Source organism: Ochrobactrum sp. XJ1 (genome assembly GCF_024701725.1).
GTDB classification, from domain to species: Bacteria; Pseudomonadota; Alphaproteobacteria; order Rhizobiales; family Rhizobiaceae; genus Brucella; species Brucella anthropi.
Genome location: NZ_VDGD01000015.1, coordinates 1 through 57,040, shown reverse-complemented (window position 1 = coordinate 57,040; position 57,040 = coordinate 1). Strand labels below are relative to the sequence as shown.

Genomic DNA, 57,040 nt, shown 5'->3' with positions numbered 1-57,040 from the left:
ATCCTGATGAAACCGGTAAACTCGGCCAAGCTACAGTCGTTTCTATCCGATCGGACGAGCCAAGTTCTCATGGAAGGGATCGACTTTGATTACGATCGGTTGCGCTCCTTGTGTGTTGAGATTGATGACATCAGTGATCTCGAGGATTTCCCAGCCGCTTTGGCATTTGTTGCGGAAAATGGTCTCTATCGCATTTCCCTTATCAATATTCGATACATCGTTGCTCACATTCTCAACTGGCAGAAAATTGAGGATTTGGAAAAGCGGCACTTCTCGACCCTGAAGGAAATAAACGACCTGGAATTGCTTAAACGCATATATGCTGATTTTCAGGTTTACGTAAGGGATGTTCTTCTCAAGCAGGAGGGGAATACAGACGAGGACGTGGTGGCTCTGTTAGAAGTGCTAAACCGTGATGATGTTGAGTTCGAGTTGCGCGAAGCTTTTCTGAAAAAGCAGACGGTTATTCTTTCGGGCTTCGATGGACTTCCCTCCGCTTTCCATCGAACGGTCTTGGAAGAGAAGCAAATTGAGTTCTCGTGGGAAAATTGTTTTGGCTTCATGAAAAGCGACGCATACGATCAAGGCCTGCTTACAGCCTATCTACGGGATAAAGAAACCGCTACTACGCTATCGTTACTGCCGATACCAAGCGACGACACATTTGTCGATCTACGCAGGTTTATAGTTGGAAATAACGCTCTAGATTTGCAAACCTATCAAACGTATGTCCGTCAGCTCCCGAAGCATTTCAACTATATTCCAGAGGTAGATGCGGATAAAATCAAGATCCTGATATCGGAGCACAAAATCAGCTTTACACCGGAAATCTTCGGAGATCTGCCAGATGCAAACCTAAAAATTTTGTACGTAGCGTCTAATTTTGCTACCTATCTGGCAAAAAAAGATAAATACATAATCGATGATGAATTCCGTAGCAAGCTCTTGCAGACCGGAATTAGTGACATCCAAAAGCTGCAATTAATCAATGACATGGAACCATCATATGTCGCTGGGACTCCTTCAGTGGCAGCAGCCGTTGGTCCCATCCTCGACAAATCTGCGATTGAACTGAGTATGTACGGGTCGGATTTCGTTAAAGCAGTAATCCAGAACTCGCACGATGAAAGAATTCAGATATCACTTTTCAACAAGCTGCACATTGCTTTGTCGGCTTCCGAAGTCCGCGAGGTCCTTCGTGGTTTATCTGGGCCGTTCCAAGATATCGCGACATTCGGCAGATCGCCCAAACTCGAGAATACCGATGTCAACCGGCAACTAGCTTCTTGGCTTAAGCAGCGCAAAATAATTTCGTCATTCAGCAGCACGCTTCTTGGTGAAATCAGAATTCATACGTTCAAAAAGCAAGCATGAGCCTACAAATTGACAATGCGGGAAATGCTTATGTCGTTCTCGGAGGGGAGCCCAAGGTGGGGCTGCCGCAATGGTGTAGTCTTTGGTCATCCGCAAATGTAGTGCGCCAGAAGCTTTCGGTACAAGCTGGCTTTCGCGGGCTGAGTAGGAAATTGATCGAAGAGACTTGCCATGCAAACTTTTTTAGGGATGCACGACTCGTCGTCCATCCGGATTGTTCCAGTAGATTTCATCGTTTAAAAAGAGACGAGCTATGATCAACGCCTCCGAAACTTCGAAAACAGTCGTAGTTTTCAACTGCTGGCAAAGCGATCTTAGCGCCGACACACACCGCAATGCCATCCGCGAAGCCCTTCGCAAAGCCGCAAAAGCAATTCAGAATAAGTCGCCAGAGATGAAGATCGTGATTGATGAAGCTCTACGTTGCAGCAGTGGGGCGCCCAACATTGCTGTTAACGTCAGGGAAAAGATAGAGAAAGCCGATATCGTAGTCGCAGATATCACCACGATTACACCCACTGAAGCCGAGCGCCCCTGTCCGAATCCGAACGTTACATTTGAACTGGGCTTGGGGGTCGCGGCCGTAGGCTGGGCCAGAACAGTGATGCTCTTTAACGGATCTCCGCAGAAGGGAGAAGTGCCATTCGACTTCGCACAGCATCGCGTTTCGAATTATAGCATGACGAATAAGTCGGATCAGGTAGGGCGCACTGCATTGGAGAAACTCGTCGAGAAAGCGCTACGCGATATCATCGAGCAAGATCCAAAACGTCCAGCACAAGAACGAGGGCTTTCGCGCCATGAGATTGAACATCAACGCGACGTCCAAATGGTTCGATGGCTCATGGAGCATCTGTATGTTCCGGCAGTGTCACAGACGGTCTCAATGCTTCCTAAGCATATCTTACACCGGAATCTGTGGTTCTACGAACACTTCCGCGGTGTAGCAACCAGCACCTCATTCCACCTTTATGATGACCGCCTCTCCGAAGCGGTCGAATCTTTGCTGAATGCTTGGGGACGAGCCTTCTCGGAAGATCAAGCCTATACTGAAATGGCTGGTAATGAAGGATACGTGTTCAGTAGTCGAATGTCGGGCGGAAATGGATCTGTCGGGACCGCACGTTGGGATCGAATAGAAGCGGCGAGATGCGATATGCGCTTAGCCCTCGACCTAATACTGAAGCGCGTCCGGAACGACTATCTCGAGATTGATATCGATGAAACCGACAAAATTGCCTGGGCGCGGTATCAGATTGAGATGGCGGAGATCTACAGCTAGGGGTCCAAGTAGTCATTTGCGACATGCTTTACGGTCGCAATCGGGTCGGAAAAATCATGTGGGCTGCGCTTCGCGGCAGCAACATTCTCGACAACCAGCGAAATCGGACGAACCCTCTTGAACCTCAAAGCAGCCGCGACGCGCGTCCACTGCGCCGCTTGGCATTGTTGTAATAATCGGATGCTTGCTGCACCGAGCGATGACGCGATTGTTCCATGGCTTCCGGCAACGGAATGCCACGATTGGCCGCTTCGGTGAGATAGCCAGAGCGCAGGCCGTGGGCGGAGAATTCTGTGGCATCAAGGCCCGCCATTTGCGCGCGCTGCTTGACGATCCGGTTGATGGCGCTCGGTTCCAATGCCCGCACCGACACATTGCCCCAGCGATCGACTTTTCGAAACACGCTGCCCTTGTCGATCCTTGCTGCTTCCAGCCAGCGGGTCAGGGCTTCGACGGGTCGACCGGTCAGATAGACAGTTTCATCGTGATCGGCACCACTGGTTTTGGTGCGACCGAGATGAATGCCGAGTGAGGGTAGGGGAGAACCGTCCTCATCGGTGACGGGCGTCTGTTTGACGAGCTGTTCTATACGCAAACCGGCGATTTCACTGCGACGACGGCCACCCGAGGCAAAGGCCACCATCAGAATGGCTCGATCGCGGATCGCTGTCAGATTTTCGCCGGAACAGGTTGCCAAGAGTTTGCCCAGAATATCGACGGTAATCGCATTAGCACTCTTGCGCCTGCGCGGACGGTTCAGGGCGCGCACCGCAAGGCGGATGGCGGATTTGACGGCGGGTGAAGAAAACGACCCTTCCAGCCCCCGCCAGCGGGTCAGCGTTGACCAGTTGGCCAGACGCCGGCGCACCGTTGCTGGTGCATGCGGTCCCGTCACGCGCAGAAAGCCTCGTTGGCGCAATTCCCCTTCCACGTCGGTTGGCATGCCATGATCAGGTTCGATCTCACGTTGCTGCGACCGCCATAAGTGATGGGCGACGAATTTCAGGAGCAGGGCTTCCGGCGCCGGGAAGGGCAGGGGATTGCCGGTGGCAGCCATCGACCAGGCTTCGAGATAGGCCAGATCTGAGGTCAAGGCGCGCAGCGTGTTTTCGCCCATGCCTTCATTGACCAGATGGCGCAGCGTCTCGACATCCTGATCGGTCAGAACCTCGGCCAGCATGTCGCGGCGGTTCATCGGCAAAACGGCGGCAATCGTATCGAGTGTTTCGGCGCGGCGTTCGACGGCGAAGAAGGGCGATGTGGTCACAGATCAAAACTCCCTAATGGGCTTGAAAGCGGGCTTTCTGCGGCGCGGCGTTGCTCCAATTTTTACAGATTTGCGGTCTGAAATCAATAAGCTTCGATAACGTATACTTATCGGAGGTTAATTGCCCGTATGGTTAACGTCACGGTAACGAAATCAATAGGTCAGTTCTATTTCTTTATGGGATTTTGATGTATTTTTATCAGTAACTTAAAAAATCAACGCCGAGGAAATGGAACGATCGTTCTGTCTTCAAAAACGGTTGATTCAGGAAGACGGAGCCCAGATACTTTGGAAAACATTTCTTCTTCCAGTCCCGCTTCTGATACTAGTCGGCGAACAGATCCCGGATATGCCTTTTCCAGTTCTGCCATTGCGGACTGAAGAAGTTCGGGCTCCTCGGAAACGATCTCGTTATCATATCGTTCCGCTTTCTTTTGACCGGTCTTGCTCAGGTGTATGTAACCAGTCCTGTACTGATCTGCAGAAATCATGCCGAGATCATAGGCCCGACGGATGATCGCGGCAGCAGAGATTTTCCAACGCATTTTCATCTCGTAAATCCGGCCCCAATTGAGAGCCCGCCCACGTGGAAATTCATGAATGAAGGACGACCTTGGCAGCAGAAATGCACTGGCAAACCGGTTCGCTTCATTCTCAGTGGCTTTATCTCCGGTCTCAATGCCCCGATGCATAACGAGATGGCCGCATTCGTGCGCCAGATCGAACCTTAAACGCACCGCAGCGGGTTTGGCTTCACTTCTGATAATCATGGGTCGTGAGCGATCAATGGAAAGCGCATCAACCCGCTCCGATACACCGCCGAAAAAACTGACAACAGCGCCCGCGTTCTCAACAACGCGTATCATGTTGGATATCGGACCTGACCCGAGTTTCCAACGACGACGCGCCTCCTCGGCGGCTTCTTCTATATCGAGCGAGCTTTTGATCGGAATATCAGGAAAAGATACGGGCGGAAGTTCGAGTTCTCGATCCAGACTGTTGATGAATCTGCTGAGAAGTGTGCCGCGCGCCAGCACCTGGCTGACGACAGACATTGGAGTGGTTCTCTGTTTGCGAAAATGACACTGCTCCGGGCGTACGCTGTCTTTCGTTATCATCCCAAAAAACTGCAGTGTAACGCCGACTGCTGCTGCTAACGCTTCCACCATCTGTTCGGTAGGCAGCTTCGTTCCTTGCTCCAACTGATTGAGATATTGCCTGGTTGCACTGACCCGTTCTCCCAACTCATCAAGAGTGAAGCCGTGCGCGAGGCGGGCGAGCCGCAGCTGCTCGCCTTCAAAGTTTTCGTTTGCGGGCATGATTTAGCTCGGAATAAAAGCGGCGCTGTCAGTCATCTGCGCCGCCATCTTTTTCAATACGATCAGAGCGCAGTCCAACGCGCGGAGCTCCCAGCTCAACGCTTTCAGAAGCTTCCCGACCCACCGTACCAGAGAATCCGAGAGTACTATCGAAAGGTACTTGCCAGTTCAGAACAGCGGTCTGCCCATGGAGTCCAACGAAATTAACCGCGATGACACTACCTTCGATATCTGTTTCGACCGCAAAACGATATGCAAGGTCATGTCCTTCATCGTGCTCTGCAAAAAGCATTCCCAACTGCAAGAGTTCGCCATGGCTCTGCCGTAACGTGCGCCCTGTCGGTTCTTCGGCGAGACCTTTATATATCCGTATCGGAACTTCACCAATTTTGAAAACCAACTGCGAACTGCGATCAATGGCAGAGAGCCAAGGGTATTCACCGCTATCGACCGCTGTCAGAATACGGTGACGGCTGAACTGAAACGCTCGACATCCGTGCGTCCATCCATTGTCGCCAGCTTCCGCATCAAAACGATCAAGCGCGGCATGTCGTCCATCGACGATCATTGCCCCGACTTCGCGCAGGCGCTCTTCGGTAAGGTCGGCATGGTAATCCCACGGATAGTTCTTTGCCATTTCACACTCCGATTCCTGATACTCGGATAGTGGGCTTTTTTCTGTATTTGTCAACCAGGTTTCATTTTGTAAACCGCGCTTGCCGATTTCTTTGGCTGCTATTCGCAAAACGTTGGGAGCATCGAAGTACGTAGATATCTGCTTGTTCTGCTTATTGGACGAATGCGTATTGGAATGGGCATTCGGAAATTTGGTTTCGTTGTTCAATGGTATTGGCTTTAGTATCTCTCAACGGAATCATCGGCTGGAAGACGGGGCGCCTATGATAGGCGAGGGGGGAGGGAACCGGCAAATGGTGGGCAACCTTTACAATCTGCTTTCGAACAAACTGCTGGGCATGACCCACGAGCAGCTTACGAACGGGCTTCCTTGCGAATTAGGGTTCATCATTCCGGTCAGGGAGGGATGGTCGAAGCGTGATCGCGTCAACGCTGTTCTCGGCGATTTATCTCAAAAAGCTATTGCCGACTTTGCACTCTCCTTGGCGCTTCGTTTGAACGACTTCCACCTAGACGAGGCGGCCCGAAGGGTGCTCGAAGAGCATACGCCTCCGATCACAGAAATCACGCGACGTGATATCGCCAAGGAATTCGGTCACGATCTTTCCGGCGATCGGCCATTGATCGATATGATAGAGCGGCACTTTGTCATAAGCTCGCCCTTTGATGATATGCTGGGCACATCTGGAAACAGTTTGCGCGACAAGATCATTCGGCACATGGTTCATTACGAACGGGACTGGACGGTCGAATTTCTTTTCGAGCAAATCGGAGCGTTTCAGTGTTCGCGTGCACGTTTTGCCCGGTTACTATGTGACGCTGTCCATCCTCTCGCCCGCCGAGGCGACGAACAGATTGAAATTGTCGAGCGACTTAACAAGATTCTCTCACGAGACCGCTACCATTTGGTGCGCGCCGGAGAGGAATCCGGGTATCCAGTCTACGAACTGGAGCCGATTCGCCGCGGCGTCGATGGGCAAGCGAAGAACCTCGTCTTCGCCTCGCGCGGTCCGAAACCGGAGATCGGATTTGCTGACGCGATCAACAATGACATTGTGATCCTGTCAGGACAGGAGAACTGTCTGGTTTATGATCGACCGCTTGGAACCGGAGGCCTGCTATGGGCAGAGCTGGTGGATTGGTGGCGGACGCATCCGGAATGCAAAGGCACGGAGCCTGCAAGGGAGCTGGGCGTGCGTCTGGGCCAATCGTTGGCGTCCGACGGAGAGCGCAATCTCTTTGCCGCCTATTTCAAGGGATTTAGGGATCGGATGGGCCCGGCGTTGCCGGCACTGATCCCACAGGTCTATCTCCACTATGACCCGGCAATCGTGAAGCTGTTGCGGCACAGGCTACCGCTGCCGCGACAACGTATGGATTTCCTTTTGCTGCTGCCGCAGCGACAGCGCATTGTCATAGAGGTCGATGGGAGCCAGCATTTCAGCAATAATGGCGAGCCGTCACTCGCTGTCTACGCAGACATGGTTTCTGCCGATAGAGAGCTGAGACTTGCAGGATACGAGGTTTTTCGGTTCGGTTCAAACGAACTGGTGCGAGGCGATCATCCTGACCGCCTGACATTATTCTTCGAGCGACTTTTCAGGATCAGTGGTCTTGAGTCGGGCTGAGGGTCGATACTGCAGACACGCGAGTTATCCACCTTGCATAGGGTTGGCGACGCTGCTGTTTACATGCGACGAAGCGGAATGGATTGGGCGAATGGAATTAGAGGCAGAGGTAATTAAGGCAATTTGGCAGGCTCTGCAGCAGCCTGCACCGAAGAGCTCCTGGGTTGCGACCGGGATGGAAGATCGGATGGTTGCAACTGGTTGGGTCTCTGATAGCGAATTCGAGGATTTTCTGCTTCTGCAGGATCGTCGACTGGATCCTCCAATAGTTGTGGATTTAGCCTCGTTGCCGCAGAAGCTCGGAATTCCGCGTCGCGCAGTTTTTCCGCGTCCCGAACGCCGCAATGATGATGTGACCGGATATCAGAAGATTGCGACAACTGATGTCGCCGCTCTGTGCATCTGGCTGGAGCGGCTAGGATTTTGTATCGATGTTTCGTCGCTTTGCAGCCGGATCAGGCCCGCGCTTGAGATGCGATCCCATGTCACGGACGAGGAAATATCTGTGCTGTTCTACGACAAGAATCGTCACCGTATGAATTCTGTCACCGTAGTTGCACCTCATCGTAGATGGCGTGGGATGTCGACGACAAAGCACAAGACTGAGGGCGGCTACCGCATTGCGTATACAGCCGATGACGACGGCATAGCTATGTCGCTTACTGTCCGCGCCCCGAAATTCCGCAAACCGAAGCCCACGCAACGCGTCGAATGTCCAGATTGCGGCATGACCTATGTTAAGGGCTTGCGTCTCGATGATCGTGAGCATCGAAGAAGCCATCGACGCTGGGCTGCCACTGCGGAACCAAAGCCTCGTCGCCAGTTTATCCTAGCCATAAAGCGTGATTTTGATGCAGCCTGGGTTGATGTAGATTCACCAAAATGGAAACGGCAGGCGGTCTACGAGCGAGCGCGACTGTTTCGCCGTGAATTCGGATATGATTTTACCCAATGGTCTGTGGAAAGCGATCCGGAAGCGATTGGCTTTCTGTTTTGTGACAGTGAAGGACGAATTACTGGAGCATGCGCGTTCCGCCCGAAGCGATCTACGGGAGAGCGTCCTTGGCGTCTTGATTGGATATGGCTTTGCCCTAGTGCGCGACGCGTTGGGCAACTTAGTGAGCAATGGGATCGGTTTTGTCAACGCTTCGGCGTTTTCGATATCGAACCGCCAGTATCTGAGGCAATGAAAACATTTCTGCGAAAACGCGGGGCCGGCAATCTTATCCGGCAACTTAGGAGCGAATCGAAGTGAAGATTGAAAAGGCTGATGTCGAAGATTACGCCGTCTATCTTAAGGACAAGTATCGACCACCGAGTCGAGGCGGCAACAAGCGGGCCTGGCACCAACATGTTTTAACGATCGGCGGCGAAACCTATTCTTTTTTAGCAGCGTGGTCGGGCAAGTTTGTCTTCAAAGGCGAGACTGTCAGTTTCGCTTGGGAATGGAATGAGACGCAGAAATACCGAAACGTGGATGCCGTAACGGTGGTCGCCTTTGATAAGGCCGGTAACGAGAAGTGGCGGGGTGAAAGGGCAGGAAAGCCCTGGCGCACTGCTACGACGCGCGCGCCTGGCCAGTGAAGCGAATAGGATGAGTAGAGCAGCTGATTGGATCGGCAACAGAATTGTTGGCTCATAAATTAATTTCTCGCGTGAAAGCTCTCTATTACACCCCTTGATAATCCCAGGAGCAGCGGGAGAACAGGGGAGTACCTCAGCACCGGAACACGGTGAGCACCGCAAGCATCCCGTAACCTTCTGAAAACACAAATTTTTCTCTATGTTTCTGCGCCATTTGGCGCAATAGAGCCATACAAATGCTTCTATATTGTTCAACTTCGATGAAGTAAAGGAGCGATTGAGCTGAGTGGAAGGTGACATCTGAAGCGCGTATTCCCTCATTGCGGAGCACGAGGCGTTCCGTCATTGTCCGGTCAAGGAAACAAACAGGGATTACGAAAATGGCAAATGGACGACAGGCCTCGGTCAAACGGCTGAAGATGGCAGAGAGGGCGCAACAGCAGTTGGAGCTGCATTTCCCCGGCACCTCACCGACAATTCTCTGGCATCGCAAAACCAATGACGGCTTTACGACGGTTCCCAGGACGATGCCAATCGCCATGCAGGCTATTGACGCGCAGACAAAAGGTAGCCCGGCGGGCCACACACTTTTTGGGCTTTGGGCGCGCGCTCCGGATTTTCCGTTTGTGTCGATTGAGAACCCGACAACCTTTGCCGCCGAGGCGGGGTTTACGGGTGAGCGCGCGGTGGATACGTGGCGAAAGCGTATGAAGGCACTTCGTGATCTAGGGTTCATCGCCTGTAAGAAAGGGCCTTCGGGCGATTTCCATTACGTTATGCTCATCAACCCCAATGTGACCGTCGAATCACTGTACCAAAAGGGAAAGATCCAGGAGGGGCTTTATGCGCGCTTTATTGATCGTGTGATAGAAATTGGAGCTTTCGGCGAGATCGAAGCGTATAGGGAATATTTGGCAGCTTTGGACGCTCAGAACAAGGCGCAGGCAGCAAATTCGGAAAACGGTTCTGAAAGATTGGAAGAGCGGGTCGGCCCTTCGGCGGAACCTGCAAAATGATCTGGGTCAGAAACGAGAAAAACCCGCCAGAGGCGGGCCTTTCCTTTATATCGTATGACGATGAGGGTGGTGTTACCCCGCGACCTCACGCGCCTTTCGACAACCAATTTAGTCCGAACTGCCGTCGCTGTCAACGTCGACAGTTCGATAAGGAATGACGCAATGCCTTTCACACCCGAAGAAATCCATAGTCTCCCCACGGTGCTATCAGCGCCACGGTTTGCGACTTATCTGGCGGAGAAGGCAAGTAATAAAGAGGCCGCGCTTGAACTCTATCGCTGGAATATGGAGTTGTCGGCGGCGTTCTTTGTTCCGCTTCAGATATGTGAAGTCAGCGTTCGCAATTCAATAGTCACGGCGATCGAGAGAACCTACGGTCCGAATTGGCCTTGGGAAAAGGGCTTCGAAATTAGTCTTCGTAACCCGGTGATCGGCTATAGTCCACGCCGGGATCTACTTGGCCTGAGCAGGCTACCGACGTCGGGGAAGATTGTAGCCGAACTAAAGTTTGTCTTCTGGGAGCGCATGTTCACGAAAAGCCATGATGCCGTAATCTGGAACAAGCAGTTCAAGACAGTCTTTCCGAATACGGATCCGCTGAAAACTATCCAGCAACTGCGAGCCGAGGGCTTTGATCGACTCGCGAGAATCCGCGATTTGCGCAATCGCATCGCTCATCACGAGCCAATTTTCAGGCGCAATGTTCAAGAGGAGTACGACAGGATTCGAGCCGTTGTGGCCTGGACCGATGAGACCGCCGCCGATTGGCTCGACAAGGTTGAGACTGTTACAACGATGATCGGACGAAAGCCTTGATGTCGTATCTAAATACTATGAATGGTGTGCTGCAACGACCTGTTCTGGAATAATTGGGACAACCCGATAAAAACTAACACCAACGGTAACCTGGCGACAGCTGATACTGGAGCAGAATATTTAAGGCCAATCGGCAAACCAACCGGCATTGGCAAAGAATTTCTGACTGGCAATCAGTCGTGGATGTGGTCGCACAGGCGGAGTAATCGAGCCGTAGAGTTCAGAAACCATGAAATACCATATAAAGGGCAGCCACAATCTCGTCATGCGATGCAGAAAAGTTTGCAACTGGGGACTTCGGGACTGATACCGGTATTATGGCCATGAACTGGGTGACCAAGACATACTCCTCTCCTTCAGGGTTGTCCGGTACGCAGACCGCGTAACTTCTCGTTGTCGCCGCGGAGGCCGAAGCGGCGCGGATCCAGCCAGAGATATAAAACGTTTTCACGCTCTCGCGCCGTCAATGTTCTGTGAAAAGCGACGAAGATGACTCCCGCCTGCAATATCATGTCCATTAGAAGACGGAGTACAAGTTGTCGCAAACTTCGTCACGAAATCCCGATTCTTGCGGCGAAATTTTGCAACGAGAACGTCGAGTGATTTTGAGTTGTCGGAACGCTCTTAAAGCTTCTGGGAAGGTCTACTGGAATTTCATGATCTGTAGAGGCTTTACAACAATCTACCTGCTTAGCTTGTCGATAATGATTTGGGTTGGCCTTGCTTACGAATCCCTCTCTCCGGGATTAGCATTTCCAGAACCGACGGGACCGCTCTATTGTAAGGAACTATTCAGTTCGGGCTCGGATGACGATGCGATGATCGGTGCTTTTGCACTTTTTTCGCTGCCGTTTGTCTTACGACTTTTCCGAATCCGTCGAGCCGTCGCAAGCTTCGAAATCGCGGTGCTTTTCTTTTGCGTAGCCTTGACGATTTTCGCACTTTGGCTTGCCAGCCTGGATTGCGCATCGATCTTCTATACGGCGTTTGTTTTACCTGATCTGTCTCTCGGATCGGCTTTGGTATCTCTGCCAGTATCGGTGGTTTCCATTTGCTTACTCCGTGATAAAACCACAACAATGGACGCATCCGCGTGATACCTGTTGCACTTCCTTCAACAGAACAGGTTATTAGGTTGTGATGGCGTGGATGCCCCCTCCTCGAACGGCATCGCAATGTGCCAAACTGGTGTTGTAAAAATCACCAATTGGCGTTGACCTGGCAAAACACGTATTTCAGCTCCACGGAGCAGCCGCTGATGGGACCATGGTCTTCCGAAAAAAGCTTTCCCGCTCGCAGTTTCGTCAATTGATGTCGGATCGATCGTGTTGTGTTGTCGCTATGGAAGCTTGTGCTACTTCGCATTATTGGGCTCGAGAGTTCACGAAAATGGGCCACGAAGTCCGGCTCATTGCACCCCAGGGGATCGGCAACCTTCCGCGCTTGCCAGAGATCATCAACGATCCGTGCAACGACTTACCGGAGCTTGCAAGAGACTTGGCCAACCTGCATCTGAACCGCATCGATGCACTTACCATTCTGATCGAGCAGATGATGCAGAAGATTAGGCAAGTCAGCCGGGAAAGCGGGACGGCCAGGACACTTCAAACGATGCCTGGCGTGGGGCCGATCTGCGCCATGGCAGTCGAGGCCTTCGCTCCTGCCATGGATACCTTCAAATCAGGTCGAGACTTCTCAGCCTGGCTGGAGCTGATTCCACGGCAATACTCGTCGGGCGGGAAAGAGCGATTGGGACGAACATCGAAGATGGGGCAGCGCGACATTCGTCAGTTACTGATTATAGGAGCTATGAGTGTGATCGCCAGCATGCACCGATACAAGCGGAAAGCCGACGGCTGGCTGCAGGACAAGCTGAAGAGAAAACCGCGGATTGTTGCGGCGATTGCGCTTGCCAATAAGATGGCGCGGCGAATTTGGGCTATGGTGACCAAGGGAGAAGCTTACAGTCTGACGCCTGCTATCTAAATCTCCTATATGCCGTTGAAAGCGAACGGCTCCTGAATGGGAGAAGTGCAAAGAAGGATATGGAAATCGATCGACCAGAACGTGAACAGGAAAACCAGCTAGGGGTCGGGTGTTTTGAGCCCGCGCAAACGATTTGGACCTGATCTGCGAACGAGCCATACTGGCCCGCGGCGTGTGAAAGCCGCAATTGAGAGGCCTGACACACGACCGCAACCGATCGCATGCATATAGCTTCAAAAAACTTCTTGCATAAACGGGGGCATCCACACACGACCCCTATTACGATCACGCTTCAGTTTTGTGAAAATCACTAAATATCCAGAAATCTGGAATTGTGGTTGCCTTGCTGGAGCGTTTTGGGTAACTTATTGGTCTCGCCCTGTCAGAGGCGCGATGCGGGCCGCACGCCCGAGACAGAGTTCAAAGCAATAAACGTAGAAATACCGTTACGAAAAGTATATAATTCGACAAACAATTATCAATTCATCCAGATATACCATATTATACTTGATTGACATAAAACTGTCATCTAACAATACTATGACGACCCTGCGTTCGCGGATGTCGCGTTCAGCTTTTCTGAATTCACAGAGGGTCGTCATGACACACAAAACGAAAAACTTTCGCCCGGCGCGCGCCGCCTTCGCTTATTCCGCAGCTGGCATCCTGGCACTTGGTGTTCTCGTCGCACCGTCCTTCGCGCAGCAGGCTCCGACCGTACTGATCGACGGCTCGAGCACCGTATTCCCGATTTCCGAAGCCATGGCTGAAGAGTTTCAGAAGGCCCAGGCAGGCAAGACCTTGGTGACGGTTGGTTCTTCCGGCACGGGTGGCGGCTTCAAGAAATTCTGCCGCGGCGAAACCGACATCACCGGTGCTTCGCGCCCGATCAAGTCTGACGAGATTGAACTCTGCAAGCAGAACGGCGTCGAATTCATCGAACTGCCTGTCGCAATTGATGCTCTCGCGACGATCGTGAACCCGGCGAACAACTGGGCGGCCTGCATGACGGTCGCAGAGCTGAAGACGATCTGGGAGCCTGAAGCACAGGGCAAGGTTACGAACTGGAACCAGGTTCGTGGTGAATTCCCCGACGCCAAGCTCGGCCTTTTCGGCGCTGGTACGGATTCTGGAACCTATGATTACTACACATTTGCCATCAACGGCAAAGAGCATGCCAGCCGCGGCGACTATACGGCGACTGAAGACGACAACATCACGATCCAGGGCGTTGGTGGCGACAAGAATGCAATCGGCTTTCTCGGTCTCGCTTACCTGACTGAAAACGCCGGCAAGGTAAAGGCCGTCGAGATCAAGCAGGCCGATGGATCATGCGTGGCGCCGTCCATCGAGACAGCCACCGATGGTACCTACCAGCCGCTCACCCGCCCGCTTTTCTACTACGCTTCCAAGAAGTCGGCTGAGGAAAAAGAACATGTGCGTGAATTCGCAAAGTTCCTTTTCGATGCCAAGAACCAGCAAGAACTCGTCAGCGAGGTCGGCTACGTCGCCCTGCCTGCCGAAGCCGCTGGCCTTGCTCTGAAGAAGTTCGAAAAGCGCGTCATCGGAAGCCACTTCGCAGGTGGTTCCAAGGTCGGCGTGACGGTTACCGACCTGGTCGCCGACGCAGCCAACTAACATCCTAACCCTCCCGGCAGTCGCGAGTGTTCGCGGCTGTCGCCAGCGGAGCATAAGATGCCAACAACGCTCGACGCCTATATCCCAAGTGACGCTTTTCTGAAACGGCGACGTCTCATCGACCTATCGATGCGTGTGCTGCTCTTCCTGTCCGCCGCTCTCTCGGTGCTCGTCACCGCTGCCATCGTTTACGTGCTTGTCAGCGAGTCCTGGAATTTCTTCACGGAAGTTTCCTTGTGGACGTTCCTGACTGATGCGGAATGGACGCCGGTCTTCGCGCAGCCGCGCTATGGCATTCTGCCACTTCTTACGGCAACCCTCTGGGCCGCCGGAATCGCGATCCTGATCGCAATTCCGTTGGGAACGAGCCTTGCAGTGTATCTCAGTGAATATGCGCGCCCGGCCGTACGTGAGACCGTCAAACCGGTACTCGAATTGCTCGGCGGCGTGCCAACAGTCGTCTTCGGTTACTTCGCTCTCTTGTTTATTACTCCGCTGCTTCAGACGTTCATTCCCGGCCTGACCGGATTCAACCTCCTGGCTCCGGGCATTGTGCTCGGCATCATGATCATGCCCTACATCGTCTCAATCAGTGAAGACGCCATGCGTGCCGTGCCAGCCTCATTGAGGGAAGGCGCTTACGCTCTTGGCATGACGAGACTGCAGACGTCGTTCAGGGTCATCATTCCCGGTGCGTTCTCGGGCATCACCGCAGCATATCTTCTCGGAATGTCACGGGCTGTAGGCGAGACCATGGTGCTTGCAATCGCCGCAGGACAGAACCCTAACCTGACTGCAGATCCTCGCGAAGGTGCTGCAACGATTACGTCCTACATCGTACAGATGAGCCTGGGCGATCTACCGCATGGCTCGCTGGCGTATCAGACTATCTTCGCCGCAGGCCTCGCACTTTTCGTGCTGACCCTTGTCTTCAACATCATCGGCTTCTTTCTTCGCCGCCGCTTCCGGGAGGCCTACTGATGGCTATCAGCGCAGACAGCCCAATCGTGGCTCTGGACATCGATTCCCAGGCCCGGCTTGTCAATCGGGCACGACGCAACGACTTCATATTCGCCGGCATGGGTCTCGCCATCCTGTTCGTGGTGATGGCTTTTCTGGTCGCGTTGATAGCTGACCTTTTCTACGACGGACTGGGCCGGATCGACTACGCCTTCCTGACCGAGTTTCCGTCACGGCGACCGGCAGACGCCGGCATCCTTTCGGCCTGGGTCGGAACCTGCCTGGTCATGTTTGTCACGGCTCTGCTGGCGATACCGCTTGGCGTCGGCGCCGGTCTCTACCTCGAAGAATACGCGAGGAAGAACTGGATGACCGACGTCATTGAAATTAACGTCACCAATCTCGCGGGTGTACCGTCGATTATCTATGGTCTGCTCGCGCTCGGCTTCTTCGTCTATCTCGCCGATCTTGGCCGGACGGTTCTTGTCGCGGGCATGGTGCTTGCGCTGCTGATCCTGCCGATCGTCATCGTTGCGACGAGAGAGGCTATCCGGGCGATACCGCAGACAATCCGCGAAGGCGCCTTCGGTCTGGGTGCGGACAAGTGGCAGACCATGTGGCACTACATTCTTCCAGCTGCGCGGCCCGGTATCCTTACGGGTGCGATCGTCGGCTTGTCGCGAGCCATTGGGGAAACCGCCCCGATCATCACGATCGGCGCTCTCACCTTCATCGCATTTCTTCCTCCTGCCCCTGTCGATACGAGCTTTCCCTTTATCAACTTCGATTGGCTGAATGCGCCGTTCACCGTGATGCCCATCCAGATGTTCAACTGGATATCGCGGCCCCAGGCAGCGTTTCACATCAATGCCGCCGCGACTGGTGTTGTCCTGATGTTCATGACGCTGGGCATGAATGCCGTCGCCATCTGGATACGCTTCAGGCTTCGACGCAATCTTGGCCTCTAACTGAGATCGGACCAAAAAATGAACGACGTTTCGACTGCCATCAAGCCTGCCAGAGCGGGCCAACAAGCAGGTTCCGCGCGCAACATTCTGATCCATCCCGAACGCCTGCGCGCTGAAGTGAGGGATCTCGATTTCTGGTATGGAGAATTCCACGCGCTCAAGAAGGTCAACCTGCCAATCGCGGAAAAACATGTCACTGCCTTGATCGGCCCGTCAGGTTGCGGGAAGAGCACGCTCTTGCGATCGTTCAACCGTATGCACGATCTGTACCCCGGCAACCGGTACGAGGGCGCGATTGAACTGCTGCCAGAAAAGAAAAACCTGGTAGCCCAAGGCATGGATCCGATCCTGATCCGCTTAAGCATCGGTATGGTGTTTCAGAAGCCAAACCCGTTTCCAAAATCGATCTATGAAAATGTTGCGGCTGGCCTCAAAATCCGTGGCATCACCAAGAAGAGCGTTCTTGATGAGCGGGTTGAGCAAGCTCTCCAGGGGGCCGCGCTCTGGAATGAGGTGAAGGACCGCCTCCACCAGTCAGCTTATGGTCTTTCGGGAGGGCAGCAGCAGCGTTTGTGCATCGCCCGTACCCTCGCTCCCAATCCGGAAATCATCCTCTTCGATGAGCCGACATCTGCCCTCGATCCGATCGCCACCGCGAAAATCGAGGAGCTGATCGCGGAGTTGCGAGACCAGTACACGATCGTCATCGTCACGCACAATATGCAGCAGGCGGCACGTATATCGACCTATACCGCCTACATGCATCTGGGCGAGATGACCGAGTACAACGCGACGAACGAGTTTTTCACAAATCCGCAGAACGAAAAAACGCAACACTACATCACCGGTCGCTTCGGTTGAGGGGGGAAACATGACGATGGATCACACTATCAGGGCTTTTGATGAAGAGCTGCAGGACCTCACCGGACAGGTATCCGATATGGGGCGAATTGCTGCAGCGCTCCTCGACAAATCCGTCAATGCCCTCATCGGCAATGACGCGACGCTCGCAGATGAGGTCGTAAAAGCCGATCTTCAACTCGATGCGATGCAGAGAACCGCTGAGGCGGCGGCCGTGCAAATTATTGCCCGCAGGCAACCCGTCGCTAACGACCTGAGACGGATCGTCGGGGCAATGCGCATGGTTTCCAACCTGGAGCGGGTGGGCGACCTTGCCAAGAATATCGCCAAGCGCGCTGCGATCATGGATACTTCGCTTAACAGGGGCGTTGTCTCCGCCGGCTTCAGCACGTTGGCCGAAGCCGCAAAGACACAGCTGGCAGGTGCGCTCGACGCTTTCCAGAACAACGACGCGAAAATGGCCTCTCAAGTCCGCCTCCAGGACGAGCACATCGATGTGCTTTATAACGGCCTCTTTCGTGAGCTCCTGACTTACATGATGGAAGATCAGCGTTCTATCACCTCGTGCGCTCATCTCCTTTTCTGTGCGAAAAACCTGGAGCGGGTCGGAGATCACGCAACCAATCTGGCTGAAACCGTCGAGTACATCGTTACCGGGGATGATGTTTCAGCTGATCGCCCTCGCGCCGAAACTGTCGTGGCGATGGAGTAATTGCCATGCCGAGTGTCGTTATCATACAGGAAGATATTGGCGTTGGCTCGATCCTGGAAGCAAGCTTCCGTGAGGAAGGTTATATCGCAGGGGTATGTGGACTGGCCGAGCAGTGTGAACGGATGGTTGCGGAAAGACAACCAGATCTCATCGTTGTCGCTTCTGTGAGCCGTGCTACCAATCTGCGCCAGTCATTCACGAAGATGCGAGCCTATGTTGGAAGAAGGCAGTTGGCGATCATTGTACTGGGTGGAGAGACGCTGCCAAAGCCTCTTTTCGATGCCGGCGCTGACGATTATTTGCCGCGGCCCTTCTCCGTCCAAGAACTCCTCGCCCGAAGTAACGCGCTCCTCGAGCGTTCATGCTCGACAGAGACAAGGATATTGAACCATCGTGAGATATCCCTGAATCTTGAGGCGCACAGGGTTTCGCGAAGAGGGCGGGAGATTCATCTTGCCCCGACGGAGTATCGTCTTCTGCAGACGATGCTGACGGAACCGTCGCGGCTATTTGCGCGTCGTGAGATTCTTGAGATGGTATGGAACGATACGAGCCGGGATGAGCGCATCGTCGATGTAAGCATCAAAAGACTGCGGAAGTCGCTGAACATTGGCAGCAAGAAAGACGCGATTCGTACTGTGAGGGGCCGTGGTTACGGCCTGCAGTAGTCTGGCTAGCCCGCAGTGTTCCCGATTGCCTTCAACTGCGACTGAAGGGACATCCTGTCTATCGACTTGATCGGAAGCGCGGTGAAGACGGAAAGCCGATTCGTGAGAGCGCCCGCTGCGCTGCGGAAGGCAGCGAGTCTTTGCAACTCGCTGCCCTTAACAAGCGAGGGATCATCAATGGCCCAGTGAGCCGTGAAGGGCTGACCGGGCCAGGAGGGGCATTGCTCTCCAGTCAGTGTATCGCAAACGGTGAAGACGAAATCCATAGCGATACGGTCAACGCCCCTAAATTCGTCCCAGCTCTTGGGTCGCAGGTCCACAACCGGACAGTCCATCTTCTGAAGCGTCACGAGTGTCATCGGGTGCACTCCCTCTGCCGGGAGATTGCCGGCAGAGAACGCGTTGAATCGCGTCGGGGCCATCTTGCGCAAAATGGCCTCTGCCATGATCGATCTGACCGAATTTGCGCGGCATAAGAAAAGCACATTGAAAACACGCGGTGCCTCATGAGGGGGGGTGACTCCGATCGCAGGAGAGCGGTCTACCAAGGGGGTAAAGTCCGTCGCCAAAAACTCCACCAGCCTCCAGACAAGCTCGGTATTGGGTCGATAGATGATCGTAGTGCCGGCGCGTTGGGTCTGGACCAGTCCGGCGCGCTTCAAAACATTGAGATGAGACGACATCGTATTTTGAGGTATATCGAGCAACCTCCCAATGTCGCCTGACGGCAACCCCTCTGGTGAATGATTCAGAAGAAGGCGCAAAGCATCAAGCCGGGTGATTTGCGCGATGGCTGCAAACGCCTCTAAGAGAGCTAATTTTTCCATAAGTCTGGATATATAGATTTTCGGACTGCCGAGCAAGTTGCAGTTGATAAATCAATCGCAAATAATTCCGTAATTCTAGAAATGTGCAGGTTTGTCATATTTCTGTAGCGCAACTGCCCAATAAGCGTTTGTGTGTTTTGCATCGATGGAGAACCTGATGAAGAAGCTTGTGGCCGCACTGGCGATATCCGTAGCATTTGCAATGCCTGCCCAGGCGGAATTCAAACTCGACGCTCGCTACGCGGATGCGGACGGTGACATGGTCGCCGACATTCCGACTGATGCCACCCAGCTCATCGACCCCGATACGCTGGTATTCGCCTATACCCCGGTTGAAGACCCGGCCGTCTACGCGGATGTCTGGAAAGGCTTCCTCGATCACCTTGCGCAAAAGACCGGCAAGAAGGTTCAGTTCTTCCCGGTGCAGGAAAACGCGGCTCAGATTGAAGCCATGCGCGCCGGTCGCCTGCACGTTTCCGGCTTCAATACCGGCTCCAATCCGATCGCTGTCGCCTGCGCCGGGTTCCGGCCGTTCGCGATGATGGCTTCCAAGGACGGCACCTTCGGCTACGAGATGGAAATCATTACCTATCCAGGCTCAGGTGTTGAGAAGATCGAGGATGTGAAAGGCAAGCAACTTGCTTTCACATCTGAAACTTCGAATTCCGGCTTCAAGGCACCCTCAGCGCTGCTGAAGGCCGAATACAAGCTCGCAGCCGGTGCCGACTTCGAACCCGTCTTTTCCGGAAAGCATGATAATTCTATCCTGGGTGTCGCAAACAAGGACTATCCTGCGGCGGCTGTTGCAAACTCGGTGATGAAGCGCATGGTCGCCCGCGATGTCGTAAAGGCGGATCAGATCGTCTCCATTTACAAGTCGCAGACCTTCCCGACCACCGGATATGGCGTGTCTCACAACCTGACCCCGGAACTGCAGGAAAAGATCAAGGACGCGTTCTTCACGTTTAACTGGGAAGGCTCCGCCCTGCTGAAGGAATTCCAGACCTCCGAGCCGCCTCAGGAGGCCTTCATTCCGATCACCTTCAAGGAGCATTGGGCAGTCATTCGCCAGATCGATGAAGCCAATGGCGTCACCTACGCGTGCAAATAAAGACGCGTGAACATAGGCGCCGGGGCGTTCGCGGCCCGGCGCTTACTCATGTTTTAAAGGCGGAGAACGACAATGCTCAGGATCACGGGGCTCACCAAAACCTACAAGACCGGCGACAAGGCGCTCAACGGGATCACATTGGAAATCCCTGCCGGCCAGGTGGTGGGTTTGATCGGTCCCTCGGGAGCCGGCAAATCCAGTCTCATCCGCTGCGTAAATCGACTGATCGAACCCACGTCTGGCAAGATATTTCTTGGCGAGCGCGACGTGACCGCGCTGTCGCGGTCCGATCTCAGGGTCGCGCGGCGCCGTATCGGCATGATCTTCCAGGAGTATGCGCTAGTCGAGCGGTTGACCGTGATGGAAAACGTCCTGTCCGGTCGGCTTGGCTACGTGCCGTTCTGGCGCAGCTTCCTGCGCCGCTACCCAGCAGACTACGTGCAGAACGCATTCGCGCTTCTTGACCGGGTTGGTTTGACGGCCCATGCCGACAAACGCGCTGACGCTCTTTCAGGCGGTCAGCGACAGCGCGTCGGTATCGCGCGAGCGCTGGAGCAAGACCCTGAACTGCTTCTGGTCGATGAGCCGACCGCTTCGCTCGACCCTAAAACCTCGCGGCAAATCATGAGGCTGATTGTGGAGATCTGCAGGGAACGAAACCTGCCGGCGGTCATCAATATCCATGACGTCCTGTTGGCGCAGGCCTTCGTTCAACGGATCATCGGCCTGCGTGCCGGCGAGGTAGTCTTCGACGGTACGCCCGATCAACTCGACACAGCTGCACTTACCAGCATCTACGGTGAAGAGGACTGGGTTGCCATGCAAAAGCAAGCCCAGGATGATGCCGAGGAAGAGCGTCTCGCCGTTATTGAACGAGAACGGGCGGACGAGCGCATGGCAGGAGCCTTGTGATGGCCGGGGTACTCTCGACGAGCTATCCTTCGATGTGGCGGCGGCCACCACTGTTCATCAGGTCCGCGGCTTTGCGCTTGCTGGTTTATGGGGGCGCGCTGATTTATATCATCGTTGCCGTTGCGACCATCGAAGTAAACTGGGCGCGTGCCTACGAAGGGCTCGATCGTGGCTGGCGTTTCCTGCAAGGCTTTCTGGTCCCAGACTTTACCACGCGCTGGCGTGACATCGCGAAGGGGCTTGAAGAGAGCCTGACGATGACTTTGACCTCGACAATCGTTGGTATCCTCGTTTCCATCCCGATTGGCATCGGAGGGGCGCGTAATCTTGCGCCAGCGCCCGTCTACTACGCGTGCCGTTCCATCATTGCCATTTCGCGTGCCTTCCAGGAGATCATCATTGCGATCCTGCTCGTTGCAATGTTTGGTTTCGGCCCATTCGCGGGCTTCCTGACGCTCACCTTCGCAACGATCGGTTTCATCGCGAAGCTCCTCGCTGAGGCTATCGAAGAAATCGATGAAAAGCAGGCAGAGGCCATCCGTGCCACCGGCGCTTCGTGGCTGCAACTTGTCAACTATGCGGTTCAACCTCAGGTGATGCCGCGGCTGATCGGACTTTCGCTCTACCGGTTTGACATCAATTTCCGTGAATCGGCCGTCATCGGCATCGTCGGAGCAGGGGGTATCGGTGCAACGCTCAACACGTCAATTGACCGATACGAGTACGACAGCGCGGGTGCTGTGCTGATCCTCATTATCGTCATCGTCATGCTCGCCGAATACGGCTCGAGCCTCATTCGCAAGTGTGTTCAATAATGCCAGTTTCACATTCCCTTGATGGCAACAGGAATTGGCGTAAGCTGACACCCGGCCGTGAGCTCTTCCAGTGGATCGCCTGGTTGCTACTTGTCGCCTTTTGCGTATTCTGCTGGCAGATCATGACCAAAGATACAATTTGGGCGTTTATCTACGATGCGCCCCGGCAAGGCGGTGACATTCTAAGCCGCGCCTTTCCACCTCGCCTGTTCTATGTGAGCGAGCTCATCACTCCGCTTTGGGACACGCTTAATATGGCAACGCTGGGGACGCTTGCTGGCACTGTTCTGGCGGTGCCTATAGCTTTCCTTGCCGCTCGCAACACCACGCCCTGCCTGTTTGTCCTTCGGCCGATCGCACTTTTCCTGATCGTGGCATCGCGCTCCATCAACTCGCTGATCTGGGCATTGCTTCTCGTCTCGATCCTGGGGCCTGGACTGCTTGCCGGCATCATTGCGATCGCGCTGCGGTCAATTGGCTTTGTCGGCAAGCTCCTATACGAGACGATTGAGGAGATTGACCAGAAACAGGTCGAAGCCGTCTCATCTACCGGGGCGAGCCGCATGCAGGTAATCGACTACGCGATTGTGCCGCAGGTCCTGCCTTCGTTCCTGGGAATTACCGTATTTCGTTGGGATATCAATATAAGGGAATCAGCGATCCTTGGCCTGGTGGGTGCAGGGGGGCTCGGCCTCAAGTTGCAGTCCTCTCTGAACATGTTGGCGTGGCCCCAGGTGACAACGATTTTCATCGTCATTCTGGCCACGGTCATTCTGGCCGAATGCGTCTCGGCCGCTGTACGCAAGGCGCTCGTGTGAGCTTGACATACCGGGATTTCGGCCTCGCAGCGCGACCACTAGCATCGTTGCGGTTTGGTTTCGAGCAGTCCTGATGGAAAGGCCGGAGTAGGGCACCATTGAACAAACGTGTTGACTTCGTCCATAATTCCAGTAATCTGGATATATGGAACAAGAACAGGCAATTCTCGCGCTTGCAGCGCTCGCTCAACCAACCCGTCTTGAGACTTTTCGGCTGCTTGTTAAGCATGCGCCGGAAGGGCTGCCGGCAGGCGACATAGCGCGTGCGCTCGTAGTGCCACAAAACACTATGTCGGCGCATTTGAACATTCTGTCGCGGGCAGGGCTCGTGTCCTCGCAACGGCACAGCAGAATCATCATGTATCGCGCCGAGATTGAACAGCTTCGTGACATGACGCTGTTTCTCCTGAAAGATTGCTGCGGTGGATCGGCGGAACTGTGCGCCCCACTTATCGCCGAGCTTACGCCTTGCTGTATACCGGTTCCGCAGGAAAGTCCGGCATGAGCGCGCTCACGGTAGAACGATTGAGCGGGAGCGACCTCGATCTCAAAAAAGCACTCTCGGGCGCCGATCTTCCGACGGATGACGTCGAGGACGAGGGGCGGACCTTCTTCAGGATTGTGGACGACAACGACAGGACTGTCGCCTTCGCAGGTCTTGAAGCATGCGAAGGCGACCATCTTCTGAGATCAGTAGTCGTGCTGCCGGGTCAAAGAGGAAAGGGTGCAGGACGTGCAGCAGTGGAGGCGGTTCTGGCGCACGTCGAGCCAGGCAGCGATGTTTTCCTTGTGACCACGAGTGCATCGCCATTCTTTGAGCGCCTCGGGTTCATTGAGGTTCAACGCGACAATCTGCCAGCCGCAGTGCTCGCGACACGGCAGCTTTCCTCTCTCTGCCCATCATCGGCGACCATCATGAAGCTTACCCGACCCCCAACCTAACTACGGATCACAGATATGACCGAAAAGACCTATAACGTGCTCTTCCTGTGCACGGGCAATTCCGCACGTTCCATTCTTGCCGAAGCCATCCTCAACAAGGACGGCGACGGTCGTTTCATGGCTTATTCGGCCGGAAGTCAGCCCAAGGGCGAAGTCAATCCGCACGCGCTCAAAGAACTCGCAGCGCTTGGGTATGCTTCAACAGGCTTCTCGTCCAAGAGCTGGGACGTGTTCGCTGAACCGGGTGCGCCACAGATGGATTTCATCTTTACCGTTTGTGACAGTGCAGCGGGTGAAGCCTGCCCGGTATGGATCGGTCACCCGATGACAGCCCATTGGGGTGTCGAGGATCCGGCAGCCGTGACCGGAACCGAAGTAGAGGTCCAGCGGGCATTCGCGCAGGCCGCGCGGTTCCTGAAGAACCGTATCAACGCATTCCTCAGCCTCCCACTCGCGTCGATCGATCGTATGGCGCTGCAAACACGGCTGCGGCAGATTGGCAGGATGGAGGGGGCCACCGGTGTTCAAGAGGTAACTAATTAATACCAGATGACGGATGCGACCGAGTAAAGAAACGGGCGACGTTATCTCGTCGGCGCCTCGGTCTCCGTACTCTTTCTCCAGTCAAGCGAAACGGTGTAAGTTGAATGAACAAATCTTGGGACGTTATCATCTACCACAACCCGGAATGCGGGACCTCACGCAACACACTCGCGATGATCCGCAACGCCGGCATCGAACCCCATGTGGTCGAGTATCTCAAAACCCCGCCATCGCGCGCTTTGCTGGAGCAGCTGATCGACAGGATGGGACTTTCCCCGCGCGACCTCCTTCGCGAAAAGGGAACACCGTTCTCCGACCTCGGTCTGGGCGACACATCTTTGTCCGATGAGCAACTGGTCGATGCAATGATGGAACATCCCATCCTGATCAACCGCCCGATCGTCGTCGCTCCGATGGGTGTGAAGCTGTGCCGTCCATCGGAAGTAGTGCTGGATATTCTTCCAGCTGGCCAGCAGGCTGCGTTTACCAAGGAAGATGGCGAGGTCGTCGTCGACCGGACTGGACGTCGCGTCGTCTAGTGCAAGACATTCAAGCCGAACTCGTGTAGCCGCAGTGTTAATGGCAAGGCTGCGGACGATGATTATCTGCCAAGGAGAACGCCAATGCGTCCCGAAGAACCAACACTACGCCTGTCGTTCCTCGACCGCTACCTGACCGTCTGGATTTTTGCCGCCATGGCATTGGGGGTACTGCTCGGTACTGTCTTTACCGGCCTGCCTGCAGCGCTCGACAGCCTGTCCGTTGGCACCACCAATGTTCCGATTGCCATCGGCCTCATCCTGATGATGTATCCGCCTCTGGCAAAAGTGCGCTTCGAGGAACTGCCGCAAGTGTTTGCCGATAAGCGGGTTCTGGCGATTTCGCTCCTGCAAAACTGGATCATCGGTCCGGTGTTGATGTTTGCGCTGGCGGTCATTTTTCTGCGGGATTATCCTGAATATATGACGGGCCTGATCCTGATCGGCCTTGCCCGCTGCATCGCCATGGTTCTGGTCTGGAACCAGCTTGCAAAAGGTGACAACCAGTATGTTGCTGGTCTTGTAGCCTTCAACTCCATCTTCCAGATTCTGTTCTTTAGCGTCTATGCCTGGTTTTTCCTCAGCGTCCTGCCGCCGCTGTTTGGATTGGAAGGCAGCGTCATCGATGTTTCTTTCTGGACGATTGCGGAAGCCGTGTTGATCTATCTCGGCATCCCGTTTCTTGCGGGCTATCTGTCGCGCCGTATTCTGACCGCGACCAAGGGACGTGACTGGTATGAGACTGTCTTTCTGCCGAAAATCAGCCCGATCACGCTTGCCGCACTGCTGTTCACCATTGTCGCCATGTTCAGCCTCAAGGGCGGGGATGTCTTGCGCCTGCCGGGTGATGTGGTGATGATCGCCATTCCGCTGACGATCTACTTCCTCATCATGTTCCTTGTCAGCTTCTGGATGGCGAAGTCTGTTGGAACCGACTATCCTCGCACCACGGCGGTGGCTTTCACAGCGGCTGGTAACAACTTCGAGCTTGCCATTGCGGTTGCCATTGCCGCCTTCGGGTTGGCATCTCCGGTAGCATTTGCCGCGGTGATTGGCCCCCTGGTCGAAGTTCCGGTGCTGATTTTGCTAGTGCAGATGGCACTCTGGATGGGCCGCAAGTATTTTACCAAGTCGGCCGGAAACCCGGCTGCGTAAAAAGTAAGGAAGCGCAATGTCTTCGGACATTTTCGATGTCGTCGTGATCGGTGCGGGCCAGGCTGGCCTCGCATCGGCTTACTATCTGCGGCGTGCCGGCGTCAGCTTCGTGATCCTTGATGCTGAAGAAGGACCCGGTGGTGCATGGCGACATGCGTGGAATTCACTCCATCTGTTTTCACCGGCATCCTTCAGTTCGCTTCCGGGATGGATGATGCCGGCGAAGACCGAGGCGACCTATCCCGCCAGAGGTGAAGTGCTGGATTACCTGGCCCGATATGAGGAGCGCTATCAGTTCCCGATTGAGCGACCGGTTGTGGTCCAGTCCGTCAGAAACGTCGATGGCGGGCTTGAGGTGATAGGTGAAGACAAAACTTGGCACGCCCGTAGCGTTTTGAGCGCCACCGGCACATGGGGCCATCCGTTCGTTCCCGGTTATCCGGGGCGCGAGATATTTCAAGGTCGCCAGCTTCACTCAGCCCATTATGTGGATGCTGACGCCTTTGCCGGCCAGCGGGTCGCCATTGTGGGCGGGGGCAATTCCGGGGCACAGATATTGGCAGAAGTATCAAAAGTCGCCGAAACCATCTGGGTCACGCCTCAAGCGCCGGTTTTCCTTCCCGATGATGTCGACGGACACGTGCTATTCCAGCGCGCCACCGCACGGGTGCTTGGCGGGGCGAGTGGCCCAGAAATTGGCAGCCTTGGCGACATTGTCATGGTTCCCCCGGTAAAGGACGCACGGGATCGCGGCGTGCTGGGTTCCGTGCGGCCGTTCTCACGCTTTGATCGGGATGGCGTCGTCTGGCAGGACGGGACCAGAAGCGATATTGACGCCGTCATATGGTGCACCGGATTTCGCCCAGCGCTGGATCATCTCCAGGATCTCGGCGTCATTACAGGGGACGGCAGGGTTGATGTGGATGAGGGGCGCTCGATCAAGCAGCCACGCCTTTGGCTTACCGGTTATGGGAACTGGACTGGGGCCGCCTCGGCGACGCTTCTGGGTTCAGGCCGGACGGCCCGCGAGTTGATCCCGAGACTTGTCGCGGCACTGTAAGCGCGCAATTCCAAGGAAGGCGACAACTGCACAGGCGCCAAGCGCCGTTGTAATGGTGAGCGACCACATTGTGCCGATATGGGCGATGGCAAACGCTAGCGCAAAGGGTGCGGTGGCTGACAGTATCAACCGTGCGGCCATGACCTTGCCTTGAAGCCTGCCATAGCCATCGCTGCCAAACAGCATCAGCGGTAAAGTACCGGTGACGATGCTGAAAAGACCGCTGCCCAAACCAAAGACAACTGCAAAAGCCATGGCTCCTGCTACCGACGGAGCGCTGAGGATCAGGATCAGTATGCCGCCGGGGATCAATGTGGCGGCAATCGTTGCCAAAGCCAGCGGCGGCAGGTTGCCGCCAAGCACCATATTGGTGAACCGGCTCAGTACCTGCGACGGACCAAACAGCGTGCCGACAATGGCGGCGGTGGCTCCAAGGCCAAGACCCGACAACAGCGGCACCATATGCACCAGGATCGCCGCACTGACGAGAGATTGCAGCGAGAATCCCACCACCATCAACTTGAAACCGAACTGCCGGACATCCGGGCTCAGACTTCCCTCGACGATCTGCGCCGTGCCGTTTTGTGCCTCTGCTTTACCCTTGGCAAGTCCATAAGACAGCCAGGCGTGGAGCGGCAGGCAGACGAGCAAATTGAGCCCGGCAAACACCAGGTAGACGTTCTGCCACGACAAGTTGGCGTGCAATGCTGTGGTGAAAGGCCAGAAGATTGTCGAGGCGAAGCCGGCAATCAAGGTCAGGTAGGTGATGCTGCGCTGGGCGGTGTGGGGGCTTGCCTGTACCAGCAGCGCAAAGGCGGCCCCATATTGAACCAGATTGGCGGCGATCTCGATCACGATCAGGGCGGCGACAAAGCCGGTCTTACCCGGCGCATAGGCACAGGCGATCAAGGCTACCGCAGCAATTGCGGAGCCGGTCGTCATCACCCGTCCTGCGCCAAAATGATCAATGGCATGGCCGAGCCAGGGCGCAGTCAAGCCGCCCAAAAGGAGAGCCGCGGAAAGTGCTGCGAAAATCCACTCTGTCGACCAGTTCAGATCTCGCGCCATATCAGGCGCAAGGATGCTGAAGCTGTAATAAAGGGTTCCATAGCCGATGATCTGGGTGAGGCCCAGGGCAAGGATAGTGCCGACGGGCGGGCGCTCGCTCATATCGACTTCAGATCCACGCGCTGTTCAAGCTTTGCGGCCTCTTCCTTCCGTTCGCTGTAACGGTCTGTCAGGTAGTCGGAGGCATCGCGGGTCAGCAGTGTGAATTTGACCAGTTCCTCGCAGACATCGACGACGCGATCATAATAGGCCGAGGGCTTCATGCGGCCATCGGCGTCGAATTCCTGCCATGCCTTGGCGACGGACGACTGGTTCGGAATCGTGATCATCCGCATCCAGCGACCGAGAATGCGCAGTTGATTGACAGCATTGAACGACTGCGAGCCGCCGGAGACCTGCATGACGGCCAAGGTTTTGCCCTGCGTAGGTCGCACGGAACCGGTCGTGAGGGGAATCCAGTCAATCTGCGCCTTCATGATGCCGGTCATCGCACCGTGCCGCTCGGGGCTGACCCAGACATGGCCTTCCGACCAGAGAGAAAGGTCGCGTAATTCTTGAACCTTGGGATTGATGTCTGGCGCTCCATCAGGAAGAGGAAGACCTTCGGGATTGAATATCCGAACCTCGCATCCGAGGTGCGCGAGAAGCCGTGCAGCTTCTTCCGCCAGAAGGCGACTGAACGAAATCTTCCGTAGCGATCCATAAAGGATCAGTATCCGGGGCTTGTGCTGCGAATAAGCCGGGCGAAGCGCATCAAGGTTGGGCTGGCGAATGAGATCATCTGAGGCGGCTGGCAGATCGGCCATTGGGGCTACTCCGTATTGTAGGATTAAGACATTTGCGTTCCGAGGCTGTTAAGGATCTGACACGGCCAGTTCGGAAGGCGCGCAACCGGCGTCAGATTGACCAGAACAACAGTTTTCCATCAGGAAACGGACCAAGCCGTTGAGCGTCTCGAAATTCGCGCTGTAGACGATGGAGCGTGATTCTCGCTGAGCACTAATCAGGCCAGCATGTTCCAGTTCTTTGAGATGAAAGGAAATGTTGGAAGGCGAAACGTTCACAGTTTCCGCAATCGTACCCGCCGCCAATCCGCTCGGGCCGGCGATGACCAGCTTACGAATGACCTGTAGTCGTGTTTGCTGTGAGAGCGCGCCAAATGCATCCAGGACTTGCCGCTCGTTCATAATATCAATCCTCGTTAAATGCTTGGAGGTGCCGAGAGATACAAGGCGTCAGCGCCTGCCCGAGCGCTTCAAGCCACAAGTTAGTTTGAGATTTCTATGAATATTGAAATTATGGAGTATTTTTGGTCACGTCAAGGCATCTTGTTATTGCTATCTCGATCTTTGTTGTCACCCTATTTTAAGCTATCGAAGCTCGATGGTGCATCTAGGCACCTAGTTGCACGCATTCAAGATTCCTTCAAATGGAATATACGCCAGCTTGTGATAGCCCAACAGTTCCATAAGCATGGATACGCCGGACGGAATTTAGGTGTGGAGCGAGATCGGATTGCGTGCCGGCGGTTCGTATTGGTTCAAGATATTGTAATTCTCACACTCGGTAATGTGACTGCATCAGCAGCCACAGGAAAATGCACATCGCTCGCTTTGATTACAGGATTAGAAAAGCGTGAACCAACTCGACTTGGAATAGCGACTCAGCTTTGATGACTTCGGGCAAATCATTGGGGCTGGGAATGTCAAAGATCACAGTAAACTCGCGACACTTAAAATCGATCAGAGCAGGTAAGCTTCAGGCAAAATATAGCGCGGATGGCTCACGAATACTAAGATACTTTATCGACTTTTGGCATGATGGGCTTAGCACGCATAAGGATTTAAGTGCTCCAGAGCTTTATCTGCTCCAAGGAAAAGTGGATGCGCTTATCGCTTCATGGGATAAGAAATACGATTTACACTTGGCTAAGTCACAGGTTCTAGCCGGTAAAGATGCTGCGGACGCAGCCACAATTGATGCGCAGAGCAATCTTGAACGGCTCGGCTCCATTTTAGCGCATACGCTGAAGGTCGATGACCGTGTGGATTGGGGAGCACTTAAGAAAAAGGGCAATTATCCAAGAAAGCGCTTCACAGATCCTGCACCTCGCCAGTCTTTGATTGATCGGCCAGTTGAAAGACAGCCCGTTATCTCAATTTGGGATCGGATTTTCGGACAGGCTAAGAAAAAGATTGCGGCGGTAAACGAAACCAACCGATCAGCGTTAGATTGTTGGCAAGCGCGTGTCGCTGAGAATGATGTTCAACATCAAGTGGCAGTGAAAAATTGGGAAGCAACACAATCAGCCTTTGAAGCCACAGAGACAAAACTAGAAGCAACATTCAAGGCGGAGCAGGCCAGCCACAATGCGAAGGTCGACGCGCTCGCAGCAGGGGTGATTGCTGGTGAACCGGATTCTGTTATCGAGCATGCATCGCTCGTATTAGAGCGCTCAAATTACGCGGATTTATTCGAAAAGTCGTTCCAGATGGAATATCAAGCGGAAGGAAAAGTGCTCCTGCTTGAATATTCACTCCCTTCCCCCGACGAAATGCCGACATTAAAGCAGGTCCGGTTTGTTGCAAGCACCGGTGAGATGAAAGAAACGCACATCTCTGATCGTGAGAAGAAGGCAAACTTTGACCTAGTTTGCTATCAAATTTGCCTGCGCACTATTCACGAATTGTTTGAAGCCGACGAAGCTCACAACATTGAACAGATCCTGTTCAATGGCACTACCAGCTACATTGATCGCAGTAGCGGACAAGACGTTACATCCTGCATCATGTCTGTTCTCGTAGAGCGCGAGAGATTTATGAGCATCGACCTCAATCGCATTGAGCCAAAAGCTTGTTTTAAAAGCCTCAAAGGTGTGTCCGCTGCTTCCCTGTCTTCATTGGCAGCAATACCGCCAGTGATAGAGATGAGCAAAGAGGACCGCAGGTTTGTGGACGGTCGCGCAACGATAGATGCGCTAGACAATGCTACAAACCTTGCGGCGATGGATTGGGGAGATTTTGAGCACTTGGTTCGCGAGTTGTTTGAAAAAGAGTTCGCATCACGCGGCGGAGAAGTTAAGGTTACTCAATCAAGCAGCGACGGCGGCGTGGATGCAGTTGCCTTTGATCCTGACCCAATAACTGGTGGTAAAATAGTTATTCAGGCGAAGCGTTACACCAGAACCGTTGGCGTTTCAGCAGTTCGTGACCTGTTCGGAACCATGCAGCATGAAGGTGCTTCACGAGGTGTGTTGATTACCACGGCTGATTATGGGCCCGATGCGTACAAATTTTCATCCGGCAAACCAATCACCCTGTTCACTGGCTCTAACCTGCTGCACCTTCTCGAAAAACATGGCTATAATGCCAAAATCGATCTTCGAGAAGCACGGGAGACTTTGAGGAGTTAACTGTAAGCGGGTAGGCTACCCCACGTATCTTTCGTCGGTGTGATGGGCGATTTTCTGCATGAATCATGCGGAGAATCCTATGAGCGACACTGTGAATCAGGCCCGGACATTCGAGGTTTTGACGGCGGAACCTGTGCGAAGCCGACGGCGGCCGCGTGACTGGTCGGATGACGAGAAGGCGCGGATTGTGGCTGCGTCGTTGCAGCCCGGGGCCAACGTCTCGGCGGTTGCACGGTCTGAAGGTCTGGATCCCTCGCAGCTTTATGGATGGCGTCGTAAGGCGCTTGCGTCTGGTGTTGTTTCACCAGTAACAGCGGGAACGGCCAGTCCGGCCAGATTTGCACGTGTTGAAACGACGTGTAGCGCTTCGATCGATATTGTTGTCGCCGATATGGTAGTTCGCGTCGGTTCAGCCTTCGATCCGGATCACCTGGTGAAGGTTCTGAGGGCGGCTCGCAAGGCATGATTTCCAGCGGTGTGGTTGTTTATGTGTCCTGTCAGCCCGTCGACTTCCGCAAGGGAGCCGCTTCCCTGATGGCAGTTGTCCGTGATGGCGGTCTCGACCCTTTCAATGGCGCGCTTTATGTCTTCCGGTCAAAACGTGCCGACCGGGTCCGGATTGTGTGGTGGGATGGAAGTGGCGTTTGCCTTTATTCGAAAACGCTTGAGGACCGTGGCTTTTGCTGGCCGGGCCTGTCAGTTGCGAGGATACGTCTGGACCATTCTCAGCTCATGGCTTTGTTGGCCGGAATGGACTGGAAAAAGATCCGCCCGAACAGGACAAGACGCCCTTTGCTGACGGGGTGATAGCGCCTGCGGCAAGATGATTCATGATGCTGTAATGGTTGGGAAAACGGCCGCTTTTATGCTCTACTCAGCCTCATGGATTTACCGCTTCACGATCTGCCGGATGACGTTGACGCACTGAAAGCTATGGTGCTCGCAATGGCACGTGAGCAGGCTGAAAAGGAAGCCCGGTTGAAGGCTGCTGAAGCTGAGATTGCCCGGCTGGAGGCAGTGGAGAAGAGCGCCAACGAACGGATTGCCAACCTGACATCCATCATGAAGGTTTTGCAGCGCACCCAGCACGGCCGGCGCTCTGAACGATTACGCCTTGGTGTTAGCGATGAACAGGTATCGTTTGCTTTCGAGGAAGTGGAAACCGGTCTCTCGGCGATCCAGAGCGAACTTGACGATGCGGCCAGGGGCAAGCCGAAACGGGCATCACGTCCGCGCAAGGGCTTTGCCGCTCATCTCGAACGCATTGAGGAAGTCATCGAACCGGAGATTCCAGCTGGTTGCGAGGGGCTGGAAAAGGTCCTGATCGGCGAGGATCGCTCGGAATGCCTGGACGTCGTGCCCCCGAAGTTCCGGGTTATCGTGACACGTCGCCCCAAATATGCATTCCGGAACCATGATGGTGTGGTGCAGGCGCTCGCGCCTGCACATATTATCGAGAGTGGTCTGCCGACAGAGCGCCTGCTCGCCTATATCGCCGTTTCCAAGTACGCCGATGGCCTTCCACTTTACCGTCAGGAAGCAATCTATTTGCGAGATGGCGTCGAGATCAGCCGGAGTTTGATGGCGCAATGGATGGGGCATCTGGGCTTCGAGCTTCAGATATGCGCTGATTATATCCTGGAACGGGTCAAGGAAGGTGAAAGGGTCTTCGCCGATGAGACGACCTTGCCCACTCTGGCTCCCGGTTCGGGAAAAGCCACCAAGGCATGGCTTTGGGCCTATGCACGCGATGATCGCCCCTATGGTGGGAGCAGTCCACCAATGGTGGCCTATCGCTTTGAAGACAGTCGGGGCGCAGAATGCGTGGCGCGGCATCTTGCCGGGTTCAACGGAATCCTGCAGGTGGACGGATATGGCGCCTATACGAGCATGATCAAGGCGCAAGCCAAGGCTGGGCGCAATGAACAGATACAGCTCGCAGGCTGCTGGGCACATCTGCGCCGCAAATTTTACGATCTGCACGTCAGCGGGATCTCGCAGGCTGCAACGGATACGGTCATCGCTATGACCAAATTGTGGAAGATCGAGGATGAGGTTCGCGGCAAGAATGCCGACATCCGCGCCGCGTTCCGTCAGGAACAGTCCGAAACCATTGTCGCCCGCCTCTTCGACCTGTGGGAAAAGGAACTGGGTAAAGTCTCGGGCAAGTCCAAAACCGCCGAGGCGATCCGCTACGCGTTCACCCGGCGCGAGGCCCTGGAGCGCTTCCTCACCGATGGCCGCGTCGAAATCGATAGCAATATTGTCGAGCGTGCGATCAGACCACAGACAATCACGAGGAAAAACAGCCTGTTTGCCGGAAGCGAAGGCGGTGGACGGACCTGGGCTACACTGGCCACGCTTCTCCAGACATGCAAAATGAACAGCGTCGATCCGCTCGACTGGCTATCCCAAACACTAAGCCGCATTGCTCAAGGCTGGCCTGTAACCGAAATCGAAGCCCTTATGCCTTGGAACTTCAAGTCTAACGCTATCGGCTGACCGCTTACAGTTAACTTCTCGAATACTCTGGGTCTTTTCAGTTGGCGACAGCCTCTTGTTATAATTCAGGGGCTCTTTCGGCCGCTGATGCTTTGTGGCAGATATTCTTGACTAGCAATCTGGAAAGGTAGCCGCATCTATCTACAAAAGGCTGGTCGAGCCTATTCTTGCCTCATACTCTAAATCAGAAACCGCCAACCAATCTGACCTGCTGACGCGTATGGGGTGAACCGCAGTGTAAAACGATTGCTGAAAAAATAGCGCCGAATGATCCGAAAGAAGCCTTCGAGCTGATCTGGCAATTTCTTTCGCTTGAAGATTCGATATTTGAACGATCCCATGACGGCAGCGGTACACTGATTGAATGTTTTCATGCAGTATGTGACGATGCCAGACGTATCGCGATGCTGGCAAATATTTCGACGTAGCCTCTGATAGACAAGGTACTCGCGGCTCTTTAGGATAACGGCTATGGTCAAATCGAAGTGGATATTTATGTTGCACAACAATCGGAGGCATCGAAGACGTTTGCATCCCCAGTACGAACCAGCAAAGCAGGAGGACATCATGGGAAAAGTCGATAAAGTCATCTTCTATGCCAATGAAGTCTCACAACCGGACAGTTAGGGTAAGTTGCTTTCGATTGTCTGATAAAAGTCGGCATCCGCAATTCGCTGTGCTGCGAACAGGTTCCCTTCATGGGTCCAATGGCCATCACACGGGATAAAGTGTCTGGTGGTATCTTCGTCATCGATGTTCGCAAGTAAATCAACGTAATCAATGCCAAGCGACGAGGCTAATTTCTCAAGCCTGCTTCTCAAAGGCGGGACTACCTGCTCAGCTTTAAGACGTTGGACGTCTGCTGGGCGCGGGATCGTGACAACTGTGACTGGTCTTTCACCGGCGAGTTTTTTTAACTCTCGGATCCCCTGCGCCATACGCGCATACTGATCGTCGGTGAAATCGTAATAAGCAGAGCCCGTCACTGCGGTTGGTAAAGGCACCCCAATCTCTTTTTGCTGTTGGGACCAATCGAAATAGGTCCGATAATGATAATATGCGCGTGCGGTCATCAGGAACTCTAAGGGCAAGTTTCGACGAAATATTGCCCAGCGTGTTTTTTCTTTAAATTCCCCATCAGGATAAATTATCTCATAGCCCGTATCAGTCGCCGCAAAATATGGGCGCCAGCGTGCTCCCTTCATCAGTTTTGAAGGTGTCGGCGTGTCGTCTGCGAAATCATTGGCTGGCAAAATCAGCCAGACTATCGCATCGTGGTCAAACTGGCTCGCCAATTCACGATAAAGGACGAACGCTTGCGTTGTGCCAAAGCTACCGGCAGTCCCGAAGTTCAAATGCGGAATTCCCGTCTTTTCTTGAAGAATATTTGTAAGACGTTGATGATCGTCCACACCCCAGCCTTCAGCAAAACTATCACCTAAAACGACAACTCTTGGTACATTGGATTGCTTCTGCCTTTCAGTATCCCGCATACCATACTTGTTGGAGCGGTAAGTGACATCGAAACAGGAAGTCAAATGGCGCACTGTAGCATTGGGATTATGCCAAACACCCCAGTGAGGGTTATTATCGGCCCAGAATGGCTTCGCATAATCGACTGAGTAGCTAGGTAGTGACACGTTTATGTAGCCCGCACGCGCCAGAACAATTAGCGATAACTCCAGTAGTACCGCGAAGATGAGAAGATTTAAGAGAACGACTTTCAGGAATTTACCCGCACGTTTAATCAAGTTCATATGCCTCTTTGAACGACGGGTCGGGACGAATACTTTGCATATCCTTGTATAGGATACAGCGCCCGATAACCAATATATCGAGTTCGGTGCCCATGAAGCAGCGAAACGCGTCTTCAGGTGTACACACTATTGGTTCCCCCCTCACGTTAAACGAGGTGTTCACCAGTATCGGGGTAGCAGTAATTTTCTTGAATGAAGACAACAGGGCGTGGAATAATGGGTTCGTCTCTGGATGCACCGTTTGTAATCGCGCGGAGTAATCAACATGAGTCACAGCGGGTATAACTGATCGAGGAATGTTGAGCTTTTCAATCCCGAATAGCTGTTCCTGATCAGCTGTCAGCTCGAGGCGATGTTCTACAAGAACATTGGCCACAAACAGCATGTATGGACTGGGCCCTGTAAAATCAAAAAACTGGGAAACGTCATCTGCCAGAATGGCTGGTGCGAACGGCCTAAAGCTTTCGCGATATTTTATTTTAAGATTGAGATCCCGTTGTACCTTCGAGGACCTCGGATCCGCGATTATAGATCTAGCACCTAAAGATCGCGGCCCAAACTCCATACGACCTTGAAACCATCCGGCGAATTTTCCTTCCGCGAGAAGATTTGCGGTTGTTTCCACGAGTTCTTGATCCGAGGTAACGACTGTGTAAGACGCTCCAACGCTATCTAGGCGTTCCTCAATCTCCGCTTGCGAAAACTCGGGGCCGAGGTACGCTCCTTTCATTGCATCAGTGCCGCTGGGATGTTTCGGTTGCTGAAATTCGTTGTGCCAGACAGCAAGTGCCGCTCCAAGCGAACCTCCTGCATCTCCAGCTGCGGGTTGGACCCAGATGTTCTTAAATTTACCTCGCCGGAGAATTTTTCCATTGGCTACGCAGTTTAATGCGACACCGCCCGCCAGGCAGAGGTTCTCGGAAGGATAGCGCTCCGCAATATAGTCAGTTATGCGCAACAGAATTTCCTCCGTCACCGACTGTATCGATGCAGCCAGGTCCATATGGTCCTGAGTCAGGTTCTCATGTTCAGGAACGCGGCGTTTTACACCAAGCAACCGTTCAAAGGGTTCATCACGCGTCATCGTGAGCCCTCCGATAAAGTTGAAGTAGTCTGGATTCAGGCGAAACGATCCATCTGGTTTCAGATCGATCACGTTGTCCAGGAGATGGTTATGAAAACGAGGGCTGCCATAAGGCGCCAGCCCCATAACCTTATACTCACCGCTATTGACCTTGAACCCGAGATAATAAGTGACAGCAGAATAAAGCAATCCGATTGAGTGAGGAAAATTGATTTCCTGAACAAGCGTGAGATCTGCCCCCATGCCGACGCCAATCGTAGTTGTCGCCCACTCTCCTACACCGTCTACCGTGAGTACTGTGGCGTCATCGAATGGGGCGGGGTAGTACGCACTGGCTGCGTGGCTATAATGATGTTCCGAGAAGCGAATTCGGTCAAATATGTCAACTTCGAAGTGTTCGCTAAATGCCTTTGCTAAGTTTCGCTTTTGGAAAAGCTTGTCCTTCACCCAAATTGGCATAGCTCGAGCAAATGAACGCAATCCATTCGGAGCGATAGCGGCATAGCTTTCAAGTAGCCTTTCAAAGGTAAGAAATGGCTTATCATAGAAAGCGAGAATATCCACTTCCCGGGGTGTAATGCCTGCCTGCTTCAATACGCTTTCAATCGATCTGACGGGAAAAGCTGGGTCATGTTTGATGCGCGTAAATCGCTCTTCCTGAGCGGCAGCTACAATTTCGCCGTCAATGATTAGCGCTGCTGCACTGTCATGGTAGTATGCCGACACTCCAAGTATAATTCGACCCAATTATTCATCCTTCAATCTGCAAAAGAACCCATGACACGAAGCAATTTTTTGGTGCAAGCTTGCACATAATGGCGTCACGTCAGAAAATTGCATAAATGAATGGTGCCACAGCAGAACCGCTACTGATAACCAGAAGTCCGCCAACAATGACGACCACGAAAGTCATCGGCCAAAGCCAGTACTTTTGGCGCGATACGAGAAATCTGAAGAACTCTCCGAAAAAATACACTTATCCCCCTAGAATTGATCAGTGAACGAAACCGTACGCTGCGAACGGTCGACCCAGTATGATTGAATGGCATGCTGCTTTCTCAGACGCAGCGGGTCTTTTCCCAGCAGGCGCATGGCAATTCCTGTTGGGAAAACGGCAAACAGGAAAATCAAGCCGAGCACTATTGGCGAGACAATTCTGCCCAGAAATATTCCGAGCTTTCGCCAAAGCAGATTTGGCCAGCGCAGAATACGTGGCGTGAACAATGCTGCGAATAAAGAGATCGATGAAATCGCGATAAGAGCGAAATTGTATTCGTCTCGAAATACAGAAAGGTAGGCAAAAACAATCAAAAAAACTATAGCAATCAATATGCCAAAACTTCTCTCGTCTTTATAATGTATTTTCACTTTATTCGACACTGTCGCAAAGCCTCATTCGTTGGAAAGCAAGTTATCTGCTTCGAAAGCTCGCAAGGCGAGGTCGTAGCGGATTCATCACTATTGCTTGGTGGAATATCGGAGAACGTCAAAACAAGACCAGAAAAACAGAACACGGAAACCGCTAAACAGTCTGCGATTAAAGTACGTGGGTTGCCGGGGGATAGGCGCCCGGAGTAGCCACCCGTGAAAGGGTCCGTTGATGGCGTCAATATTGCTATAAAATGATCAACATTCAAGTGGGTGACCGAGGAAAAAATCTTGAAAACTTTTCAAACTTTGGTTGAGTACCCAGCACTTCGATCAACTATCATGTCATTGCAAGCTATAAGTGCGCAGAAGCAGCCCCTATCAACCATCAGCATCGTGAGAGATGCGAACCACAGACTTAGACTGATTAAGTCGGATCAATTAATGCTTGCAATATCACTGATTCTGAATCATTAGTGATTCCGCATCGGACCCGCCACGGCGGGTGGCTTCTCCGGGCGCCTATCCCCCGGCCACAAGTTCACTCCATACAGTCGTTTTGACTGCTTGGAGTCCCCGTTGGTTATTCCCATGGAAATTCTGCTCGCCTGAAATCCGTCTATCGTGCCGGTCTTTTCGCCGCATGATGTTCATCGGTGGTCACGTTCAAACAGTGTATTCGTAACTCGGATATGTTGCGGGTTCGCGCGTGCGTCCATGGAGAACGACGTATTCAGGATATTGAATGTCATCGTTTTTCGATCGCTTTGTTACGCAGCACATCAAGATCGGTCATCTGTCGATCATCTATCCTTCAGGCCGTCGCGCTTCATTTGGTGACGGCACCGGCGATCCCGTCACGCTTCACATCAAGGACATCCGGACACTCTGGTCATTGATGCTGAATCCCGAGCTCGCATTCGGCGAAGCCTTCATGGAAGGCAAGCTTGTCGTCGAGGAGGGGGATATCTACGCCTTTCTCGAAGTCGTGTTCAAGAACTCCAGTGTCTACTCGCTGACCGGCCCGGCGAGATTTCGTCGATGGCTAACCGGGCTGCGCAGGCGTTTCCATCAGCATAATCCGGTCGGGCGCGCAAAAGATAATGTGGCTCACCACTATGACCTAGACGGCTCCCTCTATCGCCTGTTTCTTGATAGCGACAGCCAATATTCCTGCGCGTATTTCGAGAACGCCGGCTGTTCGTTGGAAGAAGCGCAACTCGCCAAGAAGCGACACCTCACAGCGAAACTGTTGATAGAGCCAGGCCAGAAGGTGCTCGATATCGGCTCCGGTTGGGGTGGTCTGGGGCTTTACATGGCGGAAATGACAGAGGCTGACGTTATCGGGGTCACACTTTCGCAAGAGCAATTCGCGATCTCGAACGAACGGGCGCATGGGCGTAATCTTGCCGGGAATGCGCAATTCCATCTGAAGGACTACCGGCACCTGGAAGAGCAGTTCGACCGTATCGTCTCCGTTGGAATGTTCGAGCATGTCGGCGTGGGCCACTATGACGAGTTTTTCACCAAGGTGCGATCCCTGCTGAAGCCTGACGGTGTCATGGTGTTGCATTCGATTGGTGTCAGTGACGGGCCGTCCCACACCAATCCCTGGATCCATAAGTATATTTTTCCGGGCGGATATATCCCGGCGCTTTCAGAAGTGCTGCCCGCGATTGAGCGCCAAGGGCTCATTGTCTGCGACATCGAGATCCTGCGCCTGCACTATGCCGAGACGCTGAAAGCCTGGCGAGATCGCTTCATGGCGCGACGTGGGGAAGCAGTCCGGCTTTATGACGAGCGTTTTGCCCGGATGTGGGAATTCTATCTTGCCTCCTCGGAGACGGCGTTCCGCCACCAAGGCATGATGGTGTTTCAGATCCAGCTCGCCCGAGAGCAAGCCGCTGTGCCGCAGCAACGCGACTACATCCAGGAAGCCGAAAATCGGCTTCGGGAGATGGAGGCGTCATTGATCACGCTTTCGAGCCGTGCCGCGGAATAACCGCACCTCGTATTCATCGCTGCCATCTGGTGGCGGCCAAAACTCACACGCCGTCCGCTTGCGAAAAGCGGAAAGGAGGAGTCCCATTTTGTCGAACGATACTTTAACCCGAATACGAACCGAATGGTTTGGAAACATGCAAGGCGATGCGCTTGCAGGCCTCGTTGTGGCGCTGGCCCTCATTCCCGAAGCCATCGCCTTTTCAATCATCGCTGGCGTCGATCCGAAAGTCGGTCTTTACGCCTCCTTCTCAATCGCCGTGCTGATCGCCTTCGTTGGCGGTCGTCCGGGCATGATCTCTGCCGCGACCGCGGCAACCGCCGTGCTAATGATCACACTAGCGAAGAAACATGGCGTCGAATACCTGTTGGCGGCAACCATCCTCGCCGGCATCATCCAGGTCATGGCCGGTATCTTCAAACTCGGTTATCTGATGCGTTTCGTATCCAGATCGGTCATGACTGGCTTTGTGAACGCGTTGGCAATCCTCATCTTCTTGGCGCAGTTGCCGGAGTTGACCAATGTGCCCACGCTCACTTATGTCCTCGTCGCTGCGGGGCTCGGCATCATTTATCTGTTCCCGTATGTCACAAAGGCTGTTCCTTCGCCTCTCGTCTGCATCATTGTGCTAACAGCGCTGTCAGTCTGGTGGGGCTTTGACGTCAGAACAGTGGGTGACATGGGCGAGCTGCCATCTACGTTGCCAGTATTTCTAATTCCGCAGATTCCGTTCAATCTCGAAACTCTTTTGATAATCCTGCCATATTCTGTGGCTGTGGCAGTCGTGGGATTACTGGAATCGTTGATGACGGCTCAGATTGTCGATGATCTCACCGATACACCGAGTGACAAGAACCGCGAATGCGTGGGCCAGGGCATCGCCAATACGGTCACTGGATTTTTGGGTGGCATGGCCGGTTGTGCGATGATCGGCCAATCCATGATCAATGTTAAGTCTGGAGGACGAGGGCGTCTTTCGACTTTCTGTGCCGGAGTCTTCCTGTTGTTTATGATTCTGGTACTTGGCGATCTCGTCAGCCAGATTCCCATGGCAGCGCTTGTCGCCATCATGATCATGGTATCGATTGGCACGTTCTCCTGGTCCTCAATCAAGAACCTCACTGTTCACCCGCGTTCTTCTTCAATCGTCATGATAGCGACTGTGGTCGGTGTGGTTTACACCCACAATCTCGCCATCGGCGTTCTCATCGGCGTGCTTCTTTCAGCCGTGTTCTTCGCATGGAAGATTTCGAAAATTTTTCGCGTCACCTCAACGCTCTCACCAGATGGTTCGCATCGCACATACACTGTCCAGGGTCAGATTTTCTTCGTATCAGCAGACGATTTCAACAAAGCTTTCGATTTTAAGGAGTCTCTGGACAAGGTCACAATCGACGTCAGTCACGCTCATATCTGGGATATTTCCAGTGTCTCCGCTCTCGATATGATCGTCCTGAAATTCCGCCGCGAAGGCGCAGAAGTTAACATTCTGGGCATGAACGAGGCGAGTGAGACCATTGTCGACAAACTCGCCATTCACGACAAACCCGGCGCCATGGAACGCCTGATGGGTCACTGAGGGAGGAACGCTAATGACTAATATACTCGGATTGATCGACGGCTCGACCTATGCACAGAGTGTATGCGACCATATCTCGTGGATAGCATCTAGAACGAAAGTGAATGTGGAACTCATTCACGTGATTGGCCGACGCGATACTGCTTCAGAACAGGTTGATCTTAGTGGCAGCATTGGACTGGGTGCTCGTACCGTCCTTCTTGAGGAATTGGCAAAGCTCGATGAACAGAAGGCCAGAGTCGCCCACAAGCGTGGTCGTTTGCTGTTGGACGAAGCGAAGGCCCGACTACAGGAAGCAGGCCTTGCCAACGTAGATACGAAGTTGCGTAACGGTGATCTGGTTGAAACCGTACGTGAATTCGAAACCGTTACGGATATCATCGTCATCGGGAAGCGCGGTGAAGGAGCTGACTTTGCGAAAGGGCATCTTGGCTCAAATCTGGAAAGGGTGGTTCGTTCCACGCATAAACCCATTCTGATTACTTCGCGCGGGTTCAATCCAATCAATAAACTATTGATCGCTTATGACGGCGGAGCAACGGCCTTGAAAATGGTCGATCAAATCTCCCGGAGTCCGATCCTCAGTGGCCTTGACTGCAAACTGATCATGGCAGGAGAGGAGAGCCCGGAGAACCGCAAAAAGCTCGATGATGCGGCTGTTATGCTTAAGGCAGCTGGCATCGTTCCTGAAGTCGCCATCGTAAAGGGGGCGGCTGACAAAGTGATTTCGGAGACGGTGGACCGAGAGGTTTTCGATCTGCTTGCGATGGGTGCTTTCAGTCATTCGCGGCTCCGCAACCTGTTCATCGGTTCCACAACAACGGAGACAATCCGCTCCTGCAAGGTGCCGGTGGTGCTGTTCCGCTAACCTGAAGGTAGTAATCAATGAGTGATACCCGCTTCGAAGATGTCAATACATTCTGGCAATTCGAGAACGAAGTGGCTCGCCGGTCGCGTTACGTGCGTTCAGCGAGGGCCGCGCGGTTTCTCGATGCGGTGGTGGCCACTTGCCCAAAACGTTTGAGCACGATCAGTCAAGGGACGGTCTTCTGGCGTGCCCAGATCGGACATCGCTGGACAGATGAAGTCGATGCTGGACAGCGGAATCCCTTGCCACATCCTGAGGCGCGCATGAAACCGTGGGATGACCGCGCGTACGAAGGGCGGGTGAACCCGAAAGGCATCTCCTCCCTATATTTCGCTACTGACCGGGAAGCAGCCATGTCGGAAGTGCGACCAGGGATTGGGTCTATCGTTTCGGTAGCGCGGTTTGAAGCCATAAGGGATCTCGTGGTCGTCGATTGCAGTCGCTTTGCGCAGCCTTTCGACGGGAAACATGCCGAGCTGATGAGTGACGACGTCGAAAATCAGGTTTGGTCTCATATCGACTATGCCTTCTCCCGGCCCGTGGTGCGTAGCGACAATACAGCCGGATATGCGGCGACCCAGATATTGGCCGAGGTCTTCAAGACTGAGGGATACGACGGGATAATTTACAAAACGGCATTTTCGCACGATGGCCACAACGTTGCGCTCTTTGATCTCAATTGTGCGTCATTTTTGGACGCGTCGCTTTTCCGTGTCCGTGAAGTTCAATTCAAATTCCAGGAAGCACCATAGTTGCAAACCACTTGGCGTTGGCGAAGCGATTATAATCTACCAAGAGACGAACTTATGAAAACTTATGAAATCGACAGGATGATGGTACGGTGTTTCGTCTTTATCGGCGCAGTCAACATCGTCGGATCACTCATGTTGCTGCAGGTGGGAACAACGACGAACCACGAGGCAGGATCAACTGCAATTCTTCAGATTACTACAATGGTCTGTGTCTACGCGGTGATGGCAAGCGCTTATGGCATTTCGACAACGCGTGGTGCGGAAAGGGTATTTTCTGTCTTGCTGTGTGTGATGTTCTGCGTGATGCTGAACATTGAAGCAAGAGCGGAGTTTCTCGGCATTGGCATCGTGTCTATCAGTGCGTTGATTGTTGCTGCTGCACTAACTAGCGTGATAGCTCGTGCTAACCCAAGACAAACACTGATCTGCGCATCTCAACTTCGCAACTTCGCTTTCAGTAGGAGTTCGATACTGTTTGCCGCTGCGCTGCTTGTCTATGCAATCGCGAGAACCACAGAGCGTGTAGGAGGCCAAGCTCCGGAGACCGAATGGTCCTGGTTATTGCACCAAGCGAGTTTTATGTCAGTAATGTTCCTGTTTCTTTACGCGGCATGCCCTTACATCAAGCACCACACAGGACATTAGGACTTTACCTCTGTTGTTTCCTTCACCCTTTCTCCGCTTCTCAAATTTCCCCTCGCGCGGCAAACACACCTGTCTATGCGCGCTCACCCGATCTTGAAGTTATTGCCTATTCGGATACATTGACTATTGTTGCAAACTGGGGTGATGTATACGAGGTTTCGGAAGCAATCGTTGGGGACCATTCAATGACTCGGCGGTTGCCAATATGATGCTCGACATCGATGAATTCACGGCGCTCGACGGCAAGCCTGACCACACAGCTCTCGGCCGTATCAACAGAGAAGAATTCGCAATTGTGCTGCCGGAAAGAGCGCCGTTGTTACTTCCCGTGTCGCGCTAGAACTCGAGGAAGCCATCCGCTCCTTACCGATAGATAGAAACGGCGAAACGTTTGCAGTGACTATCTCCATCGGAACCACAGTTCAAAAAAACCGCTTGTAGTCTTATAGGCCTCTCTGAAGCCGATGCAGTTTTTTAGGCCGCAAGATTGGCCGGTTGAGTTCGCGCGCTGGCCGTAGGCAACAAAGTAATCTCCGCGGCGGGCGAAAGTGCAGCGGCATAGAAAAAACAACTACACAAAAGCGATTTTCTCCGATAGTGTAAATGTATCCCCTCTATCGATGGGACGAACATCTCCGCAGCACGACGCAGCGCATCAGTATGCGCAAGCTTGGGCGTCTGTCGTGAGATGGAATTCGCCCACAGCTCCGTGCTGACGGTTTGCTTTCCAGCAAGCCGCTCTGCGTCACGCCTGCACAATTTCGTGAGGAGCGACATGGACAGAACGAGCGAAACTTACCACGCATCCCCCTTCTTGGACAACCTTGCCGACGACGCGCTCAATCCGATCGGGTCCGGGCCAGTGGCCGAATGCAGCGCGCCGGAGCGAACAGAATATCCTGTGGCCGTACCGCTCTGCTTCAAACCCGGCGTTTCTCTGGAGACGGCAAAGAGCATCCATCGTTACGCGCGCATATTCGGCGGTGCCAGTGTGAAACTGATAGAGGATGAAACCTGCTTGATGCTTGTCCTCATGGAAACACGCGACCGGAAACTCATGCTAGATCAATTCTCTGACTTCTTAACCTGACACGCGACACTCCGCGAGTGCAGTTGCGCTCAGCCCGGCTGTTAGACGCAAAACAAAGTGATAATCATCTATGGGCACGAAGCCCGCACGAAGTTTCTTAACGGCGCGTCGAGCGCGCAGGAAGCGGCAAAGTTTACATGCGTGTCATGCCCCTGGTAATTTTTGTTGACTATCTCAGACCTCTGTTACACAGAAAAAAACGCGGAGCAATCGGTCTTGAGGAGTGCAGTTTTGCAGAGTCATCCGAGAATGCGAGCGCCCAGTTATCCGGTATGTCGCGAGACAATACGCAGTCTAGGGCATCTCGGCGGCAATGGCAGATGTGAGTAAACGTAAACTGTCTTGCGGGTCCACGTGGAAGTGTGCTGGAGAATCCGGATCCTTTCCGGATAGTCGAGCAGTTCGTCACGGCAAAATTACAGGTTACACCCAACCACGCGAGTTGCGCGCTGTTGATTGTTCGGTCAGTGGCTCTCGTTAGCCACCAGTGATGAACACCGAAATATCCACGCCGGCAGTCAAAGCCTCCGCTCATGCAGTCCTATCGGAACTGGGATTCTTCGTCCTATAACGTCAAACAGATCGACAATCAGAAATTAGATTATGCGGAGATTGCAATTGACATCTGATGAACCCGACATAAAGCAGATCAACACGCTTATTGCCCGCATCCTGATCGGAAAGCCAGAGCTTACACCGCTCATGTTGCGACGAATCATCCCGAAACTCGATCACTATGACGATCAAGCTCTCGCCCAGAAGATCGAGCACCTGCGCTGCCAGAATGCCAAGCGCCGACCACTGAGGTATTGATATCTTGACATTATTGCTGAACGATCATTTCTCCGGTTACTTGCGCGGGCGATCGATTGTGTTGGTCGGAATGATGGGTGCTGGAAAAACGACCGTCGGACGGAAGATCGCCAGCATCTTGAAAATGCCCTTCATCGATAGCGACCTCGAAATTCAAACAGCATCGCGTATGTCGATCGAAGATTTGTTCGCCCGATATGGCGAGGACGAATTCCGCAGTCTGGAGCGCCGGGTCATCCATCGGATACTACAAAAGGATGGGCCGTTAGTGCTTGCAACAGGAGGCGGAGCTTTCCAGGACCAAATCACGCGGGAGACAACGCGCAAGACCGGCGTGACTGTATGGCTGAGGGGCGATCTGGAAGTTCTGTTGAAGCGCGTATCGAGGTGTTCACACCGACCGTTGCTGAGATCAGACAACCCACGCGAAGTCTTGGTCAGCCTGATGATGCAGCGCGAGCCCAACTATGCGCTCGCGGATGTTACTATACATACCGCCGACCAGCCACTCTCCACTGTCGTCGACTGTACCCTCAAAGGACTCTACCGCCACCTCGGTTTACACGTGCGACCCGACTAACTCGGCATAAAGAAAGTACTGGCGCGGCGATGGCCAGACCGATTAGAAAGCGACTCTATACAACCAGTTACGAGGCGGATTGAAGGGGAAGGGATCGACAAGTAGCACAAAGCGGAAATTTCGCAGAGCCGTCCGATTGTCGGAGGATTTCTTTTTCAAACCGCACGCTTTCGAGTGCCAGGTTTGCCAGACTTGTGGCTGCAATATCTGCGTCAGTATTCTGCTACAACCGGGATTTTTCCGAGGGCCGTCGGTACAGCGGACGTGAACCATTCCACGTTAATATCCACATCCACCGTAAATCCAGGATCAGACATAGCGATGCCGAAAGTGGTAAAAATGTCCGTACAACCAATCTAATTTGTTCATCCCGCGAATTTAGTCCGTCGTATCTACAGATTAATAGGCTCTTGCTGATTGTAAATTATTGGAATTTTTCATATTCGCCCAACCACTGCGATATTGAAATTTGCATTTGAGTTAATGCGAATTGGCTTCAAACTCCGTCATAAAATCATTCTATGAGCTGGACACCGCGACCGATATTCGACATACTTACTTGGTGCATTTTCACGGTTTTGTCGAGCGCACATGAAGTCTGGACCCCTGCGGTGGCTATGTCGGGCGCCTATCCCTCGACCAACTCTCAATCATAATTACGGAAGTTTCTGTTAGCGTCTGCGTAATCATACGCTGGACTCATTCTTCTAAAACCGTCCCATGGAATTGTTCGAAAGATAGGAGGTCGATTTGCCGTCGACTTTTCACACGCAAAAATGCTGCGTCCTGCTTGATGGGAATTATGTTGACAGATTATCGCGGCATCTCAGATTTGATTTTATTCAGTTTCAGGAGTTCATGAATCGTCGGTACCTGGTTTCTAATTACATTTATTACAGCACCGTGCCGTACTCTGATGACGAATTCCCCAAACGACGCCTGTTGGACTGGCTTTCTTACAATGGATTTATTGTCAGAGAGAAATTTGAAAGTCGACACCAACACAGAAATCGGCTGGATAGCAGTAGCGACTTATCGCTGGATATTGCGGTCTGTGCGTTGGAAACGTGCGATCACCTAGACGGCATCCTGTTCGTGACAAACGATACTGACATGCTAGCAGCCATTTCAGAATTGCAACGCAGAAGCAAATGGGTCGCCCTGGCAGGGGAACTTGGGCGTTCCGAAATCGGTATCAGCGAAGATTTGCGGCGGGCGGCAGACTTGTGCCTGCCTATAGATGCTATATTCAACGACGGCTTGAGAGAGCGGTCTCCGGATCCAGTTGCAGGTTGAATGAGATCATGACCATCTTTTTTTATGTTTAATAAGAATAGTATGCAGTTTTCACTTGAAGTTTGATCCAGTTGCCGCAATATTGCCGAAATCAACCGGACCCGTATAGCGGGTGGCTACTCCGGGCGCCTATCCCCCGGCAACCAATTTGCTCCCTCATTCTGCACAGGCTGCATCATGATGAGCATTCCGATTGGACTCCCATTATGAACTTGACGGACTGATCCAGCGCCAGCCAGCGTCGGTATCGCATGCGTTCCTGTCAAAAACGTCTGCACGTGCGCTAGCGAAGAGACATCATTATTTTTCCAACCGAGAAGTCGGTCGACGACCCGCATCCCGACGTCGCCGACGCGGAGACCTTACACGTGAATCGTGATTTTATTGACACTTTAACAACAGACTGGTTCGGCAACATCAAATCCGATGTGCTTGCTGGCCTCGTGGTCGCACTTGCCCTGATCCCCGAAGCGATTGCTTTTTCCATCATCGCTGGTGTCGATCCAAAAGTCGGCCTTTACGCCTCCTTCTCAATCGCTGTGCTGATCGCCTTCGTTGGCGGTCGTCCGGGTATGATTTCCGCTGCCACCGCCGCGACAGCTGTCCTCATGGTTACACTCGTACGCGATCATGGGCTCCAGTATCTGCTGGCAGCCACAGTCCTCGCCGGGCTTTTGCAAATAATCGCTGGCATATTCCGGCTGGGCTATCTGATGCGTTTCGTATCGCGATCAGTCATGACTGGCTTTGTGAACGCGTTGGCAATCCTCATCTTCATGGCGCAGTTGCCAGAGCTGACCAATGTGCCCACGCTCACTTATGTCCTCGTCGCTGCGGGGCTCGGCATCATTTATCTGTTTCCATATGTCACAAAGGCTGTTCCTTCGCCTCTCGTCTGCATCATTGTGCTAACAGCGCTGTCAGTCTGGTGGGGCTTTGACGTCAGAACAGTGGGTGACATGGGCGAGCTGCCATCTACGTTGCCAGTATTTCTAATTCCGCAGATTCCGTTCAATCTCGAAACTCTTTTGATAATCCTGCCATATTCTGTGGCTGTCGCTGCCGTCGGATTACTGGAATCGTTGATGACGGCTCAGATTGTCGATGATCTCACCGATACACCGAGTGACAAGAACAGGGAGTGTATTGGCCAGGGCATCGCAAACACGGCAACTGGCTTCATCGGCGGAATGGCCGGTTGTGCGATGATCGGCCAATCGATTATCAATGTTAAGTCTGGAGGACGAGGGCGTCTTTCGACTTTCTGTGCCGGAGTCTTCCTGTTGTTTATGATTCTGGTACTTGGCGATCTCGTCAGCCAGATTCCCATGGCAGCGCTTGTCGCCATCATGATCATGGTATCGATTGGCACGTTCTCCTGGTCCTCAATCAAGAACCTCACTGTTCACCCGCGTTCTTCTTCAATCGTCATGATAGCGACTGTGGTCGGTGTGGTTTACACCCACAATCTCGCCATCGGCGTTCTCATCGGCGTGCTTCTTTCAGCCGTGTTCTTCGCATGGAAGATTTCGAAAATTTTTCGCGTCACCTCAACGCTCTCACCAGATGGTTCGCATCGCACATACACTGTCCAGGGTCAGATTTTCTTCGTATCAGCAGACGATTTCAACAAAGCTTTCGATTTTAAGGAGTCTCTGGACAAGGTCACAATCGACGTCAGTCACGCTCATATCTGGGATATTTCCAGTGTCTCCGCTCTCGATATGATCGTCCTGAAATTCCGCCGCGAAGGCGCAGAAGTTAACATTCTGGGCATGAACGAGGCGAGTGAGACCATTGTCGACAAACTCGCCATTCACGACAAACCCGGCGCCATGGAACGCCTGATGGGTCACTGAGGGAGGAACGCTAATGACTAATATACTCGGATTGATCGACGGCTCGACCTATGCACAGAGTGTATGCGACCATATCTCGTGGATAGCATCTAGAACGAAAGTGAATGTGGAACTCATTCACGTGATTGGCCGACGCGATACTGCTTCAGAACAGGTTGATCTTAGTGGCAGCATTGGACTGGGTGCTCGTACCGTCCTTCTTGAGGAATTGGCAAAGCTCGATGAACAGAAGGCCAGAGTCGCCCACAAGCGTGGTCGTTTGCTGTTGGACGAAGCGAAGGCCCGACTACAGGAAGCAGGCCTTGCCAACGTAGATACGAAGTTGCGTAACGGTGATCTGGTTGAAACCGTACGTGAATTCGAAACCGTTACGGATATCATCGTCATCGGGAAGCGCGGTGAAGGAGCTGACTTTGCGAAAGGGCATCTTGGCTCAAATCTGGAAAGGGTGGTTCGTTCCACGCATAAACCCATTCTGATTACTTCGCGCGGGTTCAATCCAATCAATAAACTATTGATCGCTTATGACGGCGGAGCAACGGCCTTGAAAATGGTCGATCAAATCTCCCGGAGTCCGATCCTCAGTGGCCTTGACTGCAAACTGATCATGGCAGGAGAGGAGAGCCCGGAGAACCGCAAAAAGCTCGATGATGCGGCTGTTATGCTTAAGGCAGCTGGCATCGTTCCTGAAGTCGCCATCGTAAAGGGGGCGGCTGACAAAGTGATTTCGGAGACGGTGGACCGAGAGGTTTTCGATCTGCTTGCGATGGGTGCTTTCAGTCATTCGCGGCTCCGCAACCTGTTCATCGGTTCCACAACAACGGAGACAATCCGCTCCTGCAAGGTGCCGATCATTATCTTCCGTTAAAAACTGAATGAGTGGACGTGGGTCCGCCCTCCCTTTTACTGGAGATCATTCGTGAAAACGACTGAAGACCCTGATATCATCAAAGCTTTCGATCGACGCATCCGTGCGGAATTGGACGAGATTGTTCGGCTGATCGACGAAAGCAAGGAATATCGGGCGCCAGTTGAACTGGACCAGCAAAGTGTGGGGCGGCTTTCCCGTATGGATGCCATTCAGCAGCAGGCCATGGCTCAGGATCTGACGCGTCGTCGGCAAGATCGAAAAGTGGCCCTCGAACGCGCTTTATCGAAAATTCGGGACGGGGAATTCGGATACTGTGTCGAGTGCGGCGAACCCATTGCGATCAAGCGTCTGGAGATTGATCCTGTCTTTCAAACATGTGTGCGCTGTAGCCGTTAAATTTCAGTGGGAGGAGAAGATGGTTCAAGGTTCTGCAACCACAAGATTTTTTGTAGATGGTAGTCACTACGACCGGCTGCGAAGCGTATTTGAAGGATCTTTCGATCTAGCGAAGCTCGCAGTGATCGCAAATGGTGACCAACCAGTTATAGAAGCATTTTACTATCGGGATTTGCGAAACCGCGAGGAGGCTGATCGCCAGCAGGGCTTGTTAAAATGGCTGTGCCATAATGGTTTTGCCGTGAAAGGGCGGGAGCATTCGGACAATGAACCGCGCGAACGGTACGGTACTAACCTCGTAGAACTGGCAGTCGATGCCCAAGCCAGCATGCAAGAAGGCGAGCACTGCATTATCCTTGCAAGTGATGCTAAACTGATACCGCTTTTCGCTGCATTGCGTGAGAGGGGTTCAAAAGTAACTCTGGTTTCGACATTAAGGGCGCCTGAAGCAATAGCACCCTTACCAGTGTTGATCAAGGAAGCCGACACATTCGTGGATCTGGCAAGAATAATCGATCAATTGTTGCTTGCATCGCAAGAACGCGCCCGATTTTCCCCCAAAGATCGGGCATAGGAACAATATGTCAGAATACTTTAGGGACAACGTGCACTTCTTGCGCATTAACAGCCGCTGGATAACAAGCGGTTTTCTTTTGATGTTGTTTTCCTCTTTCGGGCAGACGTTTTTCATTGGGCTGTCTGGCAACGAGATCCAGCGCATCTTTCATCTTTCAAGTGGCGGTTTTGGCGGCCTTTACATGTTGGCAACCTTGGCCAGCGCACTCACTTTGCCATGGCTGGGTCGAACTCTCGATTTCATGTCCGGTTGGAAAGTCGTCGCATTCAGTATGCCGTGCCTTGCTATTGCATGTATTCTGATCGCGATTGCGCCCAATATAACGCTGTTAACGATTTCAATTTACCTCCTTCGCTTGTTCGGCCAGGGAATGATGACTGAAATTGCTTTCACAGAAACAGGCCGTTGGTTCGTTGCCAATAGAGGACGAGCCATGGCGTTTATCACAACAGGGCAACAGGTGGGCACAGCAGTTTTACCCGCTATAATTGTAGCTATAGCACAATGGCATGGTGACTGGAGGTCTGGCTGGTTTGCTTCGGCCGTCGTCCTTGCTTTGATCGGTTGGCCTTTGGTAACATTTTTGATGCGGAAGGAGAGGGTACCGCAATCGCGTGAAATTGCTGCCGCCAGGGAGAGAACAGCGCGTGACTGGACGCGCGGCGAAGTCTTAAGAGATCCGGTCTTCTATCTGCTTTTGATAGGCACTCTGGCTCCGGCCTTCATCGGGACCGTCATATTTTTCCATCAGGGGTATTTGATTACAATCCGCGACTACGACCCACTCGCCTTTGCTGCGGCTTATGTCGTTATGTCTGTTACAACAGTAATTTTTGGCTTTGTATGCGGTTATCTTATCGATCGCTTCGGTGCATTAAAACTACTACCGTATTTCCTGCTTCCTTTGGCTGTAGCGTCAATTGGAGTGGCAATAATCACCCCTATATGGGGCGTTTACGTGTTTATGCTGCTGCTTGGCATCAGTAACGGATTTACATCTACGCTAAGTGGTGCGCTGTGGCCCGAAGTATACGGACTAGCGAACCTGGGGGGTATTCGTGCAGTTGTAGTTGCCGCAATGGTCTTTGGTACTGCGGCGGGCCCGGGCATCACGGGCATCCTTATGGATTTTGACATATCACTACCCACTCAGATGTTTTTCATGGGGGGGTGGTGTGTCATAGCCTCTTTCTTGCTGAAAATATGCGCGCAAAAGATCGCGTGGCGAGAATGCCATTAACCTGAGCGGTTGCGACAGTAGCAAACCAGTCGCAGTGTATTATTTTAATAATTAGGGTACTCAAATCAAAATGCAACAAAGCGCGAAAGCAGTCGAGCTAAAGCATCACAAATTTTTCGTATGGCCCTATTTCTGGCGGTGGGCGGGCGTCGCAGCGTTTCTCTTGAGCTTCCCAATCAGTCTTATCTCTCCTCTATGGATTAGCTGGGAAAATCAAATACTGGAAAACATGCAGGTCTTCGTATTAGCGGTCGGAGCAGCGTTTTGCATTCGCTTGGTATTGCGATCTTCGAGTATGCATCGCTTGTTCTGGCTGTCAATTCTCCCACTCTGGTGTATTCTGATTGCACGCGAAGTAAGCTGGGGTGCAGTGTTCCTGGAGCCTATTGCGGCCTCAGAACTGGGCCCACAATTTTCTTCTTCACAGCTCTCTTACTATCCCGCAAGAACCCCACTCGTCTTCCTTATAATTATTGCTTCCTGCGTCGGTCTTTACTTTTCAAAGCCGTGGCATAGCCTCTGTATTTTGCTCCAATCGCGAAAGTTGCCGTTCTTCGACTTTCTCGGTTTCTTTGTATCCATGATTGCGTCAGCGGCGGCCGAACACCATTTGGGATTGTCCCTTAACTGGTGGTCAGGACATGCTCAGGTGATAGAAGAAACAATGGAGTTAGCGGCTTACCTCTTTCTGGTCTCGGGACAGATTGTCCTTTGGAGAGGAGCTTGTTCAAACACTCCCGTTGCTCCACAGGCAGGCATTTGATTGTTGCCAAAGCCGGCGAGAATGAGGGAAGAGCTGGACGTTCTATGTCAGCATGCTGCATAACTGTATTCGGAAGCAATATCAGGAGCGAGGCTTATCTGTTTCCAGGCGCCGAATTAGATTACCAAGTTCCATTGGAAACGGGAATATTATCGAGGAACTCTTCTCGCCTGCGATTATATTGAGTGTGCTCAGGTACCGAAGTTGCATCGCTTCTGGCTGTTTGGCGAGTATTTGAGCTGCTTCGAGAAGCTTTTGTGCGGCATGCTGTTCACCCGTAACGGCCCGATTGTTACCGTGGAGAATATGTCTTGACGCGGGCGACGATCTCTTCGTCATCGACAAAGCATTCGAGGAATTCTTGCCATTTTGCGGCTGATTTGCGTGCGTCGGCCAGCAACTGTCTGAGTTCATCGATGCCGTCGTCCGTCAAAGCGGAAGTGGTTTGATCGTCGCCGGTTACGACGGTGATGATATTGCCATAGGTCAGGTTGTCGTCATTGTAGATGATCGCTTGAAGAAGATCGACATCCTCTTCGAGCATTTCGGCAACATAGTCGAGCGTGAAGACAAATCTGACCGTCGCCATCAGGCTGCCTCAGCGTGTTCTGCTGCGAGAGGCTTCCAGTTCCAAGGGAGCAACTCATCGAGCCGATTGATTTTGTGATCATGAATGCGGTCGAGCACATCGGCCAGATAAGCCTGCGGATTGAGACCGCTCATCTTCGCCGTTTCGATGATCGTCATGGCACGTGCCAGAGTTTCTGCGCCAGTATCAGCGCCCGCGAATAACCAATTCCGGCGTCCTACTCCTATCGGCCTCAGGGCTCGCTCCGCAGCATTGTTGTCCATGGCCACACGCCCGTCCTCCAGGAACAGGGATAATGACGGCCATCTGCTCAGCCCATAGCGCAAAGCCTTCGCCAGTTCGCTTTTGCCCGGAATGCGAAGCAACTGCTTTTCCGCCCATGCGCGCAGTTCCTCGACCTTTGGCTTGCTGTGCTTTTGACGCGTGACAAGCCGTACATCGGCGGGCCGACCTGCAATATCCCGCTCGATATCATACAGCGCGCCGATCCGATCGAGAGCCTCGCGCGCAATCTCGGATTTGTTCGCGGTCCAGATGTCATGAAAGTCACGCCGCCAATGTGCCCAGCAGGAAGCTTCGCGGAAGCGGCGCTTCCCGTCCGATCCCGGCTCATATAACTTCGCATAGCCTTTATAGCCATCAGCCTGAAGGATGCCGCTCGCCTCTCGCAGATGATGGTGGACGTGCTCTTCCTTCCAGTCGGGAGCGAAGTAATAAACCGCACCCGGCGGTGCGCCGCCTGCCCATGGACGTTGATCGCGGACATATGTCCAGATCCTGCCCTTCTTCACACCTTTGCCCAGTCCCTTGTCGCGCAGCGACCTATCCAGCACCCGGATCGGCGTATCGTCAGCGTGGAGGACATCGCTCTTCATGATCTCCTTCTCAATACGCTCGATCAGCGGACGGAGCACCTGCATGGCACGACCGCACCAGTCCACCAGTGTGCTGTCTGGTATATCGGCACCCATCCGCGCGAATATCTCGTTGAGGCGATAGAGCGGCAGGTGATCGTCGAACTTCGAGACCAGGATATAGGCCAGAAGCCCGGCACCAGCCATGCTGCCCGATATCGGGCGGCTGGGCGCAGGAACCTGCACCATCTTCTCGCAACAACGGCACGACTTCTTTGGTCGGGCGATCTCGATGACCTTCATCGTCGCTGCGATCATATCGAGGATTTCGCTGACATCCTCTCCGACAAGGCGCAATTCTCCGCCGCAGGCAGGACAACAATGACCGGGATCCAGTTCCCGGCGTTCGCGAACGGCATTTTCCGACACACGCGGGCGTCGACGCAGTGGCCGGGACTGTGAAGTCTCCTCCGGGCCACAAGCCGTATCGTTTTCAAGCTCTTCGACGGGCGCGGTCTCGTGTTCGGCACTGGCAATCAACAGATCCTCCAGCGCCAGTTCCAGTTGCGCAATTTCTCGCTCGATCTTTTCAGAAGACTTGCCGAAGACCTGTTTCTTCAGCCGGGCAATGCGCAGCCTCAAACCTTGGATCAGGTGGTCATGCGCTTTCAACGCCGCCGACATCTTCGCATTCTCCGCCTGCAAGGCGGTGATCATCGCCTTCAGAAAGGCTGGATCATCAGGAAGAATTGAGCTCGCATTCGACATGAGCCTGACTAGCATAAATCAGGACAGAACGCCATAAAAACAAGTAGTTTCAGTAAGATAAAATCAACCGACACGTGCCGGCGGAGCACCCCAGTCCGGACGTCTCCAGTCTGTTCCTTCCCATAGCATCGCCAGCTGTGCTGCTGTCAGTCGAGCTGACCCATCGGCCGCTGAAGGCCAGGGGAAACGGCCTTTCTGCAGAATTTTATGTCAATCGGAACGGAATATTCACCCCCTTTACTTGTCCAATATTGACCCCCCGATTACGGATTAGCACTTGGCCTGCCCGACGCTGGCCGGGGTTGCAAAGGGTAGGCCAAGTGCGGGTGATTAGCTGTTTCGGCTTTAGCTTTGAGAGCGGTTTTTAAAGCGCCATGAATCGTTGCCTGTCTCTACGATTTCGCAATGGTGCGTCAGGCGATCTAAAAGTGCAGTTGTCATTTTTGCATCGCCAAAGACGGTCGGCCACTCGCCGAACGCCAGATTGGTCGTAACGATAATCGAGGTTCGCTCGTAGAGCTTGCTTATAAGATGGAACAGCAACTGCCCGCCTGCCTGAGCGAATGGCAAGTACCCCAGCTCGTCGAGAATAACAAAGTCGAGACGGTTGAGATATTCTGCGGTCCTGCCTTGCTTCCCGTTGCGTGTTTCAGTTTCAAGTCGATTGACCAGATCAACCACATTGAAGAAACGGCCACGTGTGCCATTGCGAATGAGTGCGCGCGCAATGGCAATAGCCAGATGGCTTTTTCCTGTTCCCGTGCCACCAACCAGAACGACATTTCTTTGATCGCTAACAAAAATGCCTGTGGCCAACTCGCGAACCAAACCTTCGTTGATTGGGGTGCCGGTAAAGTCGAAGTCCTCAAT

General features: G+C 53.3%; 62 protein-coding genes, 2 pseudogenes and 4 other annotated features (1 of these 68 cut by a window edge). Of the genes and pseudogenes, 47 read left to right on the top strand and 17 right to left on the bottom strand.

Features of this window, described 5'->3' with window-relative positions; translation table 11 throughout:
* A protein-coding gene (locus tag FG152_RS22850; RefSeq protein ID WP_353405317.1) for a YobI family P-loop NTPase crosses the window boundary here: on the top strand, positions 1–1,374 show its end. 2,196 nt of this gene lie to the left of the window's left edge; only the last 1,374 of its 3,570 coding nucleotides appear in the window; the start codon falls outside the window, past its left edge; its stop codon occupies positions 1,372–1,374.
* A 253-nt stretch (positions 1,375–1,627) separates the two neighbouring features.
* Complete coding sequence (locus tag FG152_RS22845; protein ID WP_256886594.1) at positions 1,628–2,656, top strand: hypothetical protein; 1,029 nt, start codon at positions 1,628–1,630, stop codon at positions 2,654–2,656.
* A 124-nt stretch (positions 2,657–2,780) separates the two neighbouring features.
* Here the strand turns inward: FG152_RS22845 and FG152_RS22840 are convergent, their stop codons facing one another.
* The 3 genes from FG152_RS22840 to FG152_RS22830 all read right to left on the bottom strand — a co-directional run bounded on the left by FG152_RS22840 (position 2,781) and on the right by FG152_RS22830 (position 6,086).
* Positions 2,781–3,851, bottom strand: coding sequence for a site-specific integrase (locus FG152_RS22840; RefSeq protein ID WP_275982884.1), 1,071 nt, complete (start codon positions 3,849–3,851; stop codon positions 2,781–2,783).
* A 287-nt stretch (positions 3,852–4,138) separates the two neighbouring features.
* The gene (locus FG152_RS22835; RefSeq protein ID WP_185758045.1) at positions 4,139–5,242 is read right to left on the bottom strand and encodes a helix-turn-helix domain-containing protein; all 1,104 of its coding nucleotides are present in this window, start codon (positions 5,240–5,242) and stop codon (positions 4,139–4,141) included.
* Positions 5,243–5,270: 28 nt separating this feature from the next.
* Complete coding sequence (locus FG152_RS22830; RefSeq protein ID WP_125303223.1) at positions 5,271–6,086, bottom strand: hypothetical protein; 816 nt, start codon at positions 6,084–6,086, stop codon at positions 5,271–5,273.
* On the opposite strand from FG152_RS22830, the gene FG152_RS22825 reads away from it, so the two are divergent.
* From FG152_RS22825 to FG152_RS22805, 5 genes are all read left to right on the top strand, one after another.
* Complete coding sequence (locus tag FG152_RS22825) at positions 6,079–7,506, top strand: AbiJ-related protein (RefSeq protein WP_498988570.1); 1,428 nt, start codon at positions 6,079–6,081, stop codon at positions 7,504–7,506. The two genes, FG152_RS22830 and FG152_RS22825, sit on opposite strands and share 8 nt — an antisense overlap.
* A 91-nt stretch (positions 7,507–7,597) precedes the next feature.
* Positions 7,598–8,761 (top strand): C2H2-type zinc finger protein, encoded by a 1,164-nt coding sequence (locus FG152_RS22820; RefSeq protein WP_125303220.1) that lies wholly within the window; start codon positions 7,598–7,600, stop codon positions 8,759–8,761.
* A complete protein-coding gene (locus FG152_RS22815; protein WP_125303217.1) occupies positions 8,758–9,090 on the top strand; it encodes a hypothetical protein in 333 nt (110 codons plus the stop codon). The genes FG152_RS22820 and FG152_RS22815 overlap by 4 nt, the downstream gene beginning before the upstream one ends.
* 380 nt (positions 9,091–9,470) lie before the next feature.
* On the top strand, positions 9,471–10,106 hold the full coding sequence (locus tag FG152_RS22810) for a hypothetical protein (RefSeq protein ID WP_125303214.1): 636 nt from the start codon (positions 9,471–9,473) through the stop codon (positions 10,104–10,106).
* A 162-nt stretch (positions 10,107–10,268) separates the two neighbouring features.
* Complete coding sequence (locus FG152_RS22805) at positions 10,269–10,922, top strand: hypothetical protein (protein ID WP_094573457.1); 654 nt, start codon at positions 10,269–10,271, stop codon at positions 10,920–10,922.
* Between the two features lie 220 nt (positions 10,923–11,142).
* On the opposite strand, the gene FG152_RS22800 is transcribed toward FG152_RS22805, so the two are convergent.
* Entirely contained in the window at positions 11,143–11,373 is a 231-nt protein-coding gene (locus FG152_RS22800) for a CcdB family protein (RefSeq protein ID WP_255414849.1), read from the bottom strand.
* Positions 11,374–11,458: 85 nt separating this feature from the next.
* On the opposite strand from FG152_RS22800, the gene FG152_RS22795 reads away from it, so the two are divergent.
* From FG152_RS22795 to FG152_RS22760, 8 genes are all read left to right on the top strand, one after another.
* Entirely contained in the window at positions 11,459–12,019 is a 561-nt protein-coding gene (locus FG152_RS22795; RefSeq protein WP_125303211.1) for a hypothetical protein, read from the top strand.
* 109 nt (positions 12,020–12,128) lie between these two features.
* Entirely contained in the window at positions 12,129–12,908 is a 780-nt protein-coding gene (locus FG152_RS22790) for an IS110 family RNA-guided transposase (RefSeq protein WP_125303208.1), read from the top strand.
* 600 nt (positions 12,909–13,508) lie between these two features.
* A complete protein-coding gene (locus FG152_RS22785) occupies positions 13,509–14,546 on the top strand; it encodes a PstS family phosphate ABC transporter substrate-binding protein (RefSeq protein WP_125303205.1) in 1,038 nt (345 codons plus the stop codon).
* Between the two features lie 57 nt (positions 14,547–14,603).
* Positions 14,604–15,527 (top strand): phosphate ABC transporter permease subunit PstC, encoded by a 924-nt coding sequence (gene pstC, locus FG152_RS22780; protein WP_125303202.1) that lies wholly within the window; start codon positions 14,604–14,606, stop codon positions 15,525–15,527.
* A complete protein-coding gene (pstA, locus tag FG152_RS22775) occupies positions 15,527–16,474 on the top strand; it encodes a phosphate ABC transporter permease PstA (RefSeq protein ID WP_125303199.1) in 948 nt (315 codons plus the stop codon). Before pstC ends, pstA begins: the two co-directional genes overlap by 1 nt.
* 18 nt (positions 16,475–16,492) lie before the next feature.
* Entirely contained in the window at positions 16,493–17,335 is an 843-nt protein-coding gene (pstB, locus tag FG152_RS22770; protein ID WP_353405324.1) for a phosphate ABC transporter ATP-binding protein PstB, read from the top strand.
* Positions 17,336–17,345: 10 nt separating this feature from the next.
* Positions 17,346–18,047 (top strand): phosphate signaling complex protein PhoU, encoded by a 702-nt coding sequence (phoU, locus tag FG152_RS22765; RefSeq protein ID WP_125302917.1) that lies wholly within the window; start codon positions 17,346–17,348, stop codon positions 18,045–18,047.
* 5 nt (positions 18,048–18,052) lie between these two features.
* Complete coding sequence (locus FG152_RS22760) at positions 18,053–18,715, top strand: winged helix-turn-helix domain-containing protein (RefSeq protein ID WP_125302915.1); 663 nt, start codon at positions 18,053–18,055, stop codon at positions 18,713–18,715.
* 5 nt (positions 18,716–18,720) lie between these two features.
* Here the strand turns inward: FG152_RS22760 and FG152_RS22755 are convergent, their stop codons facing one another.
* The gene (locus tag FG152_RS22755; protein ID WP_125302912.1) at positions 18,721–19,542 is read right to left on the bottom strand and encodes a metalloregulator ArsR/SmtB family transcription factor; all 822 of its coding nucleotides are present in this window, start codon (positions 19,540–19,542) and stop codon (positions 18,721–18,723) included.
* Between the two features lie 157 nt (positions 19,543–19,699).
* Here FG152_RS22755 and phnD point away from each other — a divergent pair, with 157 nt between their 5' ends.
* The 10 genes from phnD (at position 19,700) to FG152_RS22705 (ending at position 27,437) form a co-directional block, all read left to right on the top strand.
* A complete protein-coding gene (gene phnD, locus FG152_RS22750) occupies positions 19,700–20,653 on the top strand; it encodes a phosphate/phosphite/phosphonate ABC transporter substrate-binding protein (RefSeq protein ID WP_125302910.1) in 954 nt (317 codons plus the stop codon).
* 72 nt (positions 20,654–20,725) lie between these two features.
* The gene (gene phnC, locus FG152_RS22745) at positions 20,726–21,565 is read left to right on the top strand and encodes a phosphonate ABC transporter ATP-binding protein (RefSeq protein WP_125302907.1); all 840 of its coding nucleotides are present in this window, start codon (positions 20,726–20,728) and stop codon (positions 21,563–21,565) included.
* Positions 21,565–22,380, top strand: a complete 816-nt coding sequence (gene phnE, locus FG152_RS22740; protein WP_125302905.1) for a phosphonate ABC transporter, permease protein PhnE — start codon at positions 21,565–21,567, stop codon at positions 22,378–22,380. Before phnC ends, phnE (FG152_RS22740) begins: the two co-directional genes overlap by 1 nt.
* Entirely contained in the window at positions 22,380–23,198 is an 819-nt protein-coding gene (gene phnE / locus FG152_RS22735; RefSeq protein ID WP_125302902.1) for a phosphonate ABC transporter, permease protein PhnE, read from the top strand. Before phnE (FG152_RS22740) ends, phnE (FG152_RS22735) begins: the two co-directional genes overlap by 1 nt.
* 145 nt (positions 23,199–23,343) lie before the next feature.
* The gene (locus FG152_RS22730; RefSeq protein ID WP_125302899.1) at positions 23,344–23,703 is read left to right on the top strand and encodes an ArsR/SmtB family transcription factor; all 360 of its coding nucleotides are present in this window, start codon (positions 23,344–23,346) and stop codon (positions 23,701–23,703) included.
* Positions 23,700–24,140 (top strand): arsenic resistance N-acetyltransferase ArsN2, encoded by a 441-nt coding sequence (arsN2, locus tag FG152_RS22725; protein ID WP_125302897.1) that lies wholly within the window; start codon positions 23,700–23,702, stop codon positions 24,138–24,140. The genes FG152_RS22730 and arsN2 overlap by 4 nt, the downstream gene beginning before the upstream one ends.
* A gap of 15 nt (positions 24,141–24,155) precedes the next feature.
* The gene (locus FG152_RS22720; RefSeq protein WP_125302894.1) at positions 24,156–24,683 is read left to right on the top strand and encodes an arsenate reductase ArsC; all 528 of its coding nucleotides are present in this window, start codon (positions 24,156–24,158) and stop codon (positions 24,681–24,683) included.
* Positions 24,684–24,787: 104 nt separating this feature from the next.
* The gene (gene arsC / locus FG152_RS22715; protein ID WP_125302892.1) at positions 24,788–25,222 is read left to right on the top strand and encodes an arsenate reductase (glutaredoxin); all 435 of its coding nucleotides are present in this window, start codon (positions 24,788–24,790) and stop codon (positions 25,220–25,222) included.
* Between the two features lie 84 nt (positions 25,223–25,306).
* Positions 25,307–26,377 carry an ACR3 family arsenite efflux transporter gene (gene arsB, locus FG152_RS22710; protein ID WP_125302889.1) on the top strand — a complete coding sequence of 357 codons (1,071 nt, stop codon included), beginning with the start codon at positions 25,307–25,309 and terminating at the stop codon, positions 26,375–26,377.
* Between the two features lie 16 nt (positions 26,378–26,393).
* Positions 26,394–27,437: an ArsO family NAD(P)H-dependent flavin-containing monooxygenase gene (locus tag FG152_RS22705; protein ID WP_125302887.1), complete on the top strand. Its 1,044-nt coding sequence runs from the start codon at positions 26,394–26,396 to the stop codon at positions 27,435–27,437.
* On the opposite strand, the gene arsK is transcribed toward FG152_RS22705, so the two are convergent.
* From arsK to FG152_RS22690, 3 genes are read right to left on the bottom strand one after another with little or no spacing between them, the layout of a single operon-like run.
* Complete coding sequence (arsK, locus tag FG152_RS22700) at positions 27,387–28,607, bottom strand: arsenite efflux MFS transporter ArsK (RefSeq protein ID WP_125302884.1); 1,221 nt, start codon at positions 28,605–28,607, stop codon at positions 27,387–27,389. The genes FG152_RS22705 and arsK overlap by 51 nt on opposite strands.
* A complete protein-coding gene (arsH, locus tag FG152_RS22695; RefSeq protein WP_125302882.1) occupies positions 28,604–29,311 on the bottom strand; it encodes an arsenical resistance protein ArsH in 708 nt (235 codons plus the stop codon). The genes arsK and arsH overlap by 4 nt, the downstream gene beginning before the upstream one ends.
* A 48-nt stretch (positions 29,312–29,359) precedes the next feature.
* Complete coding sequence (locus FG152_RS22690; protein WP_094574624.1) at positions 29,360–29,692, bottom strand: ArsR/SmtB family transcription factor; 333 nt, start codon at positions 29,690–29,692, stop codon at positions 29,360–29,362.
* Between the two features lie 96 nt (positions 29,693–29,788).
* On the opposite strand from FG152_RS22690, the gene FG152_RS22685 reads away from it, so the two are divergent.
* The 6 genes and pseudogenes from FG152_RS22685 to FG152_RS22660 form a co-directional block, all read left to right on the top strand.
* Entirely contained in the window at positions 29,789–30,178 is a 390-nt protein-coding gene (locus FG152_RS22685) for a hypothetical protein (protein ID WP_256886323.1), read from the top strand.
* 29 nt (positions 30,179–30,207) lie between these two features.
* Complete coding sequence (locus FG152_RS22680) at positions 30,208–31,917, top strand: restriction endonuclease (RefSeq protein WP_256886322.1); 1,710 nt, start codon at positions 30,208–30,210, stop codon at positions 31,915–31,917.
* Between the two features lie 79 nt (positions 31,918–31,996).
* On the top strand, positions 31,997–32,383 hold the full coding sequence (locus tag FG152_RS22675; protein WP_105541262.1) for a transposase: 387 nt from the start codon (positions 31,997–31,999) through the stop codon (positions 32,381–32,383).
* The gene (gene tnpB / locus FG152_RS22670) at positions 32,380–32,724 is read left to right on the top strand and encodes an IS66 family insertion sequence element accessory protein TnpB (RefSeq protein ID WP_100649048.1); all 345 of its coding nucleotides are present in this window, start codon (positions 32,380–32,382) and stop codon (positions 32,722–32,724) included. The genes FG152_RS22675 and tnpB (FG152_RS22670) overlap by 4 nt, the downstream gene beginning before the upstream one ends.
* Before the next feature lie 75 nt (positions 32,725–32,799).
* On the top strand, positions 32,800–34,419 hold the full coding sequence (tnpC, locus tag FG152_RS22665; protein WP_256886320.1) for an IS66 family transposase: 1,620 nt from the start codon (positions 32,800–32,802) through the stop codon (positions 34,417–34,419).
* Between the two features lie 227 nt (positions 34,420–34,646).
* Positions 34,647–34,844: pseudogene (locus FG152_RS22660) on the top strand (DUF6880 family protein); the annotation flags it as partial.
* A 198-nt stretch (positions 34,845–35,042) separates the two neighbouring features.
* Here FG152_RS22660 and FG152_RS22655 read toward each other — a convergent pair.
* From FG152_RS22655 to FG152_RS22640, 4 genes are all read right to left on the bottom strand, one after another.
* Positions 35,043–36,176, bottom strand: coding sequence for a GDSL-type esterase/lipase family protein (locus tag FG152_RS22655; RefSeq protein ID WP_125303319.1), 1,134 nt, complete (start codon positions 36,174–36,176; stop codon positions 35,043–35,045).
* On the bottom strand, positions 36,163–38,007 hold the full coding sequence (locus FG152_RS22650; RefSeq protein ID WP_125303316.1) for a carbamoyltransferase family protein: 1,845 nt from the start codon (positions 38,005–38,007) through the stop codon (positions 36,163–36,165). The genes FG152_RS22655 and FG152_RS22650 overlap by 14 nt, the downstream gene beginning before the upstream one ends.
* Before the next feature lie 79 nt (positions 38,008–38,086).
* Entirely contained in the window at positions 38,087–38,236 is a 150-nt protein-coding gene (locus FG152_RS22645; protein ID WP_255414850.1) for a DUF5989 family protein, read from the bottom strand.
* A gap of 8 nt (positions 38,237–38,244) precedes the next feature.
* Positions 38,245–38,640: an SxtJ family membrane protein gene (locus FG152_RS22640; protein WP_125303313.1), complete on the bottom strand. Its 396-nt coding sequence runs from the start codon at positions 38,638–38,640 to the stop codon at positions 38,245–38,247.
* Between the two features lie 168 nt (positions 38,641–38,808).
* Positions 38,809–38,859: a sequence feature (sul1 is cis-regulatory element that is thought to sense ions involved in sulfur or methionine metabolism; They are found in Alphaproteobacteria), on the bottom strand.
* 255 nt (positions 38,860–39,114) lie between these two features.
* Positions 39,115–39,167: a sequence feature (sul1 is cis-regulatory element that is thought to sense ions involved in sulfur or methionine metabolism; They are found in Alphaproteobacteria), on the top strand.
* Positions 39,168–39,373: 206 nt separating this feature from the next.
* Here FG152_RS22640 and FG152_RS22635 point away from each other — a divergent pair.
* From FG152_RS22635 to FG152_RS22560, 16 genes are all read left to right on the top strand, one after another.
* Entirely contained in the window at positions 39,374–40,630 is a 1,257-nt protein-coding gene (locus FG152_RS22635; protein WP_125303310.1) for a cyclopropane fatty acid synthase, read from the top strand.
* Between the two features lie 136 nt (positions 40,631–40,766).
* A complete protein-coding gene (locus FG152_RS22630; RefSeq protein ID WP_498988551.1) occupies positions 40,767–42,209 on the top strand; it encodes a SulP family inorganic anion transporter in 1,443 nt (480 codons plus the stop codon).
* Between the two features lie 13 nt (positions 42,210–42,222).
* Complete coding sequence (locus FG152_RS22625; RefSeq protein WP_498988549.1) at positions 42,223–43,077, top strand: universal stress protein; 855 nt, start codon at positions 42,223–42,225, stop codon at positions 43,075–43,077.
* Between the two features lie 17 nt (positions 43,078–43,094).
* On the top strand, positions 43,095–43,829 hold the full coding sequence (locus FG152_RS22620; RefSeq protein WP_125303352.1) for an RES family NAD+ phosphorylase: 735 nt from the start codon (positions 43,095–43,097) through the stop codon (positions 43,827–43,829).
* A gap of 54 nt (positions 43,830–43,883) precedes the next feature.
* Positions 43,884–44,474, top strand: a complete 591-nt coding sequence (locus FG152_RS22615; protein WP_125303355.1) for a hypothetical protein — start codon at positions 43,884–43,886, stop codon at positions 44,472–44,474.
* 205 nt (positions 44,475–44,679) lie between these two features.
* Complete coding sequence (locus FG152_RS22610; protein ID WP_255414852.1) at positions 44,680–44,814, top strand: hypothetical protein; 135 nt, start codon at positions 44,680–44,682, stop codon at positions 44,812–44,814.
* Between the two features lie 435 nt (positions 44,815–45,249).
* Positions 45,250–45,564 carry a hypothetical protein gene (locus tag FG152_RS22605; protein WP_125303358.1) on the top strand — a complete coding sequence of 105 codons (315 nt, stop codon included), beginning with the start codon at positions 45,250–45,252 and terminating at the stop codon, positions 45,562–45,564.
* A gap of 618 nt (positions 45,565–46,182) precedes the next feature.
* Positions 46,183–46,377 (top strand): hypothetical protein, encoded by a 195-nt coding sequence (locus FG152_RS22600; RefSeq protein ID WP_125303361.1) that lies wholly within the window; start codon positions 46,183–46,185, stop codon positions 46,375–46,377.
* Between the two features lie 4 nt (positions 46,378–46,381).
* Complete coding sequence (locus FG152_RS22595) at positions 46,382–46,957, top strand: shikimate kinase (RefSeq protein WP_125303364.1); 576 nt, start codon at positions 46,382–46,384, stop codon at positions 46,955–46,957.
* Positions 46,958–47,554: 597 nt separating this feature from the next.
* Positions 47,555–47,602: a sequence feature (sul1 is cis-regulatory element that is thought to sense ions involved in sulfur or methionine metabolism; They are found in Alphaproteobacteria), on the top strand.
* A gap of 105 nt (positions 47,603–47,707) precedes the next feature.
* The gene (locus FG152_RS22590; RefSeq protein WP_125303367.1) at positions 47,708–48,253 is read left to right on the top strand and encodes an NYN domain-containing protein; all 546 of its coding nucleotides are present in this window, start codon (positions 47,708–47,710) and stop codon (positions 48,251–48,253) included.
* 94 nt (positions 48,254–48,347) lie between these two features.
* Positions 48,348–48,399 (top strand) — a sequence feature (sul1 is cis-regulatory element that is thought to sense ions involved in sulfur or methionine metabolism; They are found in Alphaproteobacteria).
* A gap of 237 nt (positions 48,400–48,636) precedes the next feature.
* Entirely contained in the window at positions 48,637–50,112 is a 1,476-nt protein-coding gene (locus FG152_RS22585; RefSeq protein WP_498988585.1) for a SulP family inorganic anion transporter, read from the top strand.
* 13 nt (positions 50,113–50,125) lie between these two features.
* Entirely contained in the window at positions 50,126–50,980 is an 855-nt protein-coding gene (locus FG152_RS22580) for a universal stress protein (RefSeq protein ID WP_498988543.1), read from the top strand.
* 51 nt (positions 50,981–51,031) lie between these two features.
* A complete protein-coding gene (locus tag FG152_RS22575; RefSeq protein WP_125303256.1) occupies positions 51,032–51,379 on the top strand; it encodes a TraR/DksA family transcriptional regulator in 348 nt (115 codons plus the stop codon).
* 19 nt (positions 51,380–51,398) lie between these two features.
* Positions 51,399–51,953 (top strand): NYN domain-containing protein, encoded by a 555-nt coding sequence (locus FG152_RS22570; RefSeq protein ID WP_125303259.1) that lies wholly within the window; start codon positions 51,399–51,401, stop codon positions 51,951–51,953.
* 7 nt (positions 51,954–51,960) lie between these two features.
* Positions 51,961–53,196: an MFS transporter gene (locus FG152_RS22565; RefSeq protein ID WP_125303262.1), complete on the top strand. Its 1,236-nt coding sequence runs from the start codon at positions 51,961–51,963 to the stop codon at positions 53,194–53,196.
* Positions 53,197–53,266: 70 nt separating this feature from the next.
* Positions 53,267–53,959 carry a hypothetical protein gene (locus tag FG152_RS22560; RefSeq protein WP_125303265.1) on the top strand — a complete coding sequence of 231 codons (693 nt, stop codon included), beginning with the start codon at positions 53,267–53,269 and terminating at the stop codon, positions 53,957–53,959.
* An 81-nt stretch (positions 53,960–54,040) separates the two neighbouring features.
* Here FG152_RS22560 and FG152_RS22555 read toward each other — a convergent pair.
* The 5 genes and pseudogenes from FG152_RS22555 to istB all read right to left on the bottom strand — a co-directional run.
* Positions 54,041–54,235, bottom strand: a pseudogene (locus tag FG152_RS22555) (slipin family protein); the annotation flags it as partial.
* A 16-nt stretch (positions 54,236–54,251) separates the two neighbouring features.
* Complete coding sequence (locus tag FG152_RS22550; protein ID WP_125303268.1) at positions 54,252–54,548, bottom strand: hypothetical protein; 297 nt, start codon at positions 54,546–54,548, stop codon at positions 54,252–54,254.
* The gene (gene tnpC, locus FG152_RS22545; protein ID WP_125303271.1) at positions 54,548–56,170 is read right to left on the bottom strand and encodes an IS66 family transposase; all 1,623 of its coding nucleotides are present in this window, start codon (positions 56,168–56,170) and stop codon (positions 54,548–54,550) included. The genes FG152_RS22550 and tnpC (FG152_RS22545) overlap by 1 nt, the downstream gene beginning before the upstream one ends.
* A gap of 63 nt (positions 56,171–56,233) precedes the next feature.
* Complete coding sequence (tnpB, locus tag FG152_RS22540; RefSeq protein ID WP_235824496.1) at positions 56,234–56,371, bottom strand: IS66 family insertion sequence element accessory protein TnpB; 138 nt, start codon at positions 56,369–56,371, stop codon at positions 56,234–56,236.
* Between the two features lie 144 nt (positions 56,372–56,515).
* The coding region (gene istB, locus FG152_RS22535) for an IS21-like element helper ATPase IstB (RefSeq protein ID WP_498988538.1) at positions 56,516–57,040 on the bottom strand (525 nt) is incomplete at its 5' end.

Bases quoted from the DNA above. Each gene is read 5' to 3' on its own strand.
- FG152_RS22845 (WP_256886594.1), top strand. From the start codon at position 1,628: ATGATCAACGCCTCCGAAACTTCGAAAACAGTCGTAGTTTTCAACTGC.
- FG152_RS22840 (WP_275982884.1), bottom strand. From the start codon at position 3,851: ATGAACCGCCGCGACATGCTGGCCGAGGTTCTGACCGATCAGGATGTC.
- FG152_RS22835 (WP_185758045.1), bottom strand. From the start codon at position 5,242: ATGCCCGCAAACGAAAACTTTGAAGGCGAGCAGCTGCGGCTCGCCCGC.
- FG152_RS22820 (WP_125303220.1), top strand. From the start codon at position 7,598: ATGGAATTAGAGGCAGAGGTAATTAAGGCAATTTGGCAGGCTCTGCAG.
- FG152_RS22810 (WP_125303214.1), top strand. From the start codon at position 9,471: ATGGCAAATGGACGACAGGCCTCGGTCAAACGGCTGAAGATGGCAGAG.
- FG152_RS22805 (WP_094573457.1), top strand. From the start codon at position 10,269: ATGCCTTTCACACCCGAAGAAATCCATAGTCTCCCCACGGTGCTATCA.
- FG152_RS22785 (WP_125303205.1), top strand. From the start codon at position 13,509: ATGACACACAAAACGAAAAACTTTCGCCCGGCGCGCGCCGCCTTCGCT.
- pstC (WP_125303202.1), top strand. From the start codon at position 14,604: ATGCCAACAACGCTCGACGCCTATATCCCAAGTGACGCTTTTCTGAAA.
- pstA (WP_125303199.1), top strand. From the start codon at position 15,527: ATGGCTATCAGCGCAGACAGCCCAATCGTGGCTCTGGACATCGATTCC.
- pstB (WP_353405324.1), top strand. From the start codon at position 16,493: ATGAACGACGTTTCGACTGCCATCAAGCCTGCCAGAGCGGGCCAACAA.
- phoU (WP_125302917.1), top strand. From the start codon at position 17,346: ATGACGATGGATCACACTATCAGGGCTTTTGATGAAGAGCTGCAGGAC.
- FG152_RS22760 (WP_125302915.1), top strand. From the start codon at position 18,053: ATGCCGAGTGTCGTTATCATACAGGAAGATATTGGCGTTGGCTCGATC.
- FG152_RS22755 (WP_125302912.1), bottom strand. From the start codon at position 19,542: ATGGAAAAATTAGCTCTCTTAGAGGCGTTTGCAGCCATCGCGCAAATC.
- phnD (WP_125302910.1), top strand. From the start codon at position 19,700: ATGAAGAAGCTTGTGGCCGCACTGGCGATATCCGTAGCATTTGCAATG.
- phnC (WP_125302907.1), top strand. From the start codon at position 20,726: ATGCTCAGGATCACGGGGCTCACCAAAACCTACAAGACCGGCGACAAG.
- phnE (WP_125302905.1), top strand. From the start codon at position 21,565: ATGGCCGGGGTACTCTCGACGAGCTATCCTTCGATGTGGCGGCGGCCA.
- phnE (WP_125302902.1), top strand. From the start codon at position 22,380: ATGCCAGTTTCACATTCCCTTGATGGCAACAGGAATTGGCGTAAGCTG.
- FG152_RS22730 (WP_125302899.1), top strand. From the start codon at position 23,344: ATGGAACAAGAACAGGCAATTCTCGCGCTTGCAGCGCTCGCTCAACCA.
- arsN2 (WP_125302897.1), top strand. From the start codon at position 23,700: ATGAGCGCGCTCACGGTAGAACGATTGAGCGGGAGCGACCTCGATCTC.
- FG152_RS22720 (WP_125302894.1), top strand. From the start codon at position 24,156: ATGACCGAAAAGACCTATAACGTGCTCTTCCTGTGCACGGGCAATTCC.
- arsC (WP_125302892.1), top strand. From the start codon at position 24,788: ATGAACAAATCTTGGGACGTTATCATCTACCACAACCCGGAATGCGGG.
- arsB (WP_125302889.1), top strand. From the start codon at position 25,307: ATGCGTCCCGAAGAACCAACACTACGCCTGTCGTTCCTCGACCGCTAC.
- FG152_RS22705 (WP_125302887.1), top strand. From the start codon at position 26,394: ATGTCTTCGGACATTTTCGATGTCGTCGTGATCGGTGCGGGCCAGGCT.
- arsK (WP_125302884.1), bottom strand. From the start codon at position 28,607: ATGAGCGAGCGCCCGCCCGTCGGCACTATCCTTGCCCTGGGCCTCACC.
- arsH (WP_125302882.1), bottom strand. From the start codon at position 29,311: ATGGCCGATCTGCCAGCCGCCTCAGATGATCTCATTCGCCAGCCCAAC.
- FG152_RS22690 (WP_094574624.1), bottom strand. From the start codon at position 29,692: ATGAACGAGCGGCAAGTCCTGGATGCATTTGGCGCGCTCTCACAGCAA.
- FG152_RS22685 (WP_256886323.1), top strand. From the start codon at position 29,789: ATGAATATTGAAATTATGGAGTATTTTTGGTCACGTCAAGGCATCTTG.
- FG152_RS22680 (WP_256886322.1), top strand. From the start codon at position 30,208: ATGTCAAAGATCACAGTAAACTCGCGACACTTAAAATCGATCAGAGCA.
- FG152_RS22675 (WP_105541262.1), top strand. From the start codon at position 31,997: ATGAGCGACACTGTGAATCAGGCCCGGACATTCGAGGTTTTGACGGCG.
- tnpB (WP_100649048.1), top strand. From the start codon at position 32,380: ATGATTTCCAGCGGTGTGGTTGTTTATGTGTCCTGTCAGCCCGTCGAC.
- tnpC (WP_256886320.1), top strand. From the start codon at position 32,800: ATGGATTTACCGCTTCACGATCTGCCGGATGACGTTGACGCACTGAAA.
- FG152_RS22655 (WP_125303319.1), bottom strand. From the start codon at position 36,176: ATGAACTTGATTAAACGTGCGGGTAAATTCCTGAAAGTCGTTCTCTTA.
- FG152_RS22635 (WP_125303310.1), top strand. From the start codon at position 39,374: ATGTCATCGTTTTTCGATCGCTTTGTTACGCAGCACATCAAGATCGGT.
- FG152_RS22630 (WP_498988551.1), top strand. From the start codon at position 40,767: ATGCAAGGCGATGCGCTTGCAGGCCTCGTTGTGGCGCTGGCCCTCATT.
- FG152_RS22625 (WP_498988549.1), top strand. From the start codon at position 42,223: ATGACTAATATACTCGGATTGATCGACGGCTCGACCTATGCACAGAGT.
- FG152_RS22620 (WP_125303352.1), top strand. From the start codon at position 43,095: ATGAGTGATACCCGCTTCGAAGATGTCAATACATTCTGGCAATTCGAG.
- FG152_RS22615 (WP_125303355.1), top strand. From the start codon at position 43,884: ATGAAAACTTATGAAATCGACAGGATGATGGTACGGTGTTTCGTCTTT.
- FG152_RS22610 (WP_255414852.1), top strand. From the start codon at position 44,680: ATGATGCTCGACATCGATGAATTCACGGCGCTCGACGGCAAGCCTGAC.
- FG152_RS22605 (WP_125303358.1), top strand. From the start codon at position 45,250: ATGGACAGAACGAGCGAAACTTACCACGCATCCCCCTTCTTGGACAAC.
- FG152_RS22580 (WP_498988543.1), top strand. From the start codon at position 50,126: ATGACTAATATACTCGGATTGATCGACGGCTCGACCTATGCACAGAGT.
- FG152_RS22570 (WP_125303259.1), top strand. From the start codon at position 51,399: ATGGTTCAAGGTTCTGCAACCACAAGATTTTTTGTAGATGGTAGTCAC.
- FG152_RS22565 (WP_125303262.1), top strand. From the start codon at position 51,961: ATGTCAGAATACTTTAGGGACAACGTGCACTTCTTGCGCATTAACAGC.
- FG152_RS22560 (WP_125303265.1), top strand. From the start codon at position 53,267: ATGCAACAAAGCGCGAAAGCAGTCGAGCTAAAGCATCACAAATTTTTC.
- FG152_RS22550 (WP_125303268.1), bottom strand. From the start codon at position 54,548: ATGGCGACGGTCAGATTTGTCTTCACGCTCGACTATGTTGCCGAAATG.
- tnpC (WP_125303271.1), bottom strand. From the start codon at position 56,170: ATGTCGAATGCGAGCTCAATTCTTCCTGATGATCCAGCCTTTCTGAAG.